Annotated in this window: 60 protein-coding genes and 2 tRNA genes (2 of these 62 running past the window's edge); 42 read left to right on the top strand and 20 right to left on the bottom strand. The window is 68.8% G+C overall.

Annotation, left to right across the window (positions count from 1 at the left end):
- From bchY to ASF27_RS18410, 11 genes are all read left to right on the top strand, one after another.
- Window positions 1–696: the 3' portion of a chlorophyllide a reductase subunit Y gene (gene bchY, locus ASF27_RS18460; RefSeq protein WP_056362332.1), read on the top strand. Its footprint begins 879 nt before the window's first position; 696 of the gene's 1575 nt are visible here — the last part of the coding sequence; the start codon falls outside the window, past its left edge; the stop codon is at window positions 694–696.
- Complete coding sequence (gene bchZ / locus ASF27_RS18455; protein ID WP_056267270.1) at window positions 696–2162, top strand: chlorophyllide a reductase subunit Z; 1467 nt, start codon at window positions 696–698, stop codon at window positions 2160–2162. The genes bchY and bchZ overlap by 1 nt, the downstream gene beginning before the upstream one ends.
- Before the next feature lie 104 nt (window positions 2163–2266).
- Window positions 2267–2482 carry a hypothetical protein gene (locus tag ASF27_RS18450; protein ID WP_056168735.1) on the top strand — a complete coding sequence of 72 codons (216 nt, stop codon included), beginning with the start codon at window positions 2267–2269 and terminating at the stop codon, window positions 2480–2482.
- A gap of 142 nt (window positions 2483–2624) precedes the next feature.
- The gene (pufB, locus tag ASF27_RS18445) at window positions 2625–2846 is read left to right on the top strand and encodes a light-harvesting antenna LH1, beta subunit (RefSeq protein WP_056096638.1); all 222 of its coding nucleotides are present in this window, start codon (window positions 2625–2627) and stop codon (window positions 2844–2846) included.
- A gap of 12 nt (window positions 2847–2858) precedes the next feature.
- Window positions 2859–3047, top strand: coding sequence for a light-harvesting antenna LH1, alpha subunit (pufA, locus tag ASF27_RS18440; protein ID WP_056168732.1), 189 nt, complete (start codon window positions 2859–2861; stop codon window positions 3045–3047).
- A gap of 112 nt (window positions 3048–3159) precedes the next feature.
- The gene (pufL, locus tag ASF27_RS18435; protein ID WP_056168729.1) at window positions 3160–3984 is read left to right on the top strand and encodes a photosynthetic reaction center subunit L; all 825 of its coding nucleotides are present in this window, start codon (window positions 3160–3162) and stop codon (window positions 3982–3984) included.
- A 15-nt stretch (window positions 3985–3999) separates the two neighbouring features.
- On the top strand, window positions 4000–4977 hold the full coding sequence (pufM, locus tag ASF27_RS18430; protein ID WP_056168726.1) for a photosynthetic reaction center subunit M: 978 nt from the start codon (window positions 4000–4002) through the stop codon (window positions 4975–4977).
- Window positions 4974–6113, top strand: a complete 1140-nt coding sequence (pufC, locus tag ASF27_RS18425; protein ID WP_056362329.1) for a photosynthetic reaction center cytochrome PufC — start codon at window positions 4974–4976, stop codon at window positions 6111–6113. Before pufM ends, pufC begins: the two co-directional genes overlap by 4 nt.
- Before the next feature lie 416 nt (window positions 6114–6529).
- The gene (gene ykgO / locus ASF27_RS18420; RefSeq protein ID WP_055886195.1) at window positions 6530–6655 is read left to right on the top strand and encodes a type B 50S ribosomal protein L36; all 126 of its coding nucleotides are present in this window, start codon (window positions 6530–6532) and stop codon (window positions 6653–6655) included.
- Between the two features lie 150 nt (window positions 6656–6805).
- On the top strand, window positions 6806–7375 hold the full coding sequence (locus tag ASF27_RS18415; RefSeq protein ID WP_244481051.1) for a tetratricopeptide repeat protein: 570 nt from the start codon (window positions 6806–6808) through the stop codon (window positions 7373–7375).
- Between the two features lie 6 nt (window positions 7376–7381).
- The gene (locus tag ASF27_RS18410) at window positions 7382–8377 is read left to right on the top strand and encodes an alpha/beta hydrolase (protein WP_056362325.1); all 996 of its coding nucleotides are present in this window, start codon (window positions 7382–7384) and stop codon (window positions 8375–8377) included.
- Between the two features lie 87 nt (window positions 8378–8464).
- Here the strand turns inward: ASF27_RS18410 and pyk are convergent, their stop codons facing one another.
- Window positions 8465–9901: a pyruvate kinase gene (gene pyk, locus ASF27_RS18405; protein WP_056168714.1), complete on the bottom strand. Its 1437-nt coding sequence runs from the start codon at window positions 9899–9901 to the stop codon at window positions 8465–8467.
- 561 nt (window positions 9902–10462) lie between these two features.
- Between pyk and ASF27_RS18400 the strand changes: the two genes are divergently transcribed.
- The 3 genes from ASF27_RS18400 (at window position 10463) to ASF27_RS18390 (ending at window position 13497) form a co-directional block, all read left to right on the top strand.
- The gene (locus tag ASF27_RS18400; protein ID WP_056362321.1) at window positions 10463–11947 is read left to right on the top strand and encodes a PAS domain-containing methyl-accepting chemotaxis protein; all 1485 of its coding nucleotides are present in this window, start codon (window positions 10463–10465) and stop codon (window positions 11945–11947) included.
- Window positions 11948–12023: 76 nt separating this feature from the next.
- A complete protein-coding gene (locus tag ASF27_RS18395) occupies window positions 12024–12389 on the top strand; it encodes a hypothetical protein (protein WP_056362318.1) in 366 nt (121 codons plus the stop codon).
- A 118-nt stretch (window positions 12390–12507) separates the two neighbouring features.
- Window positions 12508–13497, top strand: coding sequence for an Ldh family oxidoreductase (locus ASF27_RS18390; RefSeq protein ID WP_056362315.1), 990 nt, complete (start codon window positions 12508–12510; stop codon window positions 13495–13497).
- Between the two features lie 7 nt (window positions 13498–13504).
- Here the strand turns inward: ASF27_RS18390 and ASF27_RS18385 are convergent, their stop codons facing one another.
- The gene (locus ASF27_RS18385) at window positions 13505–13891 is read right to left on the bottom strand and encodes a DUF1036 domain-containing protein (protein ID WP_082515202.1); all 387 of its coding nucleotides are present in this window, start codon (window positions 13889–13891) and stop codon (window positions 13505–13507) included.
- A gap of 127 nt (window positions 13892–14018) precedes the next feature.
- Entirely contained in the window at window positions 14019–15326 is a 1308-nt protein-coding gene (locus tag ASF27_RS18380) for a glycerate kinase (protein ID WP_056168701.1), read from the bottom strand.
- A gap of 280 nt (window positions 15327–15606) precedes the next feature.
- On the opposite strand from ASF27_RS18380, the gene ASF27_RS18375 reads away from it, so the two are divergent.
- Window positions 15607–16344, top strand: coding sequence for an N-formylglutamate amidohydrolase (locus ASF27_RS18375; protein WP_056168698.1), 738 nt, complete (start codon window positions 15607–15609; stop codon window positions 16342–16344).
- A gap of 70 nt (window positions 16345–16414) precedes the next feature.
- On the opposite strand, the gene ASF27_RS18370 is transcribed toward ASF27_RS18375, so the two are convergent.
- The gene (locus ASF27_RS18370; protein WP_056362312.1) at window positions 16415–16684 is read right to left on the bottom strand and encodes a hypothetical protein; all 270 of its coding nucleotides are present in this window, start codon (window positions 16682–16684) and stop codon (window positions 16415–16417) included.
- A gap of 219 nt (window positions 16685–16903) precedes the next feature.
- Between ASF27_RS18370 and ASF27_RS18365 the strand changes: the two genes are divergently transcribed.
- Both ASF27_RS18365 and ASF27_RS18360 read left to right on the top strand, forming a co-directional pair.
- Entirely contained in the window at window positions 16904–17242 is a 339-nt protein-coding gene (locus tag ASF27_RS18365) for a DUF1244 domain-containing protein (protein ID WP_056362309.1), read from the top strand.
- A 169-nt stretch (window positions 17243–17411) separates the two neighbouring features.
- Window positions 17412–17678, top strand: coding sequence for a DUF2312 domain-containing protein (locus ASF27_RS18360; protein ID WP_056096607.1), 267 nt, complete (start codon window positions 17412–17414; stop codon window positions 17676–17678).
- Window positions 17679–17766: 88 nt separating this feature from the next.
- Here ASF27_RS18360 and ASF27_RS18355 read toward each other — a convergent pair whose 3' ends face one another.
- From ASF27_RS18355 to ASF27_RS18345, 3 genes are all read right to left on the bottom strand, one after another.
- The gene (locus ASF27_RS18355; protein ID WP_056362462.1) at window positions 17767–19275 is read right to left on the bottom strand and encodes a DUF882 domain-containing protein; all 1509 of its coding nucleotides are present in this window, start codon (window positions 19273–19275) and stop codon (window positions 17767–17769) included.
- Between the two features lie 233 nt (window positions 19276–19508).
- Entirely contained in the window at window positions 19509–21482 is a 1974-nt protein-coding gene (locus tag ASF27_RS18350; RefSeq protein ID WP_056362306.1) for a L,D-transpeptidase family protein, read from the bottom strand.
- Between the two features lie 114 nt (window positions 21483–21596).
- Entirely contained in the window at window positions 21597–23087 is a 1491-nt protein-coding gene (locus tag ASF27_RS18345; RefSeq protein ID WP_056168686.1) for a sigma-54 dependent transcriptional regulator, read from the bottom strand.
- Between the two features lie 284 nt (window positions 23088–23371).
- On the opposite strand from ASF27_RS18345, the gene ASF27_RS18340 reads away from it, so the two are divergent.
- The 12 genes from ASF27_RS18340 to ASF27_RS18285 all read left to right on the top strand — a co-directional run bounded on the left by ASF27_RS18340 (window position 23372) and on the right by ASF27_RS18285 (window position 33589).
- Window positions 23372–25246: a M3 family oligoendopeptidase gene (locus ASF27_RS18340; protein ID WP_056362303.1), complete on the top strand. Its 1875-nt coding sequence runs from the start codon at window positions 23372–23374 to the stop codon at window positions 25244–25246.
- 60 nt (window positions 25247–25306) lie between these two features.
- Window positions 25307–25531 (top strand): AbrB/MazE/SpoVT family DNA-binding domain-containing protein, encoded by a 225-nt coding sequence (locus ASF27_RS18335; RefSeq protein WP_056168680.1) that lies wholly within the window; start codon window positions 25307–25309, stop codon window positions 25529–25531.
- Window positions 25528–25914, top strand: coding sequence for a type II toxin-antitoxin system death-on-curing family toxin (locus tag ASF27_RS18330; protein ID WP_056362299.1), 387 nt, complete (start codon window positions 25528–25530; stop codon window positions 25912–25914). Before ASF27_RS18335 ends, ASF27_RS18330 begins: the two co-directional genes overlap by 4 nt.
- A gap of 113 nt (window positions 25915–26027) precedes the next feature.
- Window positions 26028–27392: an AarF/ABC1/UbiB kinase family protein gene (locus ASF27_RS18325; protein ID WP_056362295.1), complete on the top strand. Its 1365-nt coding sequence runs from the start codon at window positions 26028–26030 to the stop codon at window positions 27390–27392.
- A gap of 164 nt (window positions 27393–27556) precedes the next feature.
- Window positions 27557–27850, top strand: coding sequence for an aa3-type cytochrome c oxidase subunit IV (locus tag ASF27_RS18320; RefSeq protein ID WP_056168668.1), 294 nt, complete (start codon window positions 27557–27559; stop codon window positions 27848–27850).
- Between the two features lie 92 nt (window positions 27851–27942).
- Window positions 27943–29082 carry a Re/Si-specific NAD(P)(+) transhydrogenase subunit alpha gene (locus ASF27_RS18315; RefSeq protein WP_056168661.1) on the top strand — a complete coding sequence of 380 codons (1140 nt, stop codon included), beginning with the start codon at window positions 27943–27945 and terminating at the stop codon, window positions 29080–29082.
- A 17-nt stretch (window positions 29083–29099) separates the two neighbouring features.
- A complete protein-coding gene (locus ASF27_RS18310) occupies window positions 29100–29549 on the top strand; it encodes an NAD(P) transhydrogenase subunit alpha (RefSeq protein ID WP_056168659.1) in 450 nt (149 codons plus the stop codon).
- 4 nt (window positions 29550–29553) lie between these two features.
- Entirely contained in the window at window positions 29554–30954 is a 1401-nt protein-coding gene (locus ASF27_RS18305) for an NAD(P)(+) transhydrogenase (Re/Si-specific) subunit beta (RefSeq protein ID WP_056168656.1), read from the top strand.
- 226 nt (window positions 30955–31180) lie between these two features.
- Window positions 31181–32863: a single-stranded-DNA-specific exonuclease RecJ gene (gene recJ, locus ASF27_RS18300; protein ID WP_244473122.1), complete on the top strand. Its 1683-nt coding sequence runs from the start codon at window positions 31181–31183 to the stop codon at window positions 32861–32863.
- Between the two features lie 69 nt (window positions 32864–32932).
- Window positions 32933–33016: transfer RNA gene (locus tag ASF27_RS18295), tRNA-Tyr, on the top strand.
- 77 nt (window positions 33017–33093) lie between these two features.
- A tRNA-Gly gene (locus ASF27_RS18290) sits at window positions 33094–33167 on the top strand.
- A gap of 182 nt (window positions 33168–33349) precedes the next feature.
- Window positions 33350–33589 carry a hypothetical protein gene (locus ASF27_RS18285; protein ID WP_018044339.1) on the top strand — a complete coding sequence of 80 codons (240 nt, stop codon included), beginning with the start codon at window positions 33350–33352 and terminating at the stop codon, window positions 33587–33589.
- Between the two features lie 99 nt (window positions 33590–33688).
- Here ASF27_RS18285 and ASF27_RS18280 read toward each other — a convergent pair whose 3' ends face one another.
- The 5 genes from ASF27_RS18280 to ASF27_RS18255 all read right to left on the bottom strand — a co-directional run bounded on the left by ASF27_RS18280 (window position 33689) and on the right by ASF27_RS18255 (window position 35591).
- A complete protein-coding gene (locus ASF27_RS18280; protein ID WP_018044338.1) occupies window positions 33689–33883 on the bottom strand; it encodes a hypothetical protein in 195 nt (64 codons plus the stop codon).
- Window positions 33880–34170: a hypothetical protein gene (locus tag ASF27_RS18275; protein WP_018044337.1), complete on the bottom strand. Its 291-nt coding sequence runs from the start codon at window positions 34168–34170 to the stop codon at window positions 33880–33882. Before ASF27_RS18275 ends, ASF27_RS18280 begins: the two co-directional genes overlap by 4 nt.
- Window positions 34167–34703 (bottom strand): hypothetical protein, encoded by a 537-nt coding sequence (locus ASF27_RS18270; RefSeq protein ID WP_244481050.1) that lies wholly within the window; start codon window positions 34701–34703, stop codon window positions 34167–34169. The genes ASF27_RS18275 and ASF27_RS18270 overlap by 4 nt, the downstream gene beginning before the upstream one ends.
- Entirely contained in the window at window positions 34682–34936 is a 255-nt protein-coding gene (locus ASF27_RS18265; RefSeq protein WP_018044335.1) for a hypothetical protein, read from the bottom strand. The genes ASF27_RS18270 and ASF27_RS18265 overlap by 22 nt, the downstream gene beginning before the upstream one ends.
- Window positions 34937–35123: 187 nt before the next feature.
- Window positions 35124–35591, bottom strand: a complete 468-nt coding sequence (locus tag ASF27_RS18255; RefSeq protein ID WP_018044333.1) for a hypothetical protein — start codon at window positions 35589–35591, stop codon at window positions 35124–35126.
- Window positions 35592–35860: 269 nt separating this feature from the next.
- Between ASF27_RS18255 and ASF27_RS18250 the strand changes: the two genes are divergently transcribed.
- The 7 genes from ASF27_RS18250 (at window position 35861) to ASF27_RS21840 (ending at window position 40381) form a co-directional block, all read left to right on the top strand.
- The gene (locus ASF27_RS18250) at window positions 35861–36400 is read left to right on the top strand and encodes a hypothetical protein (protein WP_018044332.1); all 540 of its coding nucleotides are present in this window, start codon (window positions 35861–35863) and stop codon (window positions 36398–36400) included.
- The gene (locus tag ASF27_RS18245; RefSeq protein WP_018044331.1) at window positions 36397–36921 is read left to right on the top strand and encodes a hypothetical protein; all 525 of its coding nucleotides are present in this window, start codon (window positions 36397–36399) and stop codon (window positions 36919–36921) included. The genes ASF27_RS18250 and ASF27_RS18245 overlap by 4 nt, the downstream gene beginning before the upstream one ends.
- Window positions 36922–37019: 98 nt before the next feature.
- Entirely contained in the window at window positions 37020–37418 is a 399-nt protein-coding gene (locus ASF27_RS18240) for a hypothetical protein (RefSeq protein WP_018044330.1), read from the top strand.
- Between the two features lie 133 nt (window positions 37419–37551).
- Window positions 37552–38148 carry a hypothetical protein gene (locus tag ASF27_RS18235; RefSeq protein WP_018044328.1) on the top strand — a complete coding sequence of 199 codons (597 nt, stop codon included), beginning with the start codon at window positions 37552–37554 and terminating at the stop codon, window positions 38146–38148.
- 66 nt (window positions 38149–38214) lie between these two features.
- A complete protein-coding gene (locus tag ASF27_RS18230) occupies window positions 38215–39777 on the top strand; it encodes an AAA family ATPase (RefSeq protein ID WP_019904521.1) in 1563 nt (520 codons plus the stop codon).
- Between the two features lie 11 nt (window positions 39778–39788).
- A complete protein-coding gene (locus ASF27_RS18225) occupies window positions 39789–40025 on the top strand; it encodes a hypothetical protein (RefSeq protein WP_238206018.1) in 237 nt (78 codons plus the stop codon).
- Window positions 40022–40381: a hypothetical protein gene (locus tag ASF27_RS21840; protein WP_051439878.1), complete on the top strand. Its 360-nt coding sequence runs from the start codon at window positions 40022–40024 to the stop codon at window positions 40379–40381. Before ASF27_RS18225 ends, ASF27_RS21840 begins: the two co-directional genes overlap by 4 nt.
- A 563-nt stretch (window positions 40382–40944) precedes the next feature.
- On the opposite strand, the gene ASF27_RS18215 is transcribed toward ASF27_RS21840, so the two are convergent.
- The 8 genes from ASF27_RS18215 to arsH form a co-directional block, all read right to left on the bottom strand.
- Window positions 40945–41763, bottom strand: coding sequence for a metallophosphoesterase (locus ASF27_RS18215; protein WP_018044324.1), 819 nt, complete (start codon window positions 41761–41763; stop codon window positions 40945–40947).
- The gene (locus tag ASF27_RS18210) at window positions 41760–42302 is read right to left on the bottom strand and encodes a metallophosphoesterase (protein WP_018044323.1); all 543 of its coding nucleotides are present in this window, start codon (window positions 42300–42302) and stop codon (window positions 41760–41762) included. Before ASF27_RS18210 ends, ASF27_RS18215 begins: the two co-directional genes overlap by 4 nt.
- Before the next feature lie 154 nt (window positions 42303–42456).
- Window positions 42457–43746, bottom strand: a complete 1290-nt coding sequence (locus ASF27_RS18205) for a Y-family DNA polymerase (RefSeq protein ID WP_018044322.1) — start codon at window positions 43744–43746, stop codon at window positions 42457–42459.
- Window positions 43743–44171 (bottom strand): S24 family peptidase, encoded by a 429-nt coding sequence (locus ASF27_RS18200; RefSeq protein WP_018044321.1) that lies wholly within the window; start codon window positions 44169–44171, stop codon window positions 43743–43745. Before ASF27_RS18200 ends, ASF27_RS18205 begins: the two co-directional genes overlap by 4 nt.
- A 193-nt stretch (window positions 44172–44364) precedes the next feature.
- Window positions 44365–46368: an AAA family ATPase gene (locus ASF27_RS18195; RefSeq protein WP_018044320.1), complete on the bottom strand. Its 2004-nt coding sequence runs from the start codon at window positions 46366–46368 to the stop codon at window positions 44365–44367.
- A gap of 57 nt (window positions 46369–46425) precedes the next feature.
- Complete coding sequence (locus ASF27_RS18190) at window positions 46426–48030, bottom strand: DUF2235 domain-containing protein (protein ID WP_026176012.1); 1605 nt, start codon at window positions 48028–48030, stop codon at window positions 46426–46428.
- Between the two features lie 41 nt (window positions 48031–48071).
- Window positions 48072–48650, bottom strand: a complete 579-nt coding sequence (locus tag ASF27_RS18185) for a toll/interleukin-1 receptor domain-containing protein (protein WP_018044318.1) — start codon at window positions 48648–48650, stop codon at window positions 48072–48074.
- An 848-nt stretch (window positions 48651–49498) separates the two neighbouring features.
- Window positions 49499–50245, bottom strand: coding sequence for an arsenical resistance protein ArsH (gene arsH, locus ASF27_RS18180; RefSeq protein ID WP_018044316.1), 747 nt, complete (start codon window positions 50243–50245; stop codon window positions 49499–49501).
- A 50-nt stretch (window positions 50246–50295) separates the two neighbouring features.
- On the opposite strand from arsH, the gene ASF27_RS18175 reads away from it, so the two are divergent.
- The 6 genes in view from ASF27_RS18175 to ASF27_RS18150 are tightly spaced (at most 44 nt apart) and all read left to right on the top strand, a layout consistent with a single transcriptional unit that may run on beyond the window.
- Window positions 50296–50655, top strand: a complete 360-nt coding sequence (locus ASF27_RS18175; RefSeq protein WP_026176011.1) for a metalloregulator ArsR/SmtB family transcription factor — start codon at window positions 50296–50298, stop codon at window positions 50653–50655.
- Window positions 50648–51175 (top strand): arsenate reductase ArsC, encoded by a 528-nt coding sequence (locus ASF27_RS18170; RefSeq protein ID WP_018044314.1) that lies wholly within the window; start codon window positions 50648–50650, stop codon window positions 51173–51175. The genes ASF27_RS18175 and ASF27_RS18170 overlap by 8 nt, the downstream gene beginning before the upstream one ends.
- On the top strand, window positions 51175–51600 hold the full coding sequence (arsC, locus tag ASF27_RS18165) for an arsenate reductase (glutaredoxin) (RefSeq protein WP_018044313.1): 426 nt from the start codon (window positions 51175–51177) through the stop codon (window positions 51598–51600). The genes ASF27_RS18170 and arsC overlap by 1 nt, the downstream gene beginning before the upstream one ends.
- A gap of 36 nt (window positions 51601–51636) precedes the next feature.
- Window positions 51637–52932: an arsenic transporter gene (locus tag ASF27_RS18160; RefSeq protein WP_056306599.1), complete on the top strand. Its 1296-nt coding sequence runs from the start codon at window positions 51637–51639 to the stop codon at window positions 52930–52932.
- Between the two features lie 7 nt (window positions 52933–52939).
- A complete protein-coding gene (locus ASF27_RS18155) occupies window positions 52940–54103 on the top strand; it encodes an MFS transporter (protein WP_056172881.1) in 1164 nt (387 codons plus the stop codon).
- Between the two features lie 44 nt (window positions 54104–54147).
- Window positions 54148–54414: the 5' portion of a hypothetical protein gene (locus ASF27_RS18150; protein ID WP_018044310.1), read on the top strand. It continues 129 nt past the right edge of the window; the window shows 267 of its 396 coding nt (coding positions 1–267); its start codon is at window positions 54148–54150; its stop codon lies off the right edge, out of view.

The following is a 54414-nucleotide window of genomic DNA, read 5'->3' as shown; positions in this document are numbered from 1 at the left end:
GAGTTCCAGACCGCGGGCCGCCCCATCGTCGGCTCGGCTCCCGTGGGCCATGACGGCACCGCCGACTGGCTCGACCGGATCGGCGAGGCCTGCGCCGTCCCCCGCGCCACCGTGGAGGCCGCCAAGAACCGGCTGCTGCCGATGATCCGGGGGGCGCTCACCGCGACCCCGATCCGGGGCCGCATCACCCTCTCGGGCTACGAGGGCTCGGAGCTCCTCGTCGGGCGCCTCCTCGTCGAGAGCGGCGCGGATCTGCGCTACGTCGGCACCGCCTGCCCGCGGACACCCTATGCCGAGGCCGACCGCGACTGGCTCGAGGCGCGCGGCGTCGCCGTGCGGTTCCGCGCCTCCCTCGAGGACGACCTCGCCGCCCTGATGGAATACCGGCCGGATCTCGCCATCGGCACCACACCGGTGGTGCAGAAGGCCAAGGCCCTGGCGATCCCGGCCCTGTACTTCACCAACCTCATCTCGGCCCGCCCGCTCATGGGCGTCGCCGGCGCCGGGTCGCTGGCGAAGGTCATCAACGCGGCCATCGGCAACCGCCCCCGCTTCGACGCCATGCGGGACTTCTTCGCCGGCGTCGGCGAGGGCCACAGTGCCGGCATCTGGGAGGACGTGCCCAAGCTCCGCCAGAACGTCGCCTCCGCGACGCGGGGTAAGGGCGCGCACGATCCGATCGGGGAGATGGCCTGATGCTCGTCCTCGATCACGACCGGGCCGGCGGCTACTGGGGTGCCGTCTACGTCTTCACCGCCATCAAGGGCCTGCAGGTCGTCATCGACGGACCCGTGGGCTGCGAGAATCTCCCCGTCACCTCGGTGCTGCACTACACCGACGCCCTGCCGCCGCACGAGTTGCCCATCGTGGTCACGGGGCTCGCCGAGGAGGAGCTCGGCCGCCACGGCACCGAAGCCGCGATGAAGCGGGCGCACGCCACCCTCGATCCGGGCCAGCCCAGCGTGGTCGTCACCGGTTCCATCGCCGAGATGATCGGCGGCGGCGTCACCCCGGAGGGCACCAACCTCCAGCGCTTCCTGCCGCGCACCATCGACGAGGACCAGTGGCAGACCGCCGACCGAGCCATGTCCTGGCTCTGGCAGGAATACGGCGCGCGGAAATTCGCCAAGAAGGGCATCCCGGCCCGGCCCGAGCGCAAGGCCGGCGAGCGCCCCCGCGTCAACCTCATCGGCCCGGCCTACGGCACCTTCAACATGCCCTCGGATCTCGCCGAGATCCGCCGGCTCGTCGAGGGCATCGGCGCCGAGGTGAACCTGGCGTTTCCCCTCGGCTCGCACCTCGCCGACGTTCCGAAGCTCGTCAACGCGGATGCCAACATCTGCCTCTACCGCGAGTTCGGGCGCCTGCTCTGCGAGGCCCTGGAGCGGCCCTACCTCCAGGCCCCCATCGGCATCCACTCGACCACCCAGTTCCTGCGCTCGCTCGGCGAGATCCTCGGCCTCGACCCCGAGCCGTTCATCGAGCGGGAGAAGCACACCACCATCAAGCCGGTCTGGGACCTGTGGCGCTCGGTGACCCAGGACTTCTTCGGCACGGCGAGCTTCGGCATCGTGGCGTCCGACACCTACGCGCGGGGCGTCCGGCACTTCCTCGAAGACGAGATGGGCCTGCCCTGCCACTTCGCTGTGTCCCGCAAGGCCGGCGCCAAGACCGACAACGCCACGATCCGCGACCTCATCGCGAAAAATCCGCCCCTGGTGCTGTTCGGGTCGTTCAACGAGCGGATGTACGCGGCGGAAGCCGGCGCCCGGGCGATCTTCGTCCCGGCCTCGTTTCCCGGCGCCATCATCCGGCGCCACACCGGCACGCCGTTCATGGGGTTCTCGGGTGCGACCTACCTCGTGCAGGAGGTCTGCAACGCCCTGTTCGACATGCTCTTCCACATCCTGCCGCTCGCCCGCGACATGGATGCCGTCGAGGCGACGCCGGCGCGGTTCCACCGCGAGCTGCCGTGGGACGAGGCGGCCCGCGCCGACCTCGACGCCCTCGTCGAATCCCATCCCGTCCTGGTGCGGATCTCGGCGGCGAAACGCTTGCGCGACGCCGCCGAGCGGGCCGCGCGCCGCGAGGATGCGCCCCGCGTCACCCCCGATCACGTGGCGCGCGCGCGCGCCGACACCGCCCTCGGAGCGGCCGCATGAGCGCGCGCACCCCATCCCTTTCCGGCTGGAGCGGCGCGGCGCCGTCCGGCCGGCCCCTGCCGAGCCTAAGCGCCGCAACGATCCGCCCACAGGAGACGTGCCCCATGCAACGCTCGCTGAACCCGGTCTCCCGCCTGCATCAGGACGCGGTCCAGTTCCGCCTCATCCTGGCGGCGACCTACCCGTTCTTCCTCGCCGCCGCCTGCGCCCAGCGCCTGATGCCGACGCATCCGGTCGGGATCGTGCCGCAGCGGCGCTCGGTCTTCGCCGAGGCGCGCAGCATGGCCGTCTCGGCCATCCCCTTCGTGTTCATGGGATGATTTGCCTCTCCGGGCGCGGCCCCTCGAGCCCGCCCGCCACCGACCTCCCATCCACACTGGAGGGAAGGACCGCCGGAGTCCGTCGAGGCCCCGGTGACAGCCGCCGCGCTCCCGCGCGGCCAGACCCACGGAGGTTCAACCGATGGCCAACGGCATAGTCGAGAAACCCAGCAGCCTGTCCGGGCTGACGGAACCCGAAGCCAAGGAGTTCCACGCGATCTTCCTGACGAGCTTCATCATCTTCACGGCCATCGCCGTGGTCGCCCACATCCTCGTGTGGATGTGGCGCCCGTGGCTGCCGGGACCCAAGGGCTACGCGGCCCTGGAGACGGCGGCCCAGACCGTCGCCTCGCTCATCTCCTGAGGAGGACGCACCATGCACAAGGTCTGGCTTCTGTTCGATCCGCGCCGCACCCTGGTGGCGCTGTTCACCTTCCTGTTCATCCTGGCCCTGCTGATCCACTTCATTCTACTCAGCACCGACCGGTTCAACTGGCTGGAAGGCCCCAAGGCCCCGCGCGCCGCCGATGCGCAGAGCCTCGTCCTGCCGACGATGCCCGCCTGACGGGCACACCCGAGCCAAGGTCAGCGGGCGGGTGGCCGATCCCCGGCCCCCGCCCGCACCACCCATAAGAACCCGACACGAACCGTGACGCTGGCGCCGGGAGGGTTTCGCGATGGCGATGCTGAGTTTTGAACGAAAATATCGCGTCCGCGGCGGCACGCTGGTGGGCGGAGACCTGTTCGATTTCTGGGTGGGGCCGTTCTACGTCGGCTTCTTCGGCGTGACGACGCTGTTCTTCTCCGTGCTCGGCACGGCGCTGATCATCTACGGCGCCGCCCTCGGTCCGACCTGGAACATCTGGCAGATCAACATCGCGCCGCCGGACCTGAAATACGGCCTGGCGCTCGCCCCCCTCAAGGAGGGCGGCCTCTGGCAGATCATCACCTTCTGCGCCGTCGGGGCGTTCTCGTCCTGGGCGCTGCGCGAAGTCGAGATCTGCCGCAAGCTCGGCATCGGCTACCACGTGCCCTTCGCCTTCTCGGTGGCGATCCTGGCCTACGTGTCCCTGGTGGTGGTCCGTCCGTTCCTCATGGGCGCCTGGGGCCACGGCTTCCCCTACGGCATCCTCTCCCACCTCGATTGGGTGTCGAACACCGGCTACCAGTATCTGCACTTCCACTACAATCCGGCGCACATGCTCGCGGTGTCGTTCTTCTTCACGACGACGCTGGCGCTCTCGCTCCACGGCGCGCTAATCCTGTCCTCGACCAATCCGGGCAAGGGCGAAGTGGTGAAGACGCCCGAGCACGAGGACACCTTCTTCCGCGACACCATCGGGTATTCCATCGGAACGCTCGGCATCCATCGCCTCGGCCTGTTCCTCGCCCTGTCGGCGGGCTTCTGGAGCGCCGTCTGCATCGTCATCAGCGGCCCGTTCTGGACCCGTGGCTGGCCGGAATGGTGGGGCTGGTGGCTCAATCTCCCGGTCTGGCGCTGAGAGGGGGACCGAACAATGGCCTACTATCAGAACATCTTCACGGAAGTGCAGGTCCGACCCGTCATTCCGGAACTCGGAATCCCCGTCGATTCCGACAAGCGCTGGGGCAAGCCGTTCAACTCCTACCTGTTCGGTCTCATCGGCAATTCGCAGGTCGGCCCGATCTACATCGGGTACCTCGGCGCCCTGTCCTTCGCCTGCGGGCTCATCGCCTTCGAGATCATCGGCCTCAACATGTGGGCGAGCGTGAACTGGGACCCGGTCCAGTTCGTGCGCCAGCTGCCCTGGCTCGCCCTGGAGCCGCCGCGCCCGCAATACGGCCTCAAGGTCCTGCCTCCGCTGGCCGAGGGCGGCTGGTGGCTCATCGCCGGCTTCTTCCTCACGGCCTCGGTGCTGCTGTGGTGGCTGCGCCTGTTCCGCCGGGCCAAGGCCCTGGGGCTCGGCTACCACGTGCCCTGGGCGTTCGCCTCCGCCATCTGGCTGTTCCTCGTGCTGGGCTTCATCCGCCCGGTGATGATGGGTTCGTGGAGCGAGGCGGTGCCGTTCGGCATCTTCCCGCACCTCGATTGGACCGCCGCCTTCTCGCTCCGCTACGGCAACCTGTTCTACAACCCGTTCCACATGCTCTCGATCGTGTTCCTGTACGGATCGACGCTGCTGTTCGCCATGCATGGCGGCACCATCCTGGCGGTCAGCCGCTTCGGCGGCGAGCGTGAGATCGACCAGATCGTCGATCGCGGCACGGCGACGGAACGCGCCGCCCTGTTCTGGCGCTGGACCATGGGGTTCAACGCCACGATGGAATCCGTGCACCGCTGGGCCTGGTGGTTCGCCGTGCTCACCACGCTGACGGGCGGCATCGGCATCCTGCTCACCGGCACCGTGGTCGACAACTGGTACCTCTGGGCGGTCAAGCACGGCGTCGCCCCGGCCTACCCGCAGGTCTATGCGCCCATCGTCGATCCCCTGAGCCAGCCCGGAGGGACCCCATGAAGACCTTCTTCGTCGTCCTCGGGGCCTCCATCGCCTTCTTCCTCACGGTGGCGATGTTCGGAACCTCCGGCTGGGAGCGGCCGCCGCTCACCACCACCCAGAACGGCTTTCGCGGCACGGGCATGGACCAGGTCCATACCCGCGCGGAGGTCGCCGAGAAGAAGGACGCCAACGTGGCGCCCGCGCCGGCCGATCCGGCGGAGGAGGGCGGCGAGCTCGCCGGCCAGACCTACGAGAACGTCAAGGTTCTCAGCGGCCTCACGACCAACGAATTCAACCGCCTCATGGTCTCGATGACGGAGTGGGTCTCGCCCGAACAGGGCTGCACCTACTGCCACAACACCGAGAACATGGCCGACGACAGCCTCTATCAGAAGCGCGTCGCCCGCCGGATGCTGCAGATGACCCAGCACATCAACAGCGACTGGAAGGCAAACCACGTCGGGGGGGCCGGCGTCACCTGCTACACCTGCCACCGCGGCCAGCCCGTGCCGGCCAACATCTGGTTCACCAACCCCGGCCCGAACCGTCCGGGCGGGTTCGTCTCCCGCAATAACGGGCAGAACATGGCCGCCCCCTCCGTCGGCCTCGCCTCGCTGCCCTACGACACCCTGACCGAGTATCTCGCCGACAAGTCCATCGACAACAACGCCATCCGGGTGAACGCCACCACGGCGCTGCCGACCACCAAGGGCAAGCCGATCCAGGATGCGGAGAAGACCTACGGCCTGATGATCCACATGTCGGAAGGGCTCGGGGTCAACTGCACCTTCTGCCACAACACCCGGGCCATCTCGAACTGGCAGCAGAGCACGCCCCAGCGCACCACCGCCTGGCACGGCATCCGCATGGTGCGGGACCTCAACGGAAACTTCATGGAGCCCCTGACCTCGACCTTCCCGAGGAACCGCCTCGGGGTGCTCGGCGACGTGCCCAAGGTGAATTGCACCACCTGCCACAACGGCCAGAGCAAGCCGCTCAACGGCTCCCACGTGGTCGACGCCTATCCGGAACTGACCAAGGTGACCGTGGCCGATGTGGTCAAGACGCCGGCCCCGACCCCCGACGCCCCCCCGGCGGAAACGCCGGCCGTGCCCGCGACGCCGCCCACGGCCCCGGCCGCGCCCCAGCCCTGAGACGAGAGCGGGGCCGCCGCCCCGCTGTCCGTACCGAGCCACGGCCGCCGGCACCCGCCCGGCGGCCGTTCCGTTTCAAGGGCGGCGGCCCAAGCAGGCTCGCGTTGGCACGCCAACGCTTCACTCTGCTTGGGTCCTTGGTCTGTCGCAGGTCTTCGACGCAAAACCGGAGACCACTTTTGCGAAACCTGCTTGGCGATCCGTGCTATGGACCACGGTCGCCCGCTGCGGCCACCAACCACCACGCGGTGGGATTCGCGTCGCGTACGCCTTGCCTTGGCGTCACGAATCCTGATAAGGCAACCGCCTTTCCGCGATGCGTCCACACACATCGCCGAGGCCGCCGTTCGGGGTGCCTCGTTCCCGAGACCCTATGGACAGGCGGCGGACTTAGATGTCCGGCCGACGTGAGACCGATGAAGATTCGCAACTCCCTCAAGTCCCTCCGTGGCCGTCACCGCGACAACCAGATCGTGCGTCGCAAGGGCCGCGTCTACATCATCAACAAGACCCAGAAGCGCTTCAAGGCGCGCCAGGGCTGAGACCCGTTCGCCCGCTCCTCTCGGGGCGCGGCAAGCCGGCGGGTTGACGGCATCGGGCGGGGCGAGGAAGCTCACCTCATGCCGTGCCAGATTCCACCCCAGATCCAGCCTCGGACGTCTCTCAAAGCCGCGCTCGTCGCGGCTTTTTGCGTGGGCTTTGTCCCCGTCGCCCACGCGCTGCCGCCTTCCAAGGCAACCGACAGCAAAGCGACCGAGAAGCCGGTCGACAAGCCCCGGACTGCCGTCAGCCTCGACGACCTCTATGCCCGCCTCAAGGCGGCGGAGGACGATGCCGAGGCCAAGGGCGTGGCCCGCCTCATCGAGCAGCGCCTCGGGCGCTCGGGCAGCGCCACGGCCGACCTTCTGACGGAGCGCGCCCGCCAGGCCATGAGCGGCCAGGATTTCCCCCTAGCCGTCGAGCTGCTCGACCGGGCCACCGCCCTGGAGCCGGGCTGGTCCGAGGGCTGGAACCGCCGGGCCACGGTGTTCTGGCTGCTCAAGGACCAGGACGGCGCCATCACCGACCTCAAGCGCACCCTGGTGATCGAACCCCGGCACTACGAGGCCTGGGCGGCTCTGGGGCGGATCTACCTCTCCATGGACGAGAAGGTCCGGGCGCTGGAAGCCTTCCGCCGGGCCGCCGCCCTGTATCCGCGCATGGACAAGCTGCAGGGCGCCATCGACCGCCTCGCCCCCGACGTCGACGGGCGGGACCTGTAAGACTCCATGCTGCTTCTGAAGGTCTTCGCGGGGCTGCTCGGCCTCGTCGCGATGGTCTTGGGTGCCGGTGCCCTGGCGACCCTCGTCATCACCTGGCGGGTCGAGGCACGGCACCCGCCGCAGGGGCCTTTCGTGCCGGTACCGGGCGGGCGCCTCGCCAGCATCGAAGCAGGCCCGAACCCGTCGACGCGCGGAACCGTAATCCTTCTGCACGGTGCTTCCGCCAACGCCTCCGACCCCATGGAGGGCATCGGCCGGCGCCTCGCGGCGGACGGGTTTCGGGTGATCGCCTTCGACCGGCCGGGCTCGGGCTGGAGCGACCGGCTGGGGGGCGCCGACATGGCCGAACCGGCCGCGCAGGCGCACGCCATCGCGGCGGCCCTGGCCCGTCTCGGGATCGGCCCGGCCATCGTGCTCGGCCATTCCTGGTCGGGGGCGCTGGCCACGGCACTCGCCCTCGACCACCCCGAGCGGGTGGCGGGCCTCGTCCTCGCGGCACCCGTGGCGATGCCGTATCCGCGCATGGGAACGGTGCCGTGGTATTACCGCCTCGCCCTGTGGCCGCCGATGACCTGGCTCCTCGGCCATACCGTGGCGACGCCCGTGGCGCTGTATTACCTGCCGCGCGCCGGCGGCGCCGTGTTCCGCCCCCAGGAGGCGCCCCCGGGTTATCTCGACCGCAGCCGTGCGACACTCGTCGTGCGGCCCGGATCGATCGTGGCCAACCTCCAGGACCTCGCCGGCCTGCCGGCAGCCCTGGAGGCCCAGGCACCGCGCTACGCCGGCCTCACCGTCCCGACGCTGGTGATCTCGGGCGACGCCGATGCGGCCGTACCCGTGGACAGGCAGGCGGTGCCCCTCGCGGCCGCGATCCGAGACGCCCGCCTCGTGCTCCTGCCCGGCATCGGCCACATGCTCCAGTACGTCGCCGTGGACGCCCTGGTGCATGAGGTGGAGCGCTTTGCCGACGGAATCACCGCGCGCGAGCCGGCCGCGCCGTAGGCCTCCGGACCGGACGCCGACGCGGGCCGCCCGTCCACCGGACCCCACGGATCCCAACCACAGGCTGGAAATCCGTGGGAGCGGGCGTCACGCCTTGGCGGCGTGCTCGCGGGTGACGAAGGCGATGCGCACGAGGTTCGTGGCGCCCGGTGTCCCGAACGGCACGCCGGCCACCACGATCACCCGGTCGCCGATATCGGCGAAGCGCTCGCGCACGGCGAACTTCGCCGCCCGGAACGCCATGTCGTCGACGTCGCTGGCATCGTTGGTGACGATGGGGTGCGTGCCCCAGCACAGGGCCAAGCGCCGCGCCGTCTCGCGCTTCGGGGTCAGCGCGATGATCGTGGCGTTGGGCCGCGAACGGGCGAGCCGCAGGGCCGTGGAGCCCGAATGGGTCCAGGCCATGATCGCCGTGAGGTTCAGGGCGTCCACCATCTGGTGGGCGGCCGCCGCGATGGCATCGGAGGCGGTGGCGTCGGGCTCGGAGCGCTGGGCCGTCAGGATGGTCCAGTACAGGGCATCGCGCTCCACCTGCTCGGCGATGCGGCTCATCATGGTGATGGCCTCGATGGGGAAGGCACCCGACGCGCTCTCGGCCGAGAGCATCACGGCATCCGCCCCCTCGTAGACGGCGGTGGCGACGTCCGAGACCTCGGCGCGGGTCGGCACCGGGGCGGTGATCATCGATTCGAGCATCTGGGTCGCCACCACGACGGGCTTGCCCATGCGGCGCGAAGAGCGGGTGATGCGCTTCTGCACGCCCGGCACCTGCTCCAGGGGCATCTCGACGCCGAGATCGCCGCGCGCCACCATGATGCCGTCGGAGATCTCGATGATCTCGTCGAGGCGGGTCAGGGCCTGCGGCTTCTCGATCTTGGCCATGACCAGGGCGCGGCCGGCCGCGACCTTCTTCACCTCGGCGACATCCTCGGGCCGCTGCACGAAGGAGACGGCGATCCAGTCGGCGCCGGCGTTGAGGCCGGCTTCGAGGTCGCCCCGGTCCTTCTCCGTCATGGCGGCGACGGGGATCACCGTGTCGGGGAGCGAGACGCCCTTGCGGTTGGAGATGCGGCCGCCGATGACCACCCGGGTCACCGCGCGCCCCTCGGACACCTCCGTCACGACGAGGCGCAGCTTGCCGTCGTCGACGATGACGACGTGGCCGGGCTCGAGGGCCGAGAGGATCTCGGGATGGGGCAGGAACACGCGGGTGACGTCGCCCGGCGTCGGGTCGCTGTCGAGGACGAACGACGCACCGTTCTCCAGCATCGCGGCACCCTCGGCGAAGGCGGCGACCCGGAGCTTCGGCCCCTGGAGATCGACCAGCACGGCGATGGGCCGGCGCAGCTCGCGCTCGATGGTGCGGATCACCTCGATCTTCTCGGGCAGCTTTTCGCGGGGAAGGTGGCTCATGTTGAGCCGGAAGACGTCGGCGCCGGCGCGAAACAGCTTCTCGATCATCTCCGGCGTGTCGGAGGCCGGGCCCAACGTGGCGATGATCTTCGTGCGGCGTGAACGTTTCAAAGCAGTCTCCTCCGAGAGCGGCCCCGCCGGTTTCGAACGACCGGGCGTTGAGCGAACGGCCACAAGCACCCATGGGGCCAGCGCGTCAAGAACACGGTGTGCAGACGACGTTCCGTCCGCGGCGGTGCGATGCGGCCAAGACATGGGCCCGAGCACGGACCCGCGCGCGGGCGAACGACTCGGCGCCCGTTCCAACGCGGGGAATCCTCGGTGATGCAGGACGCAACGAGATGGCGTCTCGCCCTCGACCCGGTCCCTCTCCAGGCTTTCGCCTTCGCGGTACCCATGAGCCGGCGCGGGCCGCCCGCAATGCCTTTGCGCGGGCGTCCTCCACCTCCAGCGTCCCGTTTCCACCGCAAGGGCACGCAGCGGAACAGACTTCTGATGAGAATCATTCGCATTCAGGTTGTTATTTTCGCGAAACTTCAGTGAGTCTTAACCGGAATGCCGCGATTGTGATCACCGGTCGGACAAGCAACCGTGAGTACGTTCATTGTCTTCGCTATCGAACGCCGCGGGCATGCATCGAAAACAAGTATAGCTCTGAAGGCAGGACGACGCATGATCTTCGAGAAATTTCACCGCGGCAGGTCCGAGACGTCCGCGAAGATGTCGGCCCTCGATCGATCCCAGGGCATCATAGAGTTCGCCCTCGACGGAACCGTGCTGCGCGCCAACGAGAACTTTCTCGCCGTCGTCGGCTATCGCCTGGACGAGATCGTGGGCAAGCCGCACAGCCTCTTCGTCGAACCCGCCATGCGGGAGAGCCCGGCCTACGCGGACTTCTGGGCGGCCCTTCGGAGCGGCACGTTCCAGGCGGCGCAGTTCAAGCGCATCGGCAAGGACGGCCGCGAGATCTGGATCGAGGCTTCCTACAATCCCGTCTTCGACCGGAGCGGCAAGCCCTACGGGATCGTCAAGTTCGCGACCGACATCACGCGCCAGAAAGCCCAGGACGCGGATCGCCAGGGTCAGATCGATGCGATCCACAAGTCCCAGGCCGTCATCGCCTTCGGTCTCGACGGCACCATCCTCGACGCCAACGCGAACTTCCTCGCCGTCGTCGGCTACACGCTGCCCGAGCTCGTCGGACAGCATCACCGCCTCCTCGTCGAACCGGCTCTGCGCGACACGCCCGCCTACGCCGCGTTCTGGAGCGCGTTGCAGCAAGGCGCGTACCAGAAGGGTCAGTTCAAGCGCATCGGCAAGGGCGGTCGCGGGATCTGGATCGAGGCTTCCTACAACCCGATCCTCGATGCCGCCGGCCGGCCCTACAAGGTGGTGAAGTTCGCAACCGACGTCACCGCGCAGGTGGCCCTGCTGGGTGATCTGAATCGTCTCATCGATCGGAATTTCGGGGAGATCGAGGGCGCCGTCCTGCGCTCGTCGGAAGCCTCGAACGCCGCGACCCGGTCGGCGGGCAGCACCGCCCACAACGTGCAGACCATGGCGGCCGCCGCCGAGGAACTCGCCGCCTCCGTGAACGAGATCGCCCACGGCATGTCGAAGGCCCGTACGGCGACGGATGCCGCGCACGGGCAGGTGGAGGCGGCCGGCACGGTCACCCGCAAGCTCACGGGTACCGCCACCGCCATGACGGGCATCGTGGCGCTGATCCAGAACATCGCGAGCCAGATCAACCTGCTCGCCCTCAACGCGACCATCGAGGCCGCAAGGGCCGGGGAGGCGGGCCGGGGCTTCGCCGTCGTCGCCCAGGAGGTGAAGAACCTCGCCGCCCAGGCGGCCCACGCCACGAACCAGATCGCGAGCGAGATCGACAGCGTCCAGAATGCGTCCGAACAGGTCGCGGGCTCCCTCGATACGATCCAGGCCTCCGTCGGGACCATGCGCGACTACGTGGTCAGCACGGCCGCCGCCATCGAGGAACAGAGCGTGGTGACGCGCGAGATGTCGTCGAGCATGCAGGAGGCGGCCGAGGCCGTGCAGGCCATCGCCCAGAACGCCCTCGCGATCACCGGATCCATCGACGCGGTCTCCCGGGCCGTCGACACGACGAAAGATGCGGCCCGCGTCCTGGCGCGCTGACGACGGTCGACCATCGATCTCGTGGCCTTGCCCGACGGGCGAGCGGCCGCGTCTGTAGGATGGGAATCCCTGCCTCATGGAGCCGGCGAACGATGCGATCCACAAACTCTCGGACGTGGCGCGGATCCGGCAGAGTCTCCGGGCGAGCGTTGCGAAACTCATGGATGCTGCCGAGCACCTGGCGCAGCAGATCGCGGCCCTGGATGCGGCGGAGCGGCAGGTGAGGGCCCTGGCCCTGCGCGAGACGAGCCGGGTGCTCGATGGACATCCCGACCCGGACGAGCGCGGCCGCCTCGGTACGCTTCAGGGGGAAACGAACGCGAACTTCCAGCAGATGCGGGCGGCCTATGCCGAACTGAGTTCCCGGATCGACGCCCTGCTGGGGCAGCACCAGGAACTCTACGACGCCACCTTCACCCCGGACACGACCGACCGATCCTGACGACACCCGTCCCTGCGGTGGACGTCGTGTCCCGGACACGTCAAACCGCCCCGGGGGACCGCGGATCGAACCCGGTCCGGTTCCGGTTCGATCGACGCGACGGGATGAGCCTCAGACAATGCCGACCCTGACCCTGGCCGCCGCCCACGACCTCGCCGTGCGCACGCTCCTGCGCTGTGGTGCCGGCCACGACCAGGCCGAGAGCACCGCCCGCGCCCTGGTCGGCGCCGAGGCCGACGGCCTCGCGACCCATGGGCTCATGCGCCTGCTGGCCTACGGGGCGCAGGTTCGCGCCGGCAAGGTCGTGGGCGATGCGACCCTGGCCGTGACGCGGCCCCGGCCCGGGCTGCTCGCCATCGACGCCGGCCACGGCTTCGCCTATCCGGCCCTCGACCGGGCGGTCGCCGAACTCCCGGAGATCGCCCGGAGCCAGGGTGTGGCGGCCGCGGCCATCCGGCGCTCGCACCATTGCGGTGCCGCCGGGCGGCCGGCCGAAGCCTTGGCGGCGCAGGGGCTGGTGGCTCTGCTGTTCGCCAATGCGCCGGCCGCCATGGCGCCCTGGGGTGGCAACCGGGCGGTGTTCGGCACCAACCCCATCGCCTTCGCCTGCCCGTTGCCGGGGCGGCCCCCCATCGTGGTCGATCTTTCGCTCTCGAAGGTGGCGCGGGGCAACATCATCGCCGCCAAGCAGCGTGGAGAGACGATCCCCGAGGGCTGGGCGGTGGATGCGGACGGCCACCCCACCACCGACGCGGCGGCGGCTCTCGCCGGCACCATGATCCCGCTGGGCGACGCCAAGGGCACGGCTCTGGCCCTCATGGTCGAGCTGCTCGCGGCCGGCCTCGTCGGCGCACGCTTTGCCGGCGAGGCGACCTCGTTCCTCGACGCCGTGGGCGGCCCGCCCGGCACCGGCCAGCTCATTCTCGTCCTCGACGCCACCGCCTTCGCGGCGGATGCGTGCGAGCGCTTCGCCGTGCTGGCGGGAATGATCGAGGATCAGGACGGTGCCCGGCTGCCCGGCACCAAACGGCTCGCCGCCCGCGCCCGCGCGGCGCAGGCGGGCATCAGCCTCTCCGACGCGCTGCTCGCCGAGATCGAGGCGCTCTGAGGCCCGCTCAGGGCGCGGGATTCGCCGGCTGGTTCGGATCGGTGAGCTGGATCGTCCAGCTCTTCTGTTCGCCGGTGTCGACCTCGTAGAAGCCGTTGCGATCGTAGCCGCGCGCCAGGCAGTCCTCGACGCCCCGGATGGTGAATTCGCGGTCCCGGGTGCACATGAGCGAACGCCCGCTCCACTCGCCGCCCCGCGTGTAGTCCACGGCGTAGACGTAGTAGAACCGGGCCGCCAGGGTCCCCTTGAGCAGGGTCTCGCAGCCCTTGGGCGCCACGTCCCACCACCCCTCCGTCACCCAGCCCTGCGTGTCGCGGTAGCCCAGCGCGATGCCGACCTTGCTGGTCGTGAGGTTGCACATGCGCAGGTCGGCCCGGGCCGGGGCGGCGGTCATGAGGAGAGCGGCGAGCACGCCCGCCCGGACGCTCCACCCCTTGCGGGAAGGAAGGGTCGGGTGACGGCGTCGGCCCATGCCCTGACGGCTCATCCCCTGTCGACCCATGCCCTGTCGACCCATGCCCTTACCCGACAAGGATGACCCGGCAATCGTTGACGTTGGTGCGGGTGGGACCCGGCTGGACGAGGTCGCCGATGGTGTCGAAGAACCGGGTCGAATCGTTGTCCGCCAGCATGGCGGCGGGGTCGAGGCCGGCGGCGCGGGCACGCGCCAGGGTGGTGGGGTCGACGAGGCCGCCGGCCGGGTCGGTCGCCTCGCCGCGTCCGCCGTCGGTGCCGTCGGTGTCGGCGGCGATGCCGAGGATGCCGGGTGCGCCGTCGAGCGCGATGGCCAGCGCCAGGGCGTATTCCTGGTTCGGGCCGCCATGGCCTTCGCCCACGATGGTGACGGTGAGTTCGCCCCCTGAGATGATCGCGACCTTGGCGCCGCGAGCGTGGTGGTCGAGGGCGAGCCGGGCGTGCTCGGCCGCGACCTCACGGGCCTCGCCCTCGACATCGGGGCCGAGCATCACCGGCTCGTAGCCGGCGCGGCGCGCGGCCTCGGCCGCTGCCTCCAGGGCGTCGATGGGCCGGGCGATGATGCGGTACTCGGCCCGGGCGAAGGACGGGTCACCCGCCTTCGGGGTCTCGTTGACGGGATCGTTCAGCAGCGCTTTCGCCGTCTCCGGCAGGGGGATGCCGCGCCGCTCGCAGATGGCACGGGCCTCCGCCAGGGTCGAGGGGTCCGGGACGGTCGGGCCCGAAGCGATCACCGCCGGGTCGTCGAAGGGCACGTCGGAGATCGCGAGGGTCAGGATCGAGCGGGCGTTGCGGGCCATCATGGCGAGGCGCCCGCCCTTGATCCGCGACAGGTGCTTGCGCACGCAGTTGATCTCGTTGATGGGCGCGCCCGAGCGCAGGAGCGCCTTGGTGATGGCCTGCTTCTCGGTGAGGGTCAGGTCGCCGGCCGGCGCGATCCAATTGGCCGAACCGCCGCCCGAGAGCAGCACCAGCACGTCGTCGTCCGGCCCGGCATCGGCGGCGATCTTGAGGGCGTCGACGGTCGCGTCGATGCCGGCCTGGTCGGGCACCGGGTGCCCGGCCTCGACCATGCGGATCATCGGCGCCTCCTCGCCGTAGCCGTGGCGGGCGACCGCCAGGCCGACGATGCGGCTCGCGTCGACGCCGTGCTGCTCCCGGTAGAACCGGCTCGCCACCGCCGCCATGGAGCCGCCGGCCTTGCCCGCGCCCAGGATGATGAGCCGGCCGGGGCCGGGGGCGGGCAGGTGCGGCACGAGGCAGCGCGCGGGATGAGCGGCGGCGATGGCCTCGTCGAGGATGCCGAGGAGGAGGGTGCGGGCGGCGGCGTGGTCGGCGGGGGAGGGCGCGGTCATGGCGTGTCCGTGTATCGCGGAAAGACGGTCGTGGAAGGCCGCCCGGCGTTGCGTCGCCGGATCGTGATTGTTTCGCGGGACGAATTCCCTCGGGCCGGATTGTTGCCGTGCCCGCGCTTGTCCGCGATACGTGCTGTGCCCGACACCCGCCGCCGCGGCAAGGTCGCGGCAAGCATGCGATGACGCGGGACACCCCGCGATGGCGCGGCCGGATGCTTGCACGGCTCCGTCCGCGTTCCGCCCGCCCGAGCCCCGAACGGATCCACGGACCCCGCCGCCCATGCAGCCTCCACATCCCGTCGAGACCATCCCGGGCGATCCGGCCCGGGGCCTGCTGATCCTCTGCGATCACGCCTCCAACCATGTGCCCGACGACCTCGACCGGCTCGGGGTACCGGACCACGAATACGCACGCCACATCGCCTACGACATCGGCGCGGCCGCCGTGACCCGGCACCTCGCCGTGCAATTGGGCGCGCCCGCGATCCTGACCCGGTTCTCACGCCTCATCATCGACCCCAACCGGGGCCGGGCCGACCCGACCCTGGTGATGCGCCTGTCCGACGGCGCCATCGTGCCGGGCAACGCCCGCATCGACGAGGCCGGCAAGGCCGAGCGCATCCGCCGGTTCTACGAGCCCTTCGACGCGGCCATCGACGCCCACGTGGCGGCGGCCGAGGCGACGGGCGTGCCGCCGGCGATCCTCACCATGCACAGCTTCACGCCGTACTGGCGCACCGTACCGCGTCCCTGGCACGTCGGCATCCTGTGGGACCGGGACGACCGCCTGAGCGCGCCCCTCATCGCGGGTCTGCGCGCCGACCCGGCCGATCTCACGGTCGGCGACAACGAACCCTACGGGGGAGGGCTTCCCGGAGACACCATCGACCGGCACGCCCTCGCGCGCGGCCTGCGCAACGCCCTGGTGGAGATCCGCCAGGACCTCATCGCCGAAGAACCCGGCCAGATCGAATGGGCGACGCGGTTCGCCAAGCTTCTGCGTCCGCTGCTGCCCTGATCGGCCTGCGGCGCGCACACGAAAACGGCGGGACTCTCGCCCCGCCGTCCAATTCATCCCGAGATCGGGCTTACCGGGTGCCGCCCGAGGTCCGACCGTACTGCCAGACCGGGAAGCTGTTCTGCTCGGCGTTGCCTTCCTTCGCGGAGGCGTCGTCCCGGCGCGGGGCGATGGAACCGGTGGTGAGTTCATCGTCGAGGGCGCGGCCGGTGGTGTAGCCGGGCGCCGCATGGGCCGAGACACCGGCGGGTGCCGTGTAGCTCTGCGCGAGAACCGGCGAAGCAACGGCACTCAGGCTCAAGACGACGGCGGCGGCGACAGAAGCAAGACGGATGTTCATGACGTTGGACCTTTCAGTATCGCGGTCTCCGTCGAAAAGGCGGTGGGCCGTGAGTTCTTGTGTAGCGCTGATGTAGGCCCGCCCCGAACCGAACGTCGTGCGGTTTGGCACCAGACTGGAAGCGGCGGCGCCGAATCCGAATCGGCCGTCCGTCCTTGACGGCGCGGGCCTGGACACGACCTTTCCTGAACGAGCAGCCCGTCACACCGAGGACATCCCATGACCGAGACCAGCACGCCCGGGAGCAGCACGACCGGGATCGACGCCGCCACCCGGACGGAGCTCGAAGCCGCCGTGTTCCGGCGCCTCGTCGCCCACCTGCAGGGACGCACGGACGTGCAGAACATCGACCTGATGAACATGGCCGGATTCTGCCGCAACTGCCTGTCGAACTGGCTCAAGGACGCCGCCGACGAAAAGGGCGTGCCGCTGACCAAGGACGCGAGCCGCGAGGCCGTCTACGGCATGCCCTACGATGCCTGGAAGCGCCTGCACCAAGCCGAGGCGACGCCGGAGCAGCAGGCGGCCTTCACCGGGGCGGCGGCTGAACCGCACTGAAGCCAGCCCCGACGATTCGGCGAAAGCGCGTTCAGGAACAAAAGCTTACGCGACCACGACGGTCTGCGGTCCGGGGCCGTAAGGTCCCGGTAAGCTTGAACGCTTAGTGAAGCGGTTCCGGCGCATTCTCGTGAACGATGCGCCTCGCCAGTCAGGGATTGAGACGAAAATGGCCGCTTCCGCCGCACCCGCCGTCGATGCTTCGTCCGTCGCCGCCGACCAGCTCAAGAGCTTCATCGAGCGCATCGAGCGCCTCGAGGAGGAGAAGGCCGGTCTCGCCTCGGACATCAAGGACGTCTACGCGGAGGCCAAGGGCACCGGCTTCGACGTGAAGGCCCTGCGCAAGATCATCTCCCTGCGCAAGAAGGATCACGCCGAGCGCCAGGAGGAGGAGGCCATCCTCGAACTCTACATGCAGGCGCTGGGCATGGTGTGAGGCGGACGCCGGCCCATGGCACACAACGACGAGGGCCGCGGCATTCCTGCCGCGGCCCTCGTCGTTTCGGGGATCGCCCGAGCGGGGATCAGCGCGCGCCCGGCACCGGGCGGGTGGCCGAACCCGAGAAACGTCCTGCATTGAGGTCATCGCCGGGCGCGCGCGCCGAGAAGCGGGTGGCGACGGCCGCCGGCTGGGTCAGGCTGCCGGCGGGTGCGCCGTCGAGCTTGGTCCGGGTCACGGCGAGGCGCACGGGCGCGGCGCGGCTCGCCGGCTCGGAGGCGCCCTGCGCGGCGGCGGCGAACAGGGCGCGCAACTGCAGCTTCGGGTCGGCGGTGGCGGCAACGAGGCGGGCAGGCGAGGGCGCCTGCGTGGACATCTGGGCTTGGGCGGGGGCGAGGTTGGCCATGCCGGCGGTCCCGAGGCCCGCGACCTGAACCGGCGGACGCTGCGGAGGCAGGGGCATCGTGAGCGCGGCGGCCACGGCGGCGAACTCGGCCGGGCGACGCGGCGGGAGCGGAACCTCGGCCGTCGCTCTGGCCGCATCCCCGGTGTTGCCGTCGGGCACCCTGGTCTCCGTGGACTTCTCGGCGGTCAGGAGGGTCTGGGCATCGCGCCCATCGCGGCGCAGGAGGGCCGACTTGAGGGTGTCGTCGGCGGCGGGCGCCGCGTAGGCCAGGGCTGCGCGGGTGCCAGTCTGGTCGTCCGGGTCGGCGCTCGCCACCACCACGCTCGGCTTGGCGCGGGCCCGCGTCGCGGGGGCGGGGGCCGGTGCGGGCGGCTCGCTGCTCGATCCGCCGCCGAACAGGCTGGCGAAGAATCCCCGGATGCTCGGGCCGTCCTCCTCGTCCACCTGCTGGGCCACCTGGGTGATGCCCAGCACGGTACCGCCGCGGGCCAGGACCTCGGCGCGGGCGAGCTCGTAGCCGGGCAGGGGGCGGTTGTCGGCGGGCAGGTGGACGGTCTTGCCGTCGGGGAACAGGCGGCTGAGCTGGTCGTGGGTCATGCGCGGCCAGGAGCGCACGGAGCCGACATCGAGATGGACGAAGGGCGAACCCGCGCGCGGGTACCAGCCGACGCCGCCGCGCTGCATCCGCATGCCCACGGCGCGGATCTGGTCGATGGAGACGTCGGGCAGGTAGAAGTCCATCGCCTTGCCGAGCATGTGCTGGCTGTACTCGGCGACGGCGCGGGACCGGCGACGAAGCATGGCGTTGGTGCCGGGCGAGCGGTAGGCCGACACCACCGTGATGGGCTCCTGCGAACCGACGGAGCGGTAGGCCTCCCACACGGTGTCGAACAGGCGCGGGTCCATCTTGATGGATTCTTCGGCGCGCCAGTCGCGCAGGAGCCAGTTCAGCTGCTCGAGGGCGGCGCGGTCGTAGCGCCCGTCGCGCTTGAACGTGACGGTGAGGCTTTCCTTGGTGTGGCTGTGGAAGATCGAGAGGGTGCGGGTGTCGCCGTTGGCCACCGCGTCCTGGGTGCCGCGCGTGCCGGCCACGAGGGCCAGGGCGATACCCGAGGCGGCGATGGCGGCACGGCGCAGGCGCGCGGGGCGCGGGCCGGACCGGGGGCCGTGTCGCAGGAACTGACGCACGTTCGTCCTCACCTCTGCCGGATCCCGCGCGCCGGGCGGATCATGGTGAACGCAAGGTTGCCGAAAACCATGAACGCGCGGTTATCGGATCCTCGACTGTCCGCCGGTCGATGCCGTTTATGGCTAAGATCCAACCGTGGCGAAATCGTGCTCCGGCGTGCGGCGGCACACGCCGGACGGCTGTCCCGGGGTTTTCCGGTTCGCGGCCGCGCCGCGCCGGGCCGAAACCCTGCCTACCACCAGCCGGAGGACGGCCGCGACGGGGTCGGGGTCCACAGGCCGGGCTCGCCGAAATCCGCCGGCGGTCGCGCGGCGGTGCGGGCGGGCTGCACCGCCCGGACCTCGCGCACGGGCTTGCGCCGCACCTCCGGCGACGGCGTGGTGTTCGACGCCGGCGCGGGGGATCTGGATCCCGCGAGCTTCGGCGTCGCCTTGCCGGCCGGGGCCTTGGCCACGAGCAGACTGCCGGGGGCGAGACCCAGCGCGATCTTCATGCGCGAATCGTAGCCGTAGAGATCCGGCAGGGTCCGGTAGCCGCCGAGATCGTCGACGTAAGCGGTGAAGTAGGCGAGGTGCACGGGCAGCTTCTCGGCGAGGCGGATGGTGCGCTCGCCCTTGCCGATGAGCTTCTTCAGACGCTCCCCCGACCAGGCCGCGGGCAGCACCGAATCGGCGAAGCGGAAGGGATCCTCCACCCGCACGCAGCCGTGGCTCAGCGCCCGGCGCGAGCCGGAGAACAGGGACCGGTTCGGCGTGTCGTGCAGGTAGACCGCGTGGTTGTTGGGGAACATGAACTTGATGAAGCCCAGCGCGTTGCGCTCGCCCGGCGGCTGGCGGACCGAGACGTTGCCGTTGCGGTAGACCACCTCGTAGCCGCGCCGCGCCGCGTAGTTCGGGTCGCGGGCGAGGCCGGGCAGGAACTCGTTCTTCAGGATCGAGGGCGGCACGTTCCAGGATGGATTGACGACGGCGTATTCCATGAGGCCGGAGAAGATCGGCGTCGGGCTCTCGGTCTTGCCGACGATGACCCGGGCCTCGTCGCGCTTGACGCCGTCCTTGAACACCCGGACCTGGAACTCGGGAATGTTGACCATCACGTAGTCGCGCCCGAGGTCGGCCGGCAGCCAGCGCCAGCGCTCCATGTTGACGAGGAGCGCGGCCTCGTTGTCGTCGGACACGGGCGCGGCGTCGGGACGCCCCAGGGCCGCCACGGTCTGCTGGGTCAGGGTGCCGGTGACGGGCAGCCCCCGGCGGCGCTGGAACCCGGCGACGGCGGCCGAAACGGCGGAATCGTACGCATCGGATTCGCCCGGTGCCGTGTCGAGGGTCCCCGCCGTGCGGGTCGCGAGGGCGAAGCGGGTGCGCAGGGCCGGCACCCGCGGATCGCGCATGCCGAGCTTCAGGACGGGGCCGGTGGGCAGATGCACGGTGGGCTCGCCCGCCGGGGCCTGCCCGCCCCGGGCGGCGGCGAGGCGGCCTTTCAGGGCGAGATAGCCCTGCTGGCTCGGGTTGTAGGCCTGGAGGAGGACGCCGGCCTGGACGCCGGCCGGCGCGATCCGGCCCAGAACCGCGTCGGCGGCGGGCAGGTCGAGGGTCGGCGTGATGAGGCGCGACACGCTCGACAGGTGAACGCGTCCGCCGCGTGCGTCGCGGGCGTAGAGGGCGACGGCCGCCGAGAGCTTCAGCTCGGCGTCGGCCACCTGGGCCTCGGTGAGCGGCTGGGTGCCGAGCACCGGCACCGGGTAGGCGGCGGCCTTGAGGCCGTCCTCGCCGGCGGCGGCGAGACGCGCGGCGGCGGCCTTGGCGGCGGCCGTGTAGGCGCCGTCGACGATCCACACGGGCTTGAAAGCGCCCAGCGCGTAGAATGCCTGGATCGCCTCGCGGTCCTTCGTGGTCAGGCGCGGCAGCAGGGGGGCGGGGTCGGCGAGACGCGCCGCCACGGCGGCGCCCAGGGGATCGCTCGGCACCGGCGGGGGCGCCTCGGCGACGGGCGCGGGGGACGCGTCGGCCGGCGGAGCGGCGGCTTCAGGGGAGGCGGGCACGGCCACGGGGCTCGCCGTCTCCGGGAGCGCCGGATCAACGGAGGCCTTCTGCACGACGGGGGTGTCCGGCCGGTCCGGCGCGGCGACCTCGGCGTGGGCGCCGTAACCGAGGCAGCCCGCAACGAGGGCCGACAGGGCGACGGAGGCGGAGCGCGTGACGCCCATGGGTGCAACTCCTGCGGACCGGACGGCCGGTCGCTTCAGTTAAAGATATCGACCGGCGCGTACGGGTGCGCAACGGCACGCCCTCGCTAGAGGGCGCACCTGTGCCATTTTGGTTCAGGCGGCCTCTTCGGCCTTGTCGTCGCCGTCGAGCCCGAGGTCCTTGAGCTTGCGGTAGAGGGTGGATCGGCCGATTCCGAGGCGGCGCGAGACCTCCGACATCCGGCCGCGGTAGAATTGCAGGGCGAAGCGGATGATCTCGGCTTCCAGACCATCCATGGTCTTCATCTCGCCGGTCTCTTCGGCCACCAGGCTCATGGCGTGGGGATCGCGGACCTCGACCCGGACGATCTCGCGCACGGGCTCGGGCGCCCCGGCCTGCACCATGGGCTGCACGGGGGCGGCCGGGATGCGCACGTCGAAGCCCTCGACCTGGGCGGCGATCTGCGGAAACTCCGCCACGGTGAGTTCATCGCCATCGGCCAGCACCACGGCGCGGAACAGGGCGTTCTCGAGCTGGCGCACGTTGCCGGGCCAGCCGTAGCGGGTCAGCAGCGCCATGGCCTCGGGGGTGACGGCGCGAACCTTCTTGCCCTCTTCCGCCGCGAACCGGGCGCAGAACGAGCGCACGAGATCGGGGATGTCCTCGCGGCGGGCGCGCAGGGGCGGCAGGGTCATGGGGAAGACGTTGAGGCGGTAGTACAGGTCCTCGCGGAAGCGGCCCTGCTTGACCAGATCGAGGAGGGAGCGGTTCGTCGCCGAGATGAGGCGGATATCCACCCGCACGCTGCGCTTGGCGCCCACGGGATCGACCTCGCCCTCCTGCAGGGCGCGCAGGAGCTTCACCTGGGCGTCGAGGGGCAGCTCGCCGATCTCGTCGAGGAAAAGGGTGCCGCCCGACGCCTCGACGAACTTGCCCATGTGGCGCTCGGTGGCGCCGGTGAACGCCCCCTTCTCGTGGCCGAACAGGGTCGATTCCACGAGGTTGTCGGGGATCGCGCCGCAATTGACCGTGACGAAGGCCTTGCCGCGCCGGTCGCCCGAGCCCTGGATGGCGCGGGCGAGGACCTCCTTGCCGACCCCCGATTCGCCCTCGATGAGCACGGGAATGTTGGATTTGGCCGACCGCTCGGCGAGCCGCGTGACCCGCTCCATGTCGGGACTCTTCGAGGTGAGATCCTTGAACGAGAGGGAACCGGAGGCGCGCCGGCGCATGCGGCGGACCTCTTCCTCGAGCTGATCGACCTTGAGGGCGTTCTTGATGGAGACCTGCAGACGCTCGGCGCCGGCGGGCTTCACCACGAAATCGACGGCCCCGGCGCGCATGGCGGTGACGACGGCATCGATGGAGCCGTTGGAGGTCTGGACGATGACCGGCACGTCGAGGCCGGATTTGCGCATCTCGGCCATCACGCCGAGGCCATCGAGGCCGCCGGGCATCACGAGATCCAGGAGAACCACGTCGATGGGCTCGCCCGAGCGCAGGGCGGCGAGCCCGTCGGCGCCGGTCTCTGCGACCTTCGCGTCGAAGCCGAGCCGGCGCACCATCGCCTCGGCGAGGCGGCGCTGCACGGGATCGTCGTCGACGATGAGGACCGTTGTCGACATGGGGGGCGCCTTGGTCTCGCGGGGAGGTGGCCGCACCGCGAGACGGGCTCGGTGATGCGGCGCCGGACTGTTTCGTTTCGATCCGCAGGGTGCCCCAAGAGCGTAAAGCCGCGCTTAACGACGATCCGACTTTTCCGGGGATCGTCGGTCGGCGACGCCGCACCCCTGCTTTTCCCGCGCCGGGACGTCGGCTTTCGCCCACAAGGCGGTTGATCGCGGGGCCGGCCCGCTCGATATCACCGGGCAGCGGCGCCTCAGTGCCCAGCCCCAGGAAGCCTCCCATCATGCCGAGTCGAGCCGTCGCCCAAGCCAGCCGCGCGGGCATCGTCGCCATTGCCGAAGGGGCCAGCGCCGCACGGGCGGCCGCACTCGCCGCCGACCTCGGCGCCTTGCCCGAATGGGACCTCGGCGACCTCTATTCCGGCATCGACGCCCCCGATTTCCGCGCCGACCTCGCCCGCGCCGAGACGGCCTGCCGCGAGGTCTCCGAGCGTTATGTCGGCCGGCTGGCGGACCTCGCCGCCGGCCCGGACGCCTCCGCACGCCTCGCCGAGGCGGTCCGGGCCTACGAGGCCATCGAGGATCTGCTCGGCCGCCTGATGTCGTTCGCCGGCCTCGTCTACTCGGGCGACACCACCGACGAGACGCGCGAAAAATTCTACGGTGACACCCAGGAGCGCCTGACGACGGCGTCCAGCCACCTCCTGTTCTTCGCCCTCGAGCTCAACCGCATCGACGACGCCGCCATGGACGCGGCCATGGCGGACGGGCCGCTTTCCACCTACGCCCCCTGGATCGAGGACCTTCGTCGCGAGAAGCCGTTCCAGCTCGACGACCGCACGGAGAAGCTGTTCCTGGAGAAGTCGGTCACCGGCCGCTCGGCGTGGAACCGCCTGTTCGACGGCACCATCGCGTCCCTGCGGTTTCCCGTACAGGGCGAGCAGCTCACCCTGGAGCCGACCCTCAACCGCCTGCAGGACCCGGACGGGGCCGTGCGCAAGGAGGCGGCCGGCGCGCTCAGCGAGGTGTTCCGGGCGAACCTGCGCACGTTCACGCTGATCACCAACACCCTCGCCAAGGACAAGGAAATCAATGACCGCTGGCGCGGGTTCACGGACGTGGCCGAATCCCGCCACCTGTCGAACCGCGTCGAGCCCGAAGTGGTGGATGCCCTGGTCGAGGCCGTGCAGGCGGCCTATCCGCGCCTGTCGCACCGCTACTACGCTCTGAAGGCGAAGTGGTTCGGGGTCGAGGCCCTGCCGTACTGGGACCGCAACGCGCCGCTGCCGAAGGTCGAGCAGCGCACGATTCCCTGGGCGGAGGCCCGCGACACGGTGCTCGACGCCTACGGTGCGTTCTCGCCGCGCATGGCGAGCATCGCGAAGACGTTCTTCGACCGAAACTGGATCGACGCGCCGACCCGGCCCGGCAAGGCGCCCGGCGCCTTCGCCCACCCGACCGTGCCCTCGGCCCACCCCTACGTGCTGGTGAATTACCAGGGCAAGCCGCGCGACGTGATGACCCTGGCGCACGAGCTCGGCCACGGGGTGCATCAGGTGCTCGCCGGCCCCAACGGCGCCCTGATGGCCCCCACCCCCCTGACGCTCGCCGAAACCGCGAGCGTGTTCGGCGAGATGCTGACCTTCCGCCGGCTGCTGGCCGCGACCACCAACGCGACCCAGCGCCGGGCCATGCTCGCCGCCAAGGTCGAGGACATGATCAACACCGTGGTCCGGCAAGTCGCGTTCTACGCTTTCGAGCGCAAGGTGCACCTCGCCCGTGCCGAGGGCGAGCTCACGGCGGAAGCGATCAACGCCCTGTGGATGTCGGTGCAGCGCGACAGCCTCGGTCCGGCCATCACCCTGGATGCGGGCTACGAGCCGTTCTGGGCCTACATCCCGCACTTCATCCACTCGCCGTTCTACGTCTACGCCTACGCCTTCGGCGATTGCCTCGTGAACTCCCTCTACGGGGTCTACGCCAAGGCCGAGGACGGATTCGTGGAGCGCTATTTCGCCCTGCTCTCGGCCGGCGGCGCCAAGCCCTACGGCGAACTCTTGGCTCCCTTCGGCCTCGACGCCCGCGACCCGGGCTTCTGGCAGATCGGGCTCACCATGATCGAGGGGATGATCGCGGAGTTGGAGGCGATGGAGGGCTGAGCGCCGTTTGGTATGCCCCGCCTTTCGTTGTACATTCCGTACAACGAAAGGCGAAGCGTCATGAAACTCGAAGTCAAGAAAATCGGCAATTCCACCGGGCTGATCCTGCCCAAGGAACTCCTGAGCCGGCTCAACCTCGCGCAGGGCGACTGGCTCTCGTTGACGGAGGGCGGCGACGGTTCCGTTCGGCTGTCGCCCCTCGACCCGACCTTCGAGAAGGGCATGGAAATCGCCGAGAAGGCGATGAAGACCTACCGCAACGCCCTGTCCGAGCTGGCCAAATGACGACGTTTGTCTGGCTGACGAGCGCCCTCGTCCAGGCCATCCACGCCCGCCAGCTCAAGTTGTTCGGCGGCCCCAGCGGCTTGCGCGACGAGGGTGCCCTCGAATCGGCCCTCGGCCGCCCGGTGAACCGGGTCGCCTATGGCGAGGCCGATCTCGCCGAGCTCGCAGCCGCCTACGCGTTCGGGATCGCGAAAAACCATCCGTTCATCGATGGAAACAAGCGCGCGGCCCTGCTCGCCCTCGTCGTCTTTCTCGGCCTCAACGATATCGACTTCGTCACCGACGAGGCCGAGGCGGTGGTCATGATCCGTGGCCTCGCCGCTGGCGAGATCACCGAAGCGGGCCTCGCCCGCTGGATCCGCGACAACTGGCCGGCCGTCTGACCCCTCTCCCGCGCCGCAACGGCGCAGCGCCCTGGCGCGGGACGCCGGCGGACTTATCTCAAGGGAGTGGCCGGATTGCCGGACGCGTCCTTATCCGAGATCCGAAGAACCCGATGGCCGATCACGACAGCGAAGCCAACCGCTTCTCCGCGCGCGCCAGCCGCTACGCCCGCGTCGGTGCCAATGTCGGCGGGGTCGCCGCCCGCATGGCCGGCGCCCGCCTGTTCGGCGGCAAGGAGGCGCCCAGCAACGCCGCCGCCCTGGCCCAGGCGCTGGGCGGCCTCAAGGGGCCGATCATGAAGGTCGCCCAGTTGCTGGCCACGGTGCCGGACCTTCTGCCACCCGAATACGCGACGGAACTGCAGAAGCTCCAGGCCGACGCGCCGCCCATGGGCGCGGCCTTCGTCAAGCGCCGGATGATGGCCGAACTCGGCGCCGACTGGCAGGGGCGGTTCACGAACTTCGACCTCAAGCCGGCGGCGGCCGCGTCCCTCGGACAGGTCCACCGGGCGACCGGCCTCGACGGCACGGCGCTCGCCTGCAAGCTCCAGTATCCCGACATGCAATCGGCCGTGGAGGCCGATCTGAAGCAGCTGGAGGTCGCCTTCGCCCTGCACCGGCGCATGAGCTCCTGGCTCGATACCCGTGAGATCGCGAAGGAAATCGGCGCCCGGGTGCGCGAGGAACTCGACTACGCGCGCGAGGCCAAGCACGCCGTGCTCTATGGCAACGTCCTGCGCGACGTGCCCGAGGTCCGCGTGCCGGCCATTCACACCGATCTCTCCACGAAGCGCCTCCTAACCCTCGGCTGGCTCGAGGGCGAGGGCATCCTGAACTTCTCCCAAAGTCCCATCGAGATCCGCAACCGCCTCGCCCGGGCGATGTTCAAGGCGTGGTGGCACCCGTTCAGCCGCGCCGCCGTCATCCACGGCGACCCGCATCTCGGCAACTACACGGTGTTTTCCGAGGGTGGCGAGGCGCAGGGCATCAACCTCCTCGATTACGGCTGCGTGCGCATCTTCCATCCGCGCTTCGTCGGCGGCGTGGTCGATCTCTATCGGGGGCTCCTGGAGAACGACGGCGCACGCATCGTCCACGCCTACGAGGTCTGGGGCTTCAAGAACCTCAACAAGGAGCTCATCGAGATCCTCAACATCTGGGCGCGCTTCATCTACGGGCCGATCCTGGAGGACCGCACCCGCACGGTGGCCGACGGGGTCAAGCCCGGCGAGTACGGCCGGCGTCAGGCCTTCGAGGTGCATCAGGCCCTGAAAGCCCGGGGACCCGTGACCGTACCGCAGGAATTCGTGTTCATGGACCGCGCCGCCGTCGGCCTCGGCGCCGTGTTCCTCCACCTGCGCTCGGAGCTGAACTACCACCGGTTGTTCGAGGCCGAGATCGAGCGCTTCTCGCTCTCCGAACTCGAGACCCGGCAGGGCGAGGCTCTCACGCGGGCGGGACTCGCCCTGCCGGCGTGACCCTATCGGTGTGACGTCACGCGGCTGGCCCTGCGAAACTTAACCGGCGCGACAAAAACCGGTTCGTGGCCATTGCGTGGCATGCATGCTGATTGCGAGCCGCCGAGGCTTGCGCTAAATCCCCTTGGAACAAATCAAGACAGATCCATGGGGACGACCACACGATGGCCGATATGAAGACCGTGTCCGGCGTGCATTACAGCCCCGCCATGGACGAGAAGACCCACGAGCAGACCTATCGCGGCTTCGTTCGTTTCGTCGAAATCGGCACCTCCGTGGTGATCTGTTGGGTGCTGGCCCTCGCCATCGGCGGCATTCATGAAGCGTGGCTGACTGCGATCCTCGCCGTCGTGGTGTCCGGCGCCGCCGGTGCCGTGGGCGCCCTCGCGCCGGCCGTGGGCTGGAAGGCCCCCGTCGTGGTCGCGGTCTTGCTTCTGCTCTACCTCTTCTTCGCGTGACGTAGCCCGGGCGCACTGGTATACCAGTCGTCGGGCTCTATATTCCTGCCGAGTTACGGTGGTCCGGACGGATCGCCGAGGGGGCTTCCTGAATGCGCATCGCTGTCCTGACAGAGTCTGATCCCGCGGAGCCGCGGGTCGCGGCGGTGCCCGAAACGGTCAAGAAATTCATCGCCCTCGGGGCCGACGTGACCGTCCAGTCCGGTGCCGGCCTGACCGCCGGTGTCCCGGATGCCGATTACGAGGCGGCGGGTGCCACCGTCGCCTCCTCTGCCCAGGACGCGGCCAACGAGGCCGACCTCGTCCTCAAGGTCCGCCGCCCCAACGGCGACGAGATCGGGCTGCTGAAGCGTGGCGCCACCGTGGTGGCGATCATGGATCCCTACGGCAACGAAGCCGCCCTGGGTGAAATGGCGCAAGCCGGCCTCGACACCTTCGCCATGGAACTGATGCCCCGCATCACCCGCGCGCAGGTGATGGACGTGCTGTCCTCGCAGGCCAACCTCGCCGGATACCGCGCGGTGGTCGACGGTGCCTCCGAGTATGGCCGCGCCATGCCGATGATGATGACGGCCGCCGGCACCGTGCCCGCCGCCCGCGTCTTCGTGATGGGCGTCGGCGTCGCCGGGCTCCAGGCCATCGCCACCGCCCGCCGCATGGGCGCGGTGGTCACCGCCACGGACGTGCGGCCCGCCACCAAGGAGCAGGTCGAGTCCCTGGGCGCCAAGTTCGTCGCCGTCGAGGACGACGAGTTCAAGCAGGCCGAAACCTCGGGCGGCTACGCCAAGGAGATGTCGGCGGAGTACAAGAAGAAGCAGGCCGACCTCGTGGCGACCCACATCGCCAAGCAGGACATCGTCATCACCACCGCCCTGATTCCGGGCCGGCCGGCCCCGCAGCTCGTCTCCGCCGCCATGGTCTCCACCATGAAGCCCGGCTCCGTGCTCATCGATCTCGCGGTCGAGCGTGGCGGCAACGTCGAGGGCGCCAAGGCCGGCGAGATCGTCACCACGGATCACGGCGTGAAGATCGTCGGGCACCTCAACGTGCCCGGCCGCCTCGCCGCCACGGCGTCGAGCCTCTATGCGCGCAACCTCTACGCCTTCGTCGAGACCCTCATCGACAAGGAGGCGAAGTCCCTGGCGGTGAAGCGGGACGACGAACTCGTCCGGGCGACGAACCTGACCCATGACGGTCAGGTCGTGCATCCCGCCTTCCAGACCAAATCCTGATCCCGCCGGAGGATACGATGGCCACGCTCCCCCCCGATCAGGCCGCCGAGCAGGCGCGCGCCGCTGCCACCGCGGCCCGAACCGCTGCGGATATCGCGCAGCAGCACGCCGCCAAGGCGCAGAGTTACGCCGATGGCATCGGTCACGGCCTCAGCGCCGTGACGCATGGTGCCGTCGACCCGACGGTGTTCCAGCTCGCGATCTTCGTTCTGGCGATCTTCGTCGGCTACTACGTGGTCTGGTCGGTGACGCCGGCCCTCCACACGCCCCTCATGTCGGTGACCAACGCCATCTCCTCGGTGATCATCGTCGGCGCCATCCTGGCGGCCGGCGTGCCGCTTCTCGAGCACGGCACCGGCTGGGCCCGCTTCTTCGGCTTCCTCGGCATCGTTCTCGCCAGCGTGAACATCTTCGGCGGCTTCCTCGTCACCCAGCGCATGCTCGGCATGTACAAGAAGAAGGCCTGAGACGATGTCCCAGAACGTCTCGGCACTCCTCTACATCGTTTCCGGCGTCCTGTTCATCATGGCGCTGCGGGGGCTCTCGCACCCGACCACCTCCCGGCAGGGCAACCTGTACGGCATGGTCGGCATGGGGCTCGCCGTCCTCACCACCCTCGTCGGCCATCCGCCAGCGGGATTCGGCGCCTGGATCCTCGTGCTCCTGGGCCTCGGCATCGGCGGCGGCGCCGGTGCCGTCATTGCCAAGCGCGTGCCAATGACGGCCATGCCGCAACTCGTGGCGGCCTTCCACTCCCTCGTCGGCCTCGCGGCCGTGGCGGGTGCGGCCGGCACCCTCTACGCACCGCAGGCGGTGGGCATCCTCGAGAACGGCCACATCCACAAGGAGTCGCTGTTCGAGATGGCGCTCGGTGTCGCCATCGGCGCCATCACCTTCACGGGCTCCGTCATCGCCTTCGCCAAGCTCGACGGGCGCATGTCCGGCAAGCCGATCATGCTGCCCCAGCGCCATGCCCTCAACATCGCCCTGGCCATCGCCCTCGTCGGCCTCATCGCGGTGTTCATCGGCACCGAGAGCAAGCTGGTGTTCTGGGTCATCGTGCTGCTGTCGTTCGCTCTCGGCGGCCTGCTGATCATCCCCATCGGCGGCGCCGACATGCCCGTCGTCGTGTCGATGCTGAACTCCTACTCGGGCTGGGCGGCGGCCGGCATCGGCTTCACCCTGGGCAACCTCGCGCTCATCATGACCGGCGCCCTCGTCGGCTCCTCGGGCGCGATCCTGTCCTACATCATGTGCAAGGCGATGAACCGGTCGTTCATCTCCGTGATCCTCGGCGGCTTCGGCGGTGATGCCGCGGCAGGCGCGGCCGGAGGAGCCGTGGAGACCCGTCCGGTCAAGCAGGGCTCGGCGGACGACGCGGCCTACATCCTGAAGAACGCCGAGCGCGTCATCATCGTGCCGGGCTACGGCATGGCGGTGGCCCAGGCCCAGCATTCGCTCCGCGAGATGGTCGACATGCTCAAGAAGGAGGGCGTCGACGTGAAGTACGCCATCCACCCCGTCGCCGGCCGCATGCCGGGCCACATGAACGTGCTGCTCGCCGAAGCCAACGTGCCCTATGACGAGGTCCACGAGCTCGAGGACATCAACGGCGACTTCCCGCAGGCCGACGTCGCCTTCGTCATCGGCGCCAACGACGTCACCAACCCGGCGGCGAAGACGGACAAGGCCTCGCCGATCTACGGCATGCCGATCCTCGACGTCGAGAAGGCCAAGACCGTGCTGTTCATCAAGCGCGGCATGGGCTCCGGTTACGCCGGCGTCGAGAACGAGGTGTTCTTCCGTGACAACACCATGATGCTGTTCGGCGACGCCAAGAAGGTCGTCGACTCCATCGTCAAGAACCTCTGAACCCCTGGCGCGGGCCTCGCCCGCGCCGCCAGGACAGCGTACGGGGTCGGCGTCCATCGCCGGCCCCGTCGTCGTTTTCGTGCAGTTCGGGCCGGCCGGGCTGGAGTAGGGTCGCCCCGTGTCAGCCGAGATCCCCCGCGCCTTCCTCGACGTCACCCGCTCGGTCCTCGGACGGCCGTGGCACGACCGCTGCGCCGATCCGGTGCTCCAGGCCTACGCCGCCACCATGACCCAGGCCCACGGCCTGCCGGACCTCCTCGCCCGGGTGCTGTCGGGGCGCGGCATCCGCCCGGCGGAGTCGGACGCGCATCTCAACCCGCGCCTGCGCGACCTGATGCCGGATCCGGACTGCCTCGTGGACATGGCGGCCGCGACGGACCGCCTCGCCCAAGCCGTCTCGACCCGCGAGACCGTGGCGATCTTCGGCGATTACGACGTCGATGGCGCCGCCAGCGCCGCGCTCCTGGCCGCCTATCTGCGCGGCTTCGGCCTCGAGGTCCGCATCCACATCCCCGACCGCATCACCGAGGGCTACGGGCCGAACGCCGCCGCCGTCACCGCCCTGTGGGAGGCCGGCGCCACCCTCCTCGTCTGCGTCGATTGCGGCACCAGCGGCCACGCCCCCCTGGAGGCGGCCGAAGCCCTCGGCCTCGACGTCATCGTCCTCGACCATCACGGCGCCCCCGAGACCCTGCCGCCCGCCCGCGCCGTGGTGAACCCCAACCGCCTCGACGACCTGTCGGGTCTCGGCCACCTCTGCGCGGCGGGCGTGGTGTTCCTCGCCCTGGTGGCCCTGAACCGGCGCCTGCGCCGGGACGGCGTGGCGGACCTCCCCGACCTCGCCGCCGCCCTCGATCTCGTGGCGCTGGCCACGGTCGCCGACGTGGTGCCCCTGACGGGCCTCAACCGCGCCTTCGTAGTGCAGGGCTTGAAGGTGATGCGCGGACGCGGACGCATCGGCCTCGCCGCCCTTCTGGACGCCGCCGCGTTGAGCGAAGCGCCGGAAGCCTGGCACCTCGGCTACCTTGTCGGTCCGCGCATCAACGCCGGCGGCCGCATTGGAGATGCGGGCCTCGGCGCCCGCCTGCTCACCACCCACGACGCGGCGGAAGCCGCCGGTATCGCCGCCGAACTCGACCGTCTCAACCGCGAGCGCCAGGCCATCGAGGCCCAGGCCGTGGCGGCGGCCGAAGCCGACATGGACCACGCGCTCACGGGCGACCCTGAGCGCCCGGTCCTGGTGGCGGCCTCGGCAGAATGGCACCCGGGCGTCGTCGGCCTCATCGCCGCACGCCTCAAGGAACGCTTCGGCCGCCCGGCCTTCGCCTTCGCGCTCCGGCCCGACGGCACCGCCACGGGCTCGGGCCGCTCCATCCCCGGTGCCGACCTCGGCCGGGCCGTGCGCGCGGCGGTGGATGCGGGCCTCGCCCTCAAGGGCGGCGGCCACGCCATGGCGGCCGGCGTCACCCTGGCGGGGCCGGACACGGCGGCGTTCGCGGCCTACCTCGGGTCGGATCTGGCGCAAGCCGTCGGCGCGGCCCGTGCCGTCGAGGCGCTCCTCCTCGATGGCACCGTGAGCGCGGGCGGAGCCACGGCCGAAATGGTCCGCCTGCTCCAGCGCGCCGGCCCGTTCGGTTCGGGCGCGCCCGAACCGATCTTCGCCCTGCCGCGCCACCGCATCGTCGACGCCGGCATCGTCGGCAACGGCCACGTCCGGGCGCGCCTGCGCAGCCGCGACGGTCAGGCCGTGGGCGCCATCTGCTTCCGCGCGGCACAGGGCCCCCTCGGTCAGGCCATCCTCGCCGGTATCGGTCGTGAATTCCACGTCGCCGGAACCCTGGCGGTGGACACCTGGCGTGGGGCCGACCGTGCCCAGGTCCGGATTTGCGACCTCGCGCCGATCGATTGAGCGATCCCCGTTGACACCCGCGCGGGGCCTCATCATAAGGACCCGCGCGCTGCCCACGGGCAGCGGTTTGGGGGAATGTCCCGAGCGGCAAAGGGGGCGGACTGTAAATCCGCTGCGTAAGCTTCGTAGGTTCGAGTCCTACTTCCCCCACCAAACGTCTGACGAGATCGCGAGCGACGTTTCCGGCTCCCTGTCTCGACCTTCGGTGATCGTGTCGGACGATCGTCGATGCGGGTGTAGCTCAATGGTAGAGCAGCAGCCTTCCAAGCTGAATACCCGGGTTCGATTCCCGGTACCCGCTCCACTCCCCCCTTCCCGAAAAGACTAGCAACCTCAGCCCGATAGGGCAGGGGCGCGGTATCCAGTGGCTGTTTGCCTGGGCGGTGGATACCGCATGGATACCGCAGACGAATCGGTATCGGGCGCAAGTTTCCTTGTCGAACTCGGACCCGCTCGCACGAATGATGGTGATCGAAAGAGATCGCCATGCCCCGCTGCACCCACACCCCGGCCCGCCTCTACGACCGCCACCCTGATCCGGTTCACGACCTCATCGCCGTTGGCAGCCTTTCCCGGTTCGTGCGCTGCACGGATTGTGGTGCCAGGGGCATCGTCCGGCGCGGCCGCGTGGGATGGACGCCCCGTAGCGCCGGTGATCCGGTCCGCCCGGAGGTCGAGCGGTGGAACGCCCTGGTGGCCGAGGCTCGTGCAGCGCTCCTGCCTTGATCGAAGAACCCGGGCCCTTTCGCTTTGGGCCGCCCCGAACGTGTAAAACGATTCCACAAACGCGATTTGGGAATCGTTTTACACGTTCGGGGCGGGCCATCAGTTCAGGGTCCCGATCTCGCCGTCGTACCCATCAAGCACCCGGACCTCGCCCCCGGCCGGGTGGAGCGAGACGGCATCGCATCGCGGGCAGTGCAGGCCGCCCGCCGCCATCCGGACCTCCCCCCACCGGAACTTCGCGGAGCACGTGAGGCAGCACCAGGTCTGCTGCATGACTTCGTCAGACTCGGTCATCCCAGCCTCCGCGAATAGCTGCCATCGGGATGGAAGGTGACCTCCTCGGTGTAGGTGGTCACCTCCACGTCATGGCTGCCAGAGATGGAAACTTTCGCGACTGGCTCGCCAAGGTTCACGCCCCAGTCGTCATCGAGGTCCATCTCCTCGCCCAGGGTGAGGTGAACCCTGATGCCGCCGGCGAGCGTGAAGGTGCCTCCCTCGCGGATGGCGCGCTGCCAGTCCTCCTCGGTCGCGAAGTGCTTGCGGGTGAGGGTGATGGTCGGGTTCATCATGCGCTCGATCATGCCCTGTCTCCTTCCGGCGGCCGCCCGTGCCGAGTGGTGCCGTCCGGCCAGTCCCAGCGATGTTCGCAATCAGGTTCGAACTCGATACCGACGATGGTGGCCTTGAGGCGGTAGAGTTTGTCCCGGAGTTCGTTGACGCCGTTCCGTTCCAGACCGATGCACCCGGCCAGGTGGCCGGTGATGGCGTAGATCTGGCGCGCCGCCTCCTTCAGACGGTCGGCCTCGGACATGGTCGTCGGGTCCGGCTCGGGCGAGTGGACCTCCTCAAGCTTCGCCAGCCGGACTATCAGGGCGCTCATGGCGAACCCGACCGATCCCTCCTTGCCCGTGACCTTCCAGTGCCCGGCGGTCTCCCGACCGGCATCTTCCCCAACGCCCTCGGTATAGATCGTGATGACGTCGCCGACGGCGTGGCGGTCGAAAGGTGCCCTGATCAGGACGACGGTCCCCTGTCCGGGCATGCGGCGCCAGTCGGTTGCCTTGACCCGGTAGCTCTGCATGCCCCGACCGTTCACTGCGGCCTCCTCAGGCAATCGGGGCGCCCGTCCGGTCCCACGAGCGGCTGCATGCCAGTCTCGGCTTGGGTGTACCGGCACCCGGTCGCCGGGTCCGTCCAGACCCGGACGCCGCCTTGGTTGGACCACGCGGGATCCGCTGCCTGCGAGAGGGCCTGCAGGATCGTGAGCAGGACGGCCGCGGCGATGGCGATGCCGATGAACAGGAACCAGAGGTCGAACCCGTCGCGAGGCGAGGAGGTCCTGATCATGAGGACCTCCTCGAAACACGGCGCCGGTCATTCCTGACCTCGCGGAGGACGGCGTGCCTGATCCAGTCCGCGAACATGACCTGCACCTTGGCCTGCCGCTGGGGGGCCCCGCCGGGGTGCTCCTCTGCGATGATCCGCTCGACCCCACGAGCAGCCCCGAGGGCGATCTCGTCGATTGTGGACCGCCTCATGACTGGGCCCCCCGAAATGGAGCGGGGTTCGGGGTGCAGCCCGAGTGGTCCTCGCCGGTCAGGAAATCGAGGACCCGATACAGGTCATGGCGGATCCCGGGGACGCCGTAGAGATGATGCCCTGCGGTCGCGAGATCGAACTCCTTGATGACGGTCTTCACACGCGAGACGGCCTCGTGGAGATCTCGCCGGCGGATGAACCCGGCATACTGCAGGACCTGCAGGGCGGGCGCCGGGTCGAAGTCGGCGTCGCTGTAAGCGTTGACGGTCTGCTCGACGACGTCGGCATCGCTCATTGCCCGGAGGGCGTCACGGCGCTCCTGTGCCGCGACCGCTCGCTGCGCAATCTCCTCGGCCATCTCCAGCCGGTACTTGGCGACCCACGTTTCATGGGCCGCCACTTGCTCGGGTGTCATGCCGGCATACAGCCGGGCGAACTCTCGGATCTCGATCTCTGTGGGCATGCTGGTCCGGGTCCCTGTCTCGCGTTCGCGAGATCGCTTCAGAGACGATCGAAGCAGCTCCCGCAGATTCGCCTAGAGGGAAACCGGACGGGCCGTCCGGATGGCCCATCGAGAACGCCATCGCGGTTTACGACGCGCGACACGGCCTCATCGGGCGTAAAGAATTCTCTCGTGGAGGCCTTGCGACTACCGCAAATTGCGGTACATTTAGATCACCGGCGCAAGCCGAGGCCTCCCGGGGCGATCCGGGCCGATGATGGAGCCACCCGATGACCACCACCAAAATCGACCGTTCCGCCCTCCTGAGGAATGCTTGGCGGATCGCCCGCGAAGCCGCGGCCTCCGCCGGCACCGCCGTCCGTGCCGCGCTCGGCGCCGCGTTCCGGCAGGCTTGGGCCGAGGCCCGCATGGTCGCCCAGCCCGTCCAGCAGCAGCAGGCCCAGGCCGTCGCGCCGGCCGACCTCACCACCACCGAGGGCCTCGCCAAGGCCCTCGTCGGCAAGACCGCCTCCCTTGCGCTTGCGGGTGGTGAGGCCCTCTACACCATCGTCTCCGTCGAGCGCTGGACCTCGCCCGACGGCGCGCAGGTCCGCGACTACATCAAGATGGAGACGAGCGGCATGTGGTCTGACGACCGCAAGGGTCCAATCAAACTCTTCATCCTGCGCAAGGGAACCGGACACGGCACGTACACCGAGACGGATGCCGGCGAGGCCTTCTGGGCGTACGGCGGGTTCTGCAACAGCGGCAACAAGCGCTGCAACGCCAACGACATGGTCAAAGACATCCTGGAGAGTATCCGCTCATGACCTGGATGGTCCGACTACGCGCACACGATGGCGGCGAGCTTCTGGAGAGGGCGAGCTACGGCTCGCCCGACGCAGCCATTGACGCCTATCGCCTCCTGCTCGGGCGCGAGGACCTCATCGGGCAACCGGTCGCCGCGGTGTTCAAGCCTCCCCGGGATGCGACCGGCGACGGGAACGCCGCGACGTGGTTCTCGCGGTTCGACAAGCCTCTCGGGGCGGGCCGCATCGGTCCCGACGACCCCCGGCTTGACCCTTGGGCTAACGCATACGATGCGAAAAGCGCAGTGTACTCCCCCGCGCCGGCGTCCAAGCCCAAGGCCGCACCGGACTGGGAAAAGGACGCCCGCCCCCTGTCGGAGTGTCTAAAGGCATGGGCCAAGACACGCGGCGGGCGCGACGCCGCGGCCGACGCCCTGCAGGTCTCACGGTCTACCTTCGACGGCTGGTGCGACGGCCGTGGCGCGGCCCAGGACAGGATGATCCGCAGACTCATGACGCTCACCGACACTACTAGCCGTTGACGACGCGCTACCCTTGAAGAGTAATGATTGTCAGTATAGATAGGACAATACCAGAAGCGGCTTGCCCACAAGCTGCCCGGTACAGCAGGGAACCCCACATGTTGATTATCGACCGAATGGTGGCGATGGTGCGCGCCGGCCCCGGCCCCTCGCCGGAGGAACGGGCTGCGGCCGCTGCCCAGTACCAGGCTGAGGAGAAAGCCAGGCAGGTCCGCCAGGCCGAGGAGCGCCAGGCATTCCTCACGGCCGCCCCCCGGTATGTCCTCCCCGACGGCTCCGCGTGGCGCTCGGCACAGATGCTCGGACGCCTGAGCAACGGCGGTGAGCGCGACCGCGGCCGCCTGTACCATATCGTCTCCGAGGACGGCTGCGGCCCGATGGGCGGGGCCGGGAGCGCGCTGTGCGGTGCCACGCCGGGCCGGCGTTCCGTCGGATGGGGCGACGTCGAAGGCGTCCCTGCGACCTGCCCGCGTTGCCTGAAGCGGGTGGCGTCATGAGGGGCACCACCATCATCATCAGGGGGTACACATGGGGGCAGCGCCTTGGCATGTGGCCCGTCGCGAATGACCATCCCGGCCGGTTCTGCGTTGACGTGATCTACCTGGCCGGCCCCACCCAGGACCTTCTCCCGTGCGCATAACGCTCTACCCCGTCCCGGCTGGGACCCCCGCCGTTGGGCACGCCGTCGGGTACGTCTCGGGCTCGCCGCTCTCCAACCTCGCGGGGGCCGCCCCCCCGGCGGGGCCTTTGCTGTCCTACGATGGCCGGCAGGCCCTGATCGATGGCCAGCCGGTGGATCATGCGGAGATCTCGGAGGCCCTCCACGCCGAGATCGAGCGAGTGGCCAAAAGGGTCTTCGGACCTGATTTCGTGGGGCCCCTGAGCCTGGCCTCGGGCCTAAACGTGCGCTCCCTGGCACGCGGCCGCCTCATCTCCCATGGTCTCCCGGCGCCCCTCCTGGACATGCTCGGCCGGGCGGCCGCAACCGCACACCCGAGGGCCACCGGGTATATGCTCCAAGCAGTCGCGTACCTTTGGGACGAGCACGTCATCTCCCATGGAATGGGCGAGACCGGCCCAGGGCCGCTCTCCGCCCAGGGTCGCGAGGCCCTCGGGCAGCGCTGTGAGGAGATCCTCGACCGTGCGCTCGGGATGGTCGCCACGATGCAGGGGGAGACGGCCGCGGCCCGGGCCCGGACGGCCGCGCTCAAGGCAACGCTCCGTTAACGATTCGTGTGTATGGCTGGCACCCTGAAGCCCTGTCTCTGACAGGGCGTCTGGAGAAACCCGGCCATGACGAAGACCCCCCCTCGGGGTGCGCGCCCCCGTGCGCCTGCCAGCGATCCGTTCGCACCCAATCATCCCCCGTCCGTAGACTGGCTCGATCAGGGCCTGGATTTCCTCGACTGCGACCCGCTCGCGGATACGATCCACTGGTCGACCGGCATCCTGCTCGACCTGCCGGACCTGCCCCCCCCCGTGCGTGCCGCGCTTGAGAAGCTGTCGTCGTGCCGCGTGTCGCTCTCGTCGCTCTCGCATGCTGAGAGCGTGTGCGACGATGCCTCGGAGGACCTCAAGCTGGGGCAGAACGACCGCGACACGTATGCCGATTGGTCGACGAGGTGCGTCTATTACCAAGCTTTTTTGGGCGACCACGTCTGTGCCCTGCGGTGTGCCGTCAGGGTCTGGCAGATCGCCATGGCGGGCGGGCATACCGACCTACGACTGGGAAATCTCCTCCGAACGCATGCCGAGATGATGAGCATCGCCGCGTACTGCGATGGAGAGCAGTGGGCACCCAGGCGCGAGCCCCGGTCGGCCCGCCGCCAGGGGGACGGTTTGACCGCCTTACAGATCATTGCCCGGTCGGTCGTGAAGGTAGAGTGGCCCAACAACGTCAAGCGCGGCCCCGTCCGGGACGACACCGGCTTCGATCCCCGCGATCAAGACGAGGACGATCTGCCGGAGGCAGCGGGCGCCGGGCTCCTCGTCGTGCGCAGCGTCGAGCACCTGCCGGGGTCCGCGAAGGACGGCGCACGTAGCAGCGGCGGGACCACGCCCCGCGCGGAGTGGGCGCCTATCGCGGGGGTGACTCTCCCGCGCCGGCCGGTGCCCGATCTCGCGGCCGCGCGTCGGGATCTCGTCGATCAGTACCCGCACGCGGCATCGCTCATCGAGCGCATCCTGAACCAACTCGTCGGTAGGTCATTCGCCCGGCTTCCACCCATCCTGCTCGTCGGGCCCCCGGGCTCCGGCAAGACGCGACTGGCCACCAGCCTGGCCACCGCGCTGGGCCTCCCAAGCACGGTCTACTCGTGCTCGGGTGTGGCGGACGCCTCGTTCATCGGGACCTCCCGGCAGTGGTCATCCGGCAGGGCCTCGGTGCCGCTTCAGACGATCCGGCAAGAGAGCCTCGCGACGGTGGCGGTGGTCCTCGACGAGATCGAGAAGGCCGGCACCAGCATGACGAACGGCAATCTCCTCGACGGGCTCCTGCCCATGCTGGATCATGCCGAGGACTACAGGGACCCCTACCTGGAGTGCGCGACCGATCTCTCGGGCATCACGTTCCTGGCGACGGCTAACGGGACTAGGGGCATGCCCCGGCCCCTGCTGGACCGCTTCCGAGTTTTCCAGATGCCCGAGCCCACGCTTGCCGACCTACCTGCCCTCGCACGGGGGATCGTGGGGGACGCCCGGCGCGAGAGGGGGACGGATGCGTCGTGGCTCCCGGACCTCGACGGCGACGAGCTCGGGCTCATCGCGGAGCACTGGAGTGGGGGTAGCGTCCGACGTCTCCAGCGTCTCGTCGACACCGTCCTCGCCGGTCGCGAGACCCTCGCGGCCCGGCATTGAAGAGGGTGACGATGACCACGCACGCCCCCGTCTGGGACTACCTCCGCTCGTCCATCCGAGCCCATCGCCTCGCCGGCACGGTCGATCACCGCGTCGGGGTCGTGCTTGATGAGTACGTCGGACATATGGCCCGCTGTGTCGCGACACGCCAGGTCACCTTGTCTGAGGGCCTCGCCGCCGCCAACGCGGCCGTCGTGGCATGCGGCCGCCTCATCCCGATCCCTGAGGATCGCCTTGAAGCGCGATGACAGACGTCTACCGGAATCTGACCCGCGGCTGCTGGTCCGTCCGTGAACGCGGCCGCGTCGTCGCCCACGCCCAAACCGTAACCCTGGCCGACGCCGTGATGGTCGTCCGGCCAGGGTCGCGGGCCCGGGTTATCCCCACCGGCAATCGCGAGGTTCACGCGTGGATCAAGGGCACCCTCGTCCCGCATGCAGGCGTCCCCGCGAGGGCCGTCAGATTCTATTACCGGCCGTTCCTTGCCGGTCATTTCACTGACGAATGCGGTCGGCCCGTCGTGGCGGCCGCCTCAATTTTCTTCGACGAGGACGGCAGGGCATGGCACAGCGAAACCGGTACCCAGGCAGCCGCTTCGACCTGACTGAGCTCGGCGACCGTCCCCTGTTTCACGACTGGATCATACAGCCCGACAACCGGTCCGCGGATGGCACCGTGCTCACCGGGACGGTCTACGGGCATGACAAGTTCCCCGACGGGACGGGCCTAACGACGTCGACCGTCCAGGCTTTCGATGCGGCGGCGGGATGGGCGTACTGCTACTCGACTGGGCTGGTCCGCCTCGGCCGGTGCCAGGACCCGGAGGGATGCGCGAACGTGGACCTTATGTAGCCCAAGCGTTAACGGCCCGGCCGGGGCGGTGGTGGCAAAACGCCTGTCGGGAGGCGGGCGGGCGGCAAAACGCCTGGGCGGACGGCAAATTACCTATTCCGAGGGTCGCTGGCGGCAAAATGCCTGGGCGCCCCCGGGTCGACAGGCCGTTTGGGTCACCTTGATACAGCCCCCCCCGCGCCTCCCGGTTAACGCAAGGCCCGTATCCCGTTCGGGAATTTTTTAGGTCCGGAATGCCGTGACCTGACCGTTATTTTGGACCGAGCCGACTGAGAGGCTACTGTGGCCTGTCCTGGGATCCGTCGAGGGGGCTGGTCAAGGAATGTAATGGGCGACCTCAACAACGAGCCCATGTCTGAACCTGGTTCGCTCATCTGAATGCCCCCTTGCGTTGCAGACCACCCGCGTCCGGCCCACCCGGTAATCGGAGGCATAATGGACATGACCGTGGACCCAGACGTCCGGTCCTTGGTCCAGGATGACGTCAGTCAGGTCGGAAGCATCGCACCACCGTAGGTCCGCGTCGCTCCGTGGAAGGCTCGCCGGGTGCGGGGCGTGATGGGTCACCACCACCGTGGGACCGGGGTGGCTGACGGCCAGGGTGTTCTCGATAAAGCCACGGGTGACCCGGTGCATCGCAAGCACCTCCTCGGGCTTGATGCGATTGCGCGACCTCGGACCCGTGCGGATCCGGCGGTAATCGACCATCCCACCACGCCCCTGGGCGGTCCGGATACCGTGGTTCAGGTTGAACGACCCCAGGCGGAAGTCCGTCCATAGGGTACCGCCGGCGAACCGAACGCCGTCGATGATGACCGCGTCGTCGAGCAGGAGATGGATGCCGAGCGCGTCCGCCCGCTCACGCCCCCGGGTCAACTGGTCGTGAATCGTGTAGCGTTCCTCACCCCGGTCCCACCAAAAATCGTGATTGCCTGGCACGTAGACCACCGGCACGCCGGACAAGTGGTCGCCGAGCCAGTCCAGCGCCCGAACCAGGGGCATGTGCACGTCACCGGCCACGACGGCCACGTCGAAACCACCCGCCGGCGCATGCGCGGCAGGGTCCCAAGCATTCTCCTTCCAGTCCTGATGCAGGTCCGAGAACACCCATAGGCGAAGGCCAGGGGCAGTCATGACCCCGCTCCGTTCGTCGCCAAGCGCGCCAGGATCCGGTCCAACGTCACCGGGGCCCAGTCCCAGCAATCCACGCCGACATCGGCACGCGTCGCCGTGCCCGGGACCGAACCATGGGAATGCCCATGCAGGTGAAGGCCACCCCGGTGGGAGCGAGGGTAGCTCACATGAGGGTAATGGCTCAGCCATATGGAGCGCATCACGCCCGCCGGGTCCGGCAGGGCGATCATCGCCACGTCCCGGACGGGCTCGGCCCAGGGGAGGCGTTCACCGATCCGCTCGTGGTTGCCACGGATCAGGAGCTTGCGACCGTTAAGGCGTAGGAAAATCGCGAGCGCATAAGTCTCGGTGCACCGGTATGCGAAGTCGCCCAGGTGCCAGACCGTGTCATCCGGGTGGACGACGGCGTTCCAACGTTCGACCAGGGTCTCGTCGTGCTCGTGAAGCGAAGCGAACGGTCGCTGGGTCTGCATCCTCGGGCTGAGGATGAGAGCTTGATGGCCAACGTGGCTGTCGGCCGTAAAATGTACCTTTGGCATTTTAGCCTCTCGCAATTGCGGAGGCTTCGCGCGCGGCATCGCTCTCCGGGATTAGTCGGTCGGGGGCGGCGCCATGCGTTTCATCGTTACTATCCTTGAAGCTTCCGCGTGATCGCCTGGCCGGTCCCCGAACGCAAGGGGCGTGAGAAGCTTGTCAGGCCGCGGCGACTATCGGAATCTCGTCGAGGCGGGTCGTGTAACGGGGCGACCGCATCTTGAACTTGGTCGACCATTCGCGGTTCGGGGCGAACCCGGCGGCGCCCGGGACGACGGCGCCTCGTCCGAAGCGGCGATTGCAGGCGTCGAGCGCCTCCATCAGGGCGGCTCCCATCTCGCGGTCGAGTTGGCCCAAGCCCGGCATCGCACGCTGCGATGCGGCCAGCGGCATCAGGTCGGTGGTGACCACCCCGGCCTTGGAATAGCGGAACCCGTCCCGCCTGGTCTTCCGGACGCCGTGGGTGGCGGCCTTCACCAGGGCGAGAGTGTCGCTGGTCGCCTCGGGGAGCGTCACGACGGTCGAGACCGAGCGTTGAGGCCGGTCGCGGTCATGCTCCGAGGTGTGGAAGAAGACCGTCACGTGGTTGGTCGCCAACCCCTCGCGGCGGAGCTTCTCGCCGAGTCTGGAGGCATGGGTGGCGACGGCCTGCTCCATGGTGGCGCGATCCTCGACGCGCTCGGAGAACGACCGGGTGACGGCGCATCCCTTACGGGTGGCGGCTACCGTCTCCAGGTCTAGGCAGGCCATACCCCGCAGCTCGTGGACGAGGCGCTCGCCCACGACTGTCATGGCCTTGCGGGCGACGCGTGGGTCGAAGTCGCGGACATCGGCGGCGCTGTCGCATCCCAGGGCTTCCAGGCGCCGGGCGTTTGCCGGCCCCACACCCCAGATGTCGCCCACCGGGATGCGGATGATCCAGTGGTCGTACTGCTCCGGGTCGGTCAGGTCGCAGACCCCTTCGAGCTCGGGTACCTTCTTGGCGATGTGGTTGGCGAGCTTGGCCAACGTCTTGGTCGACCCGATGCCGACGCAGGTGGGGATGCCCGTCCAGGCCCGTACGGTCGCCCGCATGTCCCTGCATAAGGACGCCCGGTCCTGGTTGCGCACGTCGGAGATGTCGAGAAAACTCTCGTCGATGGAGTAAATCTCGATGCGGGGCGAGAAGTCCCGGTAGACCGCGTTCACCCGGGCCGACATGTCTCCATAAAGGGCGTAGTTCGAGGAGTAGACTTGGACACCCTGCTGCCGGCACATGTCCCGGATCTTGAACCAGGGCTCGCCCATCCGGATGCCGAGCGCCTTGGCCTCGTTGGTCCGGGCAATCGCGCAGCCATCGTTGTTGGACAGCACGATCACCGGCACCTTCGCCAGCCGAGCATCGAAGACCCGCTCGCACGAGCAGTAGAACGAGTTGCCGTCGGAGAGCGCGTAGGCCCGGGCGCTCATTCGCAGCGGCGCTTCGCACAGACGGACCCGGAGACGACGCCCCAGACCTCAATGACAGCGTCGGGGGAGAGTTGGAACTCGGGGAAGCGAGGGTTGGCGAAGTGCAGCGAGATGCGCGGCCCTTGGCGCTTCCAGACCTTGAAGGATCGCTCGCCGTCGATGTCGACAACGACGATGTCGCCGTTGCGCGGGGTGAGCGAGCGGTCGACGACGGCGAGGTCGCCGTCGAACAGGCGGGCTAGGATCATGCTGTCGCCGGCGACCCGGACCAGGAAGGTGGCCGGGCGGTTGACGATCAGTAGGCGCTGGAGGTCGATCTCTTCCTCGATGAAGTCGTCGGCCGGACTCGGGAAGCCGGCCTGGACAGGCTTGGCGAGAAGGGACACCGGCATGGAAAAGCCGATGTTTATGCCAGTGATCTGCATGGTGCTCCTCCAAGAGTCCAGGAACAAAAGCAGAACACGTTTGGCCGGTTCCGTATAGCGGCTACGCTTGGGTGCGAAGCCACAATTCGATGAGGTCCCGCCGATGGTGGAGTGGGGAAAACCCGTCTCCCGCGATAGAGGCGGTTCATGCACCCGCCGTCCGCGAAGGGATGCCACGGACGGTAGGGGTGGACTACGTAGGCAGGGCGCCGTTGATCGCCCGGATCACCTTCTCCGCATTGTCCAGGGTGGCCTCGATGGCGGGGGTCTTTTCGTCCAGAACGGCGGGATTGCGAATAAGCCAGTCCGCCGGCGTGAAGTGATCGAACTCTGGCGTGTCGGGAGGCAGCAGCTTGAAGGCCGCCTCCACCCGCTTGACCAGTCGCACAATACCCCCCGCCTCCTTGTCGAGCTTGGCGGTCGTCAGCACACCGCGGCCCTTCAGGCCGTAGGCTCCGTTGACAATGGCGAGGTAGACTTCCGGGTCGAAGATGTCCTCGACATCCCCCTCTGGCAGGCCGAGCACGTCGGGGTAGTTCATGATGCGGTTCTCGGGGATCGCACCTGCGGCCCGGAGTTGCTCCAGCTTGCGCTTGTCGCCCTGAGCCCTGTCGGACATCACCGCGATGTGCAGCTTCGCGCCCTTGAACAGCGAGACGAACGACTGGATCTTGTCGAGGCCGCCGGCCGGGCAGATCGTCCAGCGCGGATCGAGCGCGATACGCTTGCGGCGCTTCAACTGGGCCGAGAGCGCATTGAGGAAGACGAGGTCGCCGGGCCCCTCGACCAGCAAGGTGTGCTTGCCGATAAACAGGGCCTGGGTCACGTCGTAGCCCAGCGCCGCCTGGAGCGGGAACAGCGTGTCCGGATCGGTCGCCAGGACGTCATCGCGCACCTTGGTGCCCTTCGTCGTCGGGAAGCCGTTCGGCCGCTGTTCGATCTGGTCCTCGACGATGCGCGAGAGCGTCAGGTCGTCGGGTGGAACCATGAACGGCGAATGGGTCGAGAACACCACCTGGTGGTGGGGCACCAGCTTGTCGCCGAAGTACCTCAACAGGTCGGCCTGGGCCTTTCCGTGAAGGGTCAGCCCTGGCTCGTCGAGCAGGAGCACCAGGCTGCCGCCCTGCTTGCTGACCTGGGCGAACTTCACCAGGAACGAGAAGAACCAGATGAAACCGGCGCTCCGCTCCGAGAAGGGGACCGAGACGCGATGCAGGATGTTTTTGACGCGGGCGCGCGCGATCACGCCCTCGTCAAACGGCGCGGGGTCGTTCGGCTCCGCCTTTGTGACCCTGACCTCGATCTCCAGGAACGGGTTCTGGGTCCAGTATTCCCGCAGTTGGTCGGTGATCGCGTTCGACGCGGATTCGCATTTCGCGTTCAGCGACTCGTAGGTCTTCGACTCGCGGATCTCCTCGACCGAGGTCCCGGCGAACTCCAGGAAATCGAGGAAAACCAGCTCGGGGACTTCGAGAGGCTCGCTCGACCTATGCGGGCGGCGACCAAATCGATGGACGCCGCCATCCTCGTCCCTCTCGATGTCGTCGACGCGGATCTGGCCGGCCATGCGGTCGTAGTGCGAGAAGTACATGAAGCTTGGGCAGGCCGAGCGAACGTGGCTCGCAATAGCGTTGAGCACCGATTTGCCTGGCAAGGCTTCCAGGGCATCCAGTAGCGCCTGTTGGGCTGCGGATATTTCCTCCAGGCCCTCCAGGGCCTTCCGGACCGCTGCCGCCGAACCGGAGGCCGCAAAGGCGCGTCGCTCATCCTCGGTTAGCCCATGCCTGTCGGTGAGGAAGGCCATGCAGGCGGCCTCGTCGAGGTGCACGGTCACTCCGATCCCGCCACCGTAGCGCCGGCTGAGGGTCACCTGGGACGACGCGAGGCAGCCGGGCCCGAAAGATGCGGCGAGGTCGTTCATCTCGGCGTCGGACAAGGTCCACCGGGTCGCGATGACCATGGCGTCGTCGTCCGCGTGACGCCTCTCGTATTCGTTCAGGTAACGCCGCGGGTAGTCCCGCTCACGGTCGAACGTGATAGGCGTCGACGCATGAGGTTTCAGGCCGGCGAGCGCGTGAAGCAGTGCCGTCTTGCCTGCCTCGTTCTTGCCGACGAGGCAGGCCATGTCGCCGAGGGTGATCTCGCCGGAATCCTCGACGCTGCGAAAATTCGTGACCCTGAAACTGTCGAGCTTCATCCGAGACCTCGTTGTCCGGTCGGCCTCGGCGGAGGCCTGCATGTGAAAGGATGATGGTTAGGGCGTGCCCGGAGCCGAAGCCTGCGCGGGTGCAGGGGCGGCCGGAGATCCGTCGTTGAAATCCCCGTGGGTGGCCAGCGCCTCCGGTCGGTAGGGGCCCCTGCCGGTGCATTGCGTCACCTCGGCCAACCGGAAGCGCCGGTAGACGGTCTCATGGACAGGCGCCCCGGGCGGCACGTAGCGTGGCTTCACCGCCCAGCCCAGCCTGCCGGCCAATGGCAGGAGCCAGCCGGGGACGATGCCCGCGATGGTGTCGCGCATCCCGGCGACCTCGCAGTGCTGCATGCCGTCGAAGGCCGGGTGCAGGTGCAATCGCCCGGTACCCGTCTTGCCCGGTTCCATCCCGTCGACCAGGAGCGGATACGGAATGGTCGTGGCCTCCTCGACCATCCAGTCCAGCGCGATGTCGGAGAGCCGGCTTTCGACCTCGGGATAACTCCCGCCCACGTCGGAATGGTTGCCTGCGAACCACATCTGGATCAGCGGATCGGGCTCGTCGCCGACCCTTTGGCGAATGGCGTCCTTCTTCGCCCATTCGACACGGGGGAAGTCGGCGCGGGTCTCGTCGATTGCCAGGGCGTGCCGACCGTAGCCGACGTGGCCGCTGAGGAACCTGTCGTAGTTCCCGGACCGCCATTGCGCGAGGTTGAAGCGCGTCTTGCCGTTGACGGGGGAGTTCACGATGAACTTGATGGTGGTAGGAAGCCAGCGCCACAGGACGAAAGCCGCGCCGAGGATCGCGACGACCGCGAACGGCTTCCAGAACCCCGTATGGAATGCAAGGTCGAGCACGACCGACGGCCCGGCGGCGAGCACGGCGGCCAGCGCGAACAGCCCTGCCGCGAGGCCCCAACGCCGTACGCCGACCGATCCGAGGGATGCGACGGTGTCGAACACGCCTACGAAATGAGGAGCCACGTTCGACCTCAGGTCGTCGCCTGACCCGTATCGGTGCCGGAACCGACGCGCCAGCTCCTGGCGCTCCCGGTCGTAGTCGCCCCGAGGGGACCCGGCGCCATACTCGTAGACTCCCATCACCGCCTCGTTGGCGATGTCGCGGGTCGTCTTCCGAAACCGTGGAAGGTAACTGCCGGGGGGTAGTGCCTCGGCCGGCGGCGGGAGCGCGTGCTTCCGGCCTGGAAGCTTCTCCTTCATCCATTGGCCAACCGCCGCCCAAAGGCTTGGGGCCTTGCACTCGCCCCCGGGCGCAATCGTCGGGACGCCACACAGGAAGAGCACGTTTGCCACGCAACGGGCCGTGTAGGCTCCTCGGCTGAAGCCCACGAGGAAGATACGGTCGCCCGGCTCGTAGTGGTCGATGATGAAGGCGTAGCAGTCGGCGATGTTCTTCGTGATGCCGAGGCCCGTCACCGAGGACAGGAGCTTCTGCAGCCTTCGGTAGGCGCTCAGCAACCCGGTGGCTGAGCCGTCGGTCCCCAACCCGGGGTCGTAGAACGCCACCTGATCCTTCGGGTCGATGCCGCTGTCCGGGCCAACCCGGCAGACGCGATAGAGTTTGTAGACGTTGCTGAGGCGCTGCTCCTCGCGCAGCCCGCCCTCCTGGCCGGTCCCGTCCGAAAAGACGACAATGTTCTTCGGCATGCCCATTCCGACCCCACGGGCCGCCCCCCGAATTATATGGTTCAACCGGAAACCCGACTTCGCGTCGGCGGACCGTCCTTGGTCCGCTTCGGGCCCGTGGCCCCCTTCATCCGTCGAGCGCCGGCGGTCTTGGCGTTCCCTGTGGATGCCTTGCTCCTGGCCGCCCTGGCAGGCCTCGCTTTGGCATCCTCGGCCAGCGAGGCGCGCACCGTCCTGACCGCCCCGCGGATGCCCTGGGTCACGTCGTGAAAAGCCTCGTCCGCGGTTCGCCAGTTGCTCACCACCCGGCCGTCTCGCGGCAACACCTTTAGCGCCGAAGCGCCGGTATCCTTCCAGTCGCAATGGCGGAGCACGACGACCACCACACGCATTGCGCCCCTGGCCCGGCGGCCCATCGCACGGCGGTACTCCAGTTGGCACCAGTGGCTGTGGATGTACTCGGGGCTCATCAACGCCACGAAGACGTGGGCCTCCCGAAGCTTACGGGAGATCTTGCTGTTCAGTGCGTCACCGGCTTCCATGTCGCCATCGAACCAGGTCTCGACCTCGTCGCGCTTCAGTTGCGCCAGGTGGACCTGCAGCTTTGCCTGCTGTGCTGAGTTCGCGTGGCTGTAGGACACGAAGATCCGAACCGTTGGCTTCTTCGTCTTCGCCTTTGGTGCGCTCGGCTTTGGCGGACTGGAGGCGCACGCGACCGCCGCCCCTTTCGTCTTGGGTGGTGTAGCCTTCCTGGCCCCTGGCCCGGATTTCGTGCGCAATGAGCCCCCCAGGCGGCGGCCAAGTTCAGGAATAATGTCGTCTGAACACGTTTTGTTCCAGTCGTCCTGCGCTCATCCTGCGCTGTGGATCTCTCCCGCTCCGAGCTTGCGGGATTTGGGCCCGCGATGCGATCACCGCCGCCTCAAGAAGCGCTCACACGATGAAAATCAGGGACCGCCACCCTCGACTCTGACCCCTGGAGCGCCGCGAAAAGCGATATCGAACGCATACTCGTCGAAACCCACCAGGAGTTCGGTACCCGCCAACTCGAAGCTAACGTGGGCTACATAGACCGGGCGATTGGCATGGTCGCCGACGCATCAGATACACCTTCGTCGAAAGCCAGGCCCAACCTCGGTCCCGAAACGCGTTCCCTCCACGTTGCACTCGCGACCGGACGGAAGGGAGGGCCGTCCCATGTCCTGTACTATCGGGTGCAGGGGGACGGGCATGGGCACGCTGAGGTCGTCATCCTCCGAGTGCTGCCCGACAGAATGGAGCCGCGTCTCAGGCTGGCCGTCGATCTCGACCTGACCGATGATGAGGACGACACACCCCAACCGGGGATGTGACGGCCGGAGGCAGCGAGATCATCCGCCGATCTTGCCTTCGGATGCCATCCTGAACCGAATATCGCTGTGACGTCGAAGGGCTGTCTAACGCAACTCGCGGCCACTCGGCTTTGATCCAACACCCCACGGGCAGTGGTTCAGCGCTTGACGAACCCGATGTCGACGGCGACGGCCTTGAGGCGCTCAGGCTCTCGCTCTTTCCGTTCGGAGTAGCGGTCAACGAGATAGGAGGAGCGCTCGCGGGTCAGGAGCGTGAACCTGACCAATTCCTCGCAGACGTCGACCACCCGATCGTAGAGCGGCCCAGGCCTCATCCGGCCGGCCTCGTCAAATTCCTTATAGGCCATCGGGACCGAAGACTGGTTCGGGATGGTGATCATCCGCATCCAGCGCCCGAGCACACGCAGGCCGTTGACCGCGTTGAAGGACTGCGAGCCGCCCGAGACCTGCATCACGGCCAGGGTCCGGCCCTGCGTCGGGCGCACCGACCCTTCCGACAGGGGGAGCCAGTCGATCTGGCTCTTGATCACCCCGGTCATGGCGCCGTGGCGCTCGGGGCTGACCCAGACGTGGCCCTCGGACCAGATCGAGAGGTTCCGGAGTTCCTCGACCTTGGGGTGATCGGCCGTGGCGTCGTCGGGCAGCGGCAGGCCGTGCGCGTCGTAGATCCGCACCTCGCCTCCCATCGCCTCCAGGAGACGCGCGGCCTCGTAGGCCAGGAAGCGGCTGAAGGAACGCTCCCGGAGCGAGCCGTACAGGATCAGGAAGCGTGGGGCGTGGGTGAACGGTGCCTGCACCTGAAGGTCGGTCGCCGCCGGGACCACGAAGTGCTCCTCGCTGAGGTTGGGCAATCCATCGGCGAAAGGCTGTTGGGGCTTGTCCAAGACGCTTCGTTCCTTTACGTTTCAACGATGGTTGAGATATTGACATCATGATGGACGAACGGCAAGCCGTCGCCGCCTTCGCGGCCCTTGGGCAGGAGCATCGCCTACGCATCGTGCGCCAGCTCGTCACCGCCGGCCCTGAAGGCATGGCGGCCGGCATGCTGGCCGAGGCGGTCGGCGTCTCGGGCACCAACCTGTCATTTCACCTGAAGGAGCTCAGCCATGCCGGGCTGGTCACCTCGCGGCGCGAGGGACGCTCGATCATCTACAGCGCCGCCTACCCGGACCTGTCCGAGCTCATCCAATTTCTGATGCGCGATTGCTGCCAAGGGCGACCCGAGGTCTGCGCCCCCGCCGTCGCCGCGCTCGCCGCCTGCTGCCTGCCCACCGGAGACACCGCTCATGCCTGACCGCGTCTACAACGTCCTGTTCCTCTGCACCGGTAACTCCGCTCGCTCGATCCTGGCGGAGGCCATGCTCAACAAGGAGGGCCAGGGTCGTTTCCGGGCCTTTTCCGCCGGCAGCCAGCCGAAGGCGGACGTGAACCCGCTCGCCGTTCAGGTTCTGCGCGAGACGGAGTACCCGACCGAGGGGCTGCGCTCGAAGTCGTGGGACGCGTTCGCCGGCCCCGACGCGCCGGTCATGGATTTCGTCTTCACGGTCTGTGACAACGCCGCCGGCGAGGCTTGCCCCTACTGGCCCGGCCAGCCGGTGACGGCGCACTGGGGCATCGAGGACCCTGCAGCCGTCGAAGGCAGCGACATGCAGCGCAAGGCGGCGTTCATCACCGCCCAACGCTACCTGAAGAACCGGATCGGAGCCTTCGTCGCTCTGCCGCTCGACAGCCTTAGTGGCGTGGCGCTCTCGTCCAAGGTGCGCGAGATCGGCCAGCGGGCCGGCGCCACCTCGCCCCGCCCGGAGGTCGCGTGATGGACGTCGTCATCTACCACAACCCGGATTGCGGCACGTCCCGCAACACCCTGGCCCTGATCCGCAACGCCGGCATCGAGCCGCATGTGGTCGAGTACCTCAAGACGCCACCGAACCGGATCCTGGTGCGCCAACTCGCCGACAGGGCTGGCGTCACCGTCCGCGCTCTGCTCCGCGAGAAGGTCACGCCCTACGCCGAACTCGGGCTCTCGGACCCGAGCCTGACGGACGACCAGCTTCTCGACGCCATCGCCGAGCACCCGATCCTGCTGAACCGCCCCCTGGTGGTGAGCCCGAAGGGCGTTGCCCTGTGCCGGCCCTCCGAGGCGGTCCTCGACCTCCTCCCGGCCCAGCAGGGCGAGTTCGTGAAGGAAGACGGCGAGCGCGTCGTCGACGAGCACGGGCGCCGCGTCGCCACCGCCTGATCCGCTCCACGTACACAAGAACAAGAAACGGTCCCGATGCTCGCCCTTGCCATCTTCGTGGTCACCCTCGTCTTCGTCATCTGGCAGCCGAAGGGGCTCGGCATCGGGTGGAGCGCCCTCATCGGGGCCGCCGTGGCGCTGGCCACCGGGGTCATCAGCCCCGGCGACATCCCGGTGGTCTGGCACATCGTCTGGGACGCGACCTTCACCTTCGTGGCGCTGATCATCATCTCGCTGCTCCTCGACGAAGCCGGCTTCTTCCATTGGGCGGCGCTCCACATCGCCCGCTGGGGCGGCGGCCGGGGACGCCTGCTCTTCCCGCTGCTCATCCTCCTGGGTGCAGCCATCGCGGCGGTGTTCGCCAATGACGGGGCGGCCCTCCTGCTCACCCCCATTGTGCTCGCCATCCTGCTCCGGCTGAACTTCAAGCCGGCGGCCGCGCTGGCCTTCATTGTTGCCTGCGGGTTCGTGGCAGACTCGACGAGCCTGCCGCTGGTGATCTCGAACCTCGTCAACATCGTCTCGGCGAACTTCTTCGACATCTCCTTTAGCCGCTACGCGGCCGTGATGGTGCCGGTGAACCTGGTCTCGTTGGCAGCGACCCTGGTGGTGCTGTGGCTGTTCTACCGGCGCGACCTTCCGGCCACGTACCCGGTAGCCGAGCTCGAAGCGCCGCGCCACGCGATCAAGGACCCGCTGGTCTTCCGGGCGGCCTTCCCGCTCCTCGGTCTGCTTCTGGTCGCCTACTTTGTGACCGCACCGTTCGGCGTGCCGGTCTCGGTGGTCACCTGTGCCGGCGCACTGATCCTCCTGGCGCTGGCCAACCGCAGCCGCGTCATCCCCATTCGCAAGGTCCTGACCGGCGCCCCCTGGCAGATCGTGCTGTTCAGCCTCGGCATGTACCTCGTGGTCTACGGCCTGAAGAATGCCGGGCTGACCGGCTACCTGGCGCAGGGGCTCGTATGGCTCTCGGGCTTTGGCCCGTTCGTCGCCACCATCGGGACCGGGTTCGCCGCCGCCATCCTGTCCTCGGTGATGAACAACATGCCGAGCGTGCTGGTGGGCGCGCTCTCAATCCAGCAGGCCCCGGACCTCTCGCCACTGACCCGGGAGCTCATGGTCTATGCCAACGTCATCGGCTGCGACCTCGGCCCGAAGTTCACGCCCATCGGGAGTTTGGCGACCCTGCTCTGGCTGCACGTCCTCGACATCAAGGGCCAGCGCATCACCTGGGGTCAGTACATGCGGGTCGGCCTCGTGATCACCCCTCCGGTGCTGCTCGTCACCCTGGCTGCCCTTGCAGTGTGGCTACCCGTTCTTGGGGCCCGGTAGCGGACCGATGACCCCGGTGCGCCGCTGGCCCGTGATCTCGGCCCTAGGCGTCGTCCAGATCCTGACCTGGGGCTCCTCGTTCTACCTGTTGTCGGTGCTGGCCACCCCGATGTCGAAGGACACGGGATGGCCCCTGGGTTGGGTCATCGGCGGCCTGTCCCTCGGCCTCCTCGTCGCGGGCTTGGTCTCGCCACGGGTCGGAGCGTTCATCGGGGAGCACGGCGGTAGGCCCGTTCTGGCCTTCGCGGCCGTGGTCCTTGCCTTGGGCCTCGGCGTCCTCGGCCTCGCGCCGAACCTGCCGACCTACCTGGTGGGCTGGCTCCTCGTCGGGCTCGGCATGGGCACCGGCCTGTACGATCCGGCCTTTGCCACGCTTGGTCGGCTCTACGGCGCCGAGGCAAGACCCGCCATCACGACCCTGACCCTGTGGGGCGGCTTCGCCAGCACGGTGTGCTGGCCGCTCTCGGCCTTCCTGATCGAACGGGTAGGCTGGCGCGGCACCTGCCTCGCCTATGCCGGGCTGCACCTGGCGGTCACGCTTCCCCTCGTCCTGCTCGTCATCCCGCACCCCCCTGCCCACGGGCCAGCACGTTCCGAGGGCCCGGTCTCGGCCGTCCGGCTCGATGCACGCGAGCGGCGTGCCTTCCTCCTCATGGCGGGGGTCCTGACCCTCGGCGGCACCGTAATGGCCATGGTCTCGGTGCACCTCATTACCCTTCTCCAGGCCCGTGGCGTGGCGCTGACCTCGGCCGTCGCATACGGCGCGCTGATCGGCCCGTCACAGGTGGGGGCGCGCATCGTCGAGATGGCCGGGAAGGGCCGGCATCACCCTCTATGGACCCTCACCGCGGCGATGGTCCTCGTCGCCATCGGGGTCGCGATGCTGGCGGCTGGTCTGCCCGTGGTGGGGCTGTCGCTGGTCCTCTACGGCGCCGGCAACGGGATCTATTCCATCGCCCGCGGGACGGTGCCCCTCGCGCTGTTCGGTCCCGAGCGCTACGCCCCGCTCGTTGGCCGGCTCGCCCGTCCGGGGCTGGTGGCGCAGGCGCTTGCGCCCTCCCTCGGGGCGGTCGTGCTGACGCAGGCGGGCGCCGATGCGACCTACGCCCTCTTGACCGTGCTCGCCCTCGCGAACGTCGCGCTCGCCGTATCCCTCTGGCGCGTCCGGTAGTCACCTCCCTTCCTCACCGCTCCGCGATGTGGCATCGTCCGTCCGTGACCTTCTGGCTCGCCCTTCGGCGGCTGCTTCCGCTCCTTGCGGTCCTCAGCCTCGCCCTTGCGCCGGTGACCGCATCCGCGGCCGCCGCGGGCATGCATGCGCCGATGGCCGCTCAGGGCCACGCCATGGCGATGCCCGACGAGGCCATGGACGACATGGCCGGGATGGCCATGGACGAGATGCCGTGCTGCCCCAAGGAGCGGCCGGACATGCCCGACTGCTCGAAGGGCTGCCCCCTGATGGCACTCTGCCTGGCGAAGGTC

Origin of the sequence: Methylobacterium sp. Leaf102 (assembly GCF_001422425.1) — a bacterium.
Classification (GTDB): domain Bacteria; phylum Pseudomonadota; class Alphaproteobacteria; order Rhizobiales; family Beijerinckiaceae; genus Methylobacterium.
The sequence above is the reverse complement of the archived record's forward strand: the minus strand, read 5'-3'. Positions and strand labels throughout refer to the sequence as shown.

Excerpts from the sequence above, each read along its gene's own strand:
- bchZ (WP_056267270.1), top strand. The coding sequence starts at position 696 with ATGCTCGTCCTCGATCACGACCGGGCCGGCGGCTACTGGGGTGCCGTC.
- ASF27_RS18450 (WP_056168735.1), top strand. The coding sequence starts at position 2,267 with ATGCAACGCTCGCTGAACCCGGTCTCCCGCCTGCATCAGGACGCGGTC.
- pufB (WP_056096638.1), top strand. The coding sequence starts at position 2,625 with ATGGCCAACGGCATAGTCGAGAAACCCAGCAGCCTGTCCGGGCTGACG.
- pufA (WP_056168732.1), top strand. The coding sequence starts at position 2,859 with ATGCACAAGGTCTGGCTTCTGTTCGATCCGCGCCGCACCCTGGTGGCG.
- pufL (WP_056168729.1), top strand. The coding sequence starts at position 3,160 with ATGGCGATGCTGAGTTTTGAACGAAAATATCGCGTCCGCGGCGGCACG.
- pufM (WP_056168726.1), top strand. The coding sequence starts at position 4,000 with ATGGCCTACTATCAGAACATCTTCACGGAAGTGCAGGTCCGACCCGTC.
- pufC (WP_056362329.1), top strand. The coding sequence starts at position 4,974 with ATGAAGACCTTCTTCGTCGTCCTCGGGGCCTCCATCGCCTTCTTCCTC.
- ykgO (WP_055886195.1), top strand. The coding sequence starts at position 6,530 with ATGAAGATTCGCAACTCCCTCAAGTCCCTCCGTGGCCGTCACCGCGAC.
- ASF27_RS18410 (WP_056362325.1), top strand. The coding sequence starts at position 7,382 with ATGCTGCTTCTGAAGGTCTTCGCGGGGCTGCTCGGCCTCGTCGCGATG.
- ASF27_RS18400 (WP_056362321.1), top strand. The coding sequence starts at position 10,463 with ATGATCTTCGAGAAATTTCACCGCGGCAGGTCCGAGACGTCCGCGAAG.
- ASF27_RS18395 (WP_056362318.1), top strand. The coding sequence starts at position 12,024 with ATGGAGCCGGCGAACGATGCGATCCACAAACTCTCGGACGTGGCGCGG.
- ASF27_RS18390 (WP_056362315.1), top strand. The coding sequence starts at position 12,508 with ATGCCGACCCTGACCCTGGCCGCCGCCCACGACCTCGCCGTGCGCACG.
- ASF27_RS18385 (WP_082515202.1), bottom strand. The coding sequence starts at position 13,891 with ATGACCGCCGCCCCGGCCCGGGCCGACCTGCGCATGTGCAACCTCACG.
- ASF27_RS18380 (WP_056168701.1), bottom strand. The coding sequence starts at position 15,326 with ATGACCGCGCCCTCCCCCGCCGACCACGCCGCCGCCCGCACCCTCCTC.
- ASF27_RS18375 (WP_056168698.1), top strand. The coding sequence starts at position 15,607 with ATGCAGCCTCCACATCCCGTCGAGACCATCCCGGGCGATCCGGCCCGG.
- ASF27_RS18370 (WP_056362312.1), bottom strand. The coding sequence starts at position 16,684 with ATGAACATCCGTCTTGCTTCTGTCGCCGCCGCCGTCGTCTTGAGCCTG.
- ASF27_RS18365 (WP_056362309.1), top strand. The coding sequence starts at position 16,904 with ATGACCGAGACCAGCACGCCCGGGAGCAGCACGACCGGGATCGACGCC.
- ASF27_RS18360 (WP_056096607.1), top strand. The coding sequence starts at position 17,412 with ATGGCCGCTTCCGCCGCACCCGCCGTCGATGCTTCGTCCGTCGCCGCC.
- ASF27_RS18350 (WP_056362306.1), bottom strand. The coding sequence starts at position 21,482 with ATGGGCGTCACGCGCTCCGCCTCCGTCGCCCTGTCGGCCCTCGTTGCG.
- ASF27_RS18345 (WP_056168686.1), bottom strand. The coding sequence starts at position 23,087 with ATGTCGACAACGGTCCTCATCGTCGACGACGATCCCGTGCAGCGCCGC.
- ASF27_RS18340 (WP_056362303.1), top strand. The coding sequence starts at position 23,372 with ATGCCGAGTCGAGCCGTCGCCCAAGCCAGCCGCGCGGGCATCGTCGCC.
- ASF27_RS18335 (WP_056168680.1), top strand. The coding sequence starts at position 25,307 with ATGAAACTCGAAGTCAAGAAAATCGGCAATTCCACCGGGCTGATCCTG.
- ASF27_RS18330 (WP_056362299.1), top strand. The coding sequence starts at position 25,528 with ATGACGACGTTTGTCTGGCTGACGAGCGCCCTCGTCCAGGCCATCCAC.
- ASF27_RS18325 (WP_056362295.1), top strand. The coding sequence starts at position 26,028 with ATGGCCGATCACGACAGCGAAGCCAACCGCTTCTCCGCGCGCGCCAGC.
- ASF27_RS18320 (WP_056168668.1), top strand. The coding sequence starts at position 27,557 with ATGGCCGATATGAAGACCGTGTCCGGCGTGCATTACAGCCCCGCCATG.
- ASF27_RS18315 (WP_056168661.1), top strand. The coding sequence starts at position 27,943 with ATGCGCATCGCTGTCCTGACAGAGTCTGATCCCGCGGAGCCGCGGGTC.
- ASF27_RS18310 (WP_056168659.1), top strand. The coding sequence starts at position 29,100 with ATGGCCACGCTCCCCCCCGATCAGGCCGCCGAGCAGGCGCGCGCCGCT.
- ASF27_RS18305 (WP_056168656.1), top strand. The coding sequence starts at position 29,554 with ATGTCCCAGAACGTCTCGGCACTCCTCTACATCGTTTCCGGCGTCCTG.
- recJ (WP_244473122.1), top strand. The coding sequence starts at position 31,181 with ATGACCCAGGCCCACGGCCTGCCGGACCTCCTCGCCCGGGTGCTGTCG.
- ASF27_RS18285 (WP_018044339.1), top strand. The coding sequence starts at position 33,350 with ATGCCCCGCTGCACCCACACCCCGGCCCGCCTCTACGACCGCCACCCT.
- ASF27_RS18280 (WP_018044338.1), bottom strand. The coding sequence starts at position 33,883 with ATGACCGAGTCTGACGAAGTCATGCAGCAGACCTGGTGCTGCCTCACG.
- ASF27_RS18275 (WP_018044337.1), bottom strand. The coding sequence starts at position 34,170 with ATGATCGAGCGCATGATGAACCCGACCATCACCCTCACCCGCAAGCAC.
- ASF27_RS18265 (WP_018044335.1), bottom strand. The coding sequence starts at position 34,936 with ATGATCAGGACCTCCTCGCCTCGCGACGGGTTCGACCTCTGGTTCCTG.
- ASF27_RS18255 (WP_018044333.1), bottom strand. The coding sequence starts at position 35,591 with ATGCCCACAGAGATCGAGATCCGAGAGTTCGCCCGGCTGTATGCCGGC.
- ASF27_RS18250 (WP_018044332.1), top strand. The coding sequence starts at position 35,861 with ATGACCACCACCAAAATCGACCGTTCCGCCCTCCTGAGGAATGCTTGG.
- ASF27_RS18245 (WP_018044331.1), top strand. The coding sequence starts at position 36,397 with ATGACCTGGATGGTCCGACTACGCGCACACGATGGCGGCGAGCTTCTG.
- ASF27_RS18240 (WP_018044330.1), top strand. The coding sequence starts at position 37,020 with ATGTTGATTATCGACCGAATGGTGGCGATGGTGCGCGCCGGCCCCGGC.
- ASF27_RS18230 (WP_019904521.1), top strand. The coding sequence starts at position 38,215 with ATGACGAAGACCCCCCCTCGGGGTGCGCGCCCCCGTGCGCCTGCCAGC.
- ASF27_RS18225 (WP_238206018.1), top strand. The coding sequence starts at position 39,789 with ATGACCACGCACGCCCCCGTCTGGGACTACCTCCGCTCGTCCATCCGA.
- ASF27_RS21840 (WP_051439878.1), top strand. The coding sequence starts at position 40,022 with ATGACAGACGTCTACCGGAATCTGACCCGCGGCTGCTGGTCCGTCCGT.
- ASF27_RS18215 (WP_018044324.1), bottom strand. The coding sequence starts at position 41,763 with ATGACTGCCCCTGGCCTTCGCCTATGGGTGTTCTCGGACCTGCATCAG.
- ASF27_RS18210 (WP_018044323.1), bottom strand. The coding sequence starts at position 42,302 with ATGCCAAAGGTACATTTTACGGCCGACAGCCACGTTGGCCATCAAGCT.
- ASF27_RS18205 (WP_018044322.1), bottom strand. The coding sequence starts at position 43,746 with ATGAGCGCCCGGGCCTACGCGCTCTCCGACGGCAACTCGTTCTACTGC.
- ASF27_RS18200 (WP_018044321.1), bottom strand. The coding sequence starts at position 44,171 with ATGCAGATCACTGGCATAAACATCGGCTTTTCCATGCCGGTGTCCCTT.
- ASF27_RS18195 (WP_018044320.1), bottom strand. The coding sequence starts at position 46,368 with ATGAAGCTCGACAGTTTCAGGGTCACGAATTTTCGCAGCGTCGAGGAT.
- ASF27_RS18190 (WP_026176012.1), bottom strand. The coding sequence starts at position 48,030 with ATGCCGAAGAACATTGTCGTCTTTTCGGACGGGACCGGCCAGGAGGGC.
- ASF27_RS18175 (WP_026176011.1), top strand. The coding sequence starts at position 50,296 with ATGGACGAACGGCAAGCCGTCGCCGCCTTCGCGGCCCTTGGGCAGGAG.
- ASF27_RS18170 (WP_018044314.1), top strand. The coding sequence starts at position 50,648 with ATGCCTGACCGCGTCTACAACGTCCTGTTCCTCTGCACCGGTAACTCC.
- arsC (WP_018044313.1), top strand. The coding sequence starts at position 51,175 with ATGGACGTCGTCATCTACCACAACCCGGATTGCGGCACGTCCCGCAAC.
- ASF27_RS18160 (WP_056306599.1), top strand. The coding sequence starts at position 51,637 with ATGCTCGCCCTTGCCATCTTCGTGGTCACCCTCGTCTTCGTCATCTGG.
- ASF27_RS18155 (WP_056172881.1), top strand. The coding sequence starts at position 52,940 with ATGACCCCGGTGCGCCGCTGGCCCGTGATCTCGGCCCTAGGCGTCGTC.